The following is a 55,045-nucleotide window of genomic DNA, read 5'->3' on the forward strand; positions in this document are numbered from 1 at the left end:
AGTTCTCAAGGAACGGACGCTTCCTTTGTACTCACCCTCTCGGGCTTTCCTCCGGGCGCTTCCCTTCGGTCTTGCGTTTCCGACTCTATCAGATCCTTTTCGGTCCGATTCCCGGTCGGCGGGATTTGTCGACTGCGTCCGGGCTTTCGCTCGTCGGCCTTTCGACATTCACTACGTTAGCCGATTCCTCCGTGGACTCATAATCGAGTCCTGCGAGTTTGAATTCAGGCATGCGGACATGCCGAATTCGCTCCCGCTGAGGGAAGTCGTAGGTAGTGGGTTGGCCGCTTCCGGCTGCAGGCGAACGCCCTACCCGGGTCAAGCGGCTCGGGCTACGTTACGCGTCTCCCAAGGGAGAGTCAACTTCGGCGCTTCCTGGGGACGTGCGCCCGATACGGGCTGACCGTGGGGTCGTCGGCGACCCAGTAGCGCCAGGGGTGCACGCCGCCTTCGCCGGCCACTCCGGTCCGTGGACCGTTGCGTACCTGGTCACCGGGTACGGGGGCACCGGTCAGGATGCGCAGAGGGGTGGCTTCCGCCGTACAGGCGTCCGTGCCGTTCAGGGCGCGGTCCACGCCCAGGGCGGTGGCGAGGCGGGCCGGGCCTTTGGCCAGTTCCTTGTCATTGCGGGCGGAGAGCCGACGGGTCCGGGCCAGCTCGGCGCCCTCGATGATCTCGCCAGCGCGGAGCAGAACCGCGCTCGCCCTGCCCTCGGGGCCGCACACCAGGTTCATGCAGAACCACATGCCGTAGGTGAAGTAGACGTACACGTGTCCGGGGCGGCCGAACATCACGTCGTTACGGGGGGTGCGACCGCGGTAGGCGTGGGAGCCGGGGTCGTTCTGACCGTCGTAGGCCTCCACCTCCGTCAGACGGAGGGCGATCGGGCCGTCCGGGGTGGTGCGCACCAGGATGCGGCCCAGGAGGTCGGGGGCCACCTCGAGAACGGGGCGGTCGAAGAATTCCCTGGGCAGGGGCGTACGGTCAGGGCTCGCGATCATGCCGTCCGAGCGTAACGCAGCCCGGACCGCGCGCGGGGCGGTCAGGGGGCGTCCGCCTTGCCAGGGTGTGGGGCGCGGAACCGGCCACGGCGGGATCGCGTTTGTAGGGATCGAGGATTCACACGCAAGCCTGGAGAGGGAGAGACATGGCGTTCAAGAAGCTGCTCGCGAGCCTGGGAGCCGGCGGGGCTTCGGTCGAGACCGAGCTGCATGAGGTCAACGTCGTACCGGGGGGTGTCGTCCAGGGCGAGGTGCGGATCCAGGGAGGGTCCGTCGACCAGGAGATCGAAGGGCTGTCGGTCGGGCTCCAGGCCAAGGTCGAGGTGGAGAGCGGCGACCAGGAGTACAAGCAGGACATCGAGTTCACCAAGGTGCGGCTCGGCGGCGCCTTCGGGCTGAAGGCCGGTGTGGTGCACGCGGTGCCGTTCGGCCTGGAGATTCCGTGGGAGACCCCGATCACCATGATCGACGGGCAGGCGCTGCGCGGGATGAACATCGGCGTCACCACGGAGCTGGAGATCGCGCGCGCCGTGGACTCCGGTGACCTGGACCCGATCAACGTGCACCCGCTGCCGGCGCAGAAGGCGATCCTGGACGCGTTCATCGGTCTGGGCTTCCGCTTCAAGAGCGCGGACATGGAGCGGGGCCACATCCGGGGGACGCGCCAGCAGCTGCCCTTCTACCAGGAGATCGAGTTCTTCCCGCCGCAGCAGTACCGCGGGCTGAACCAGGTCGAGCTGAGCTTCGTGGCCGACGCGCAGGCGATGGATGTCGTGCTGGAGATGGACAAGAAGCCCGGGCTGTTCAGCGAGGGCAGCGACACGTTCCGTTCCTTCAAGGTCGGGCTGAACGACTACCAGGGCACCGACTGGACGGCGTACCTCAACCAGTGGCTCTCCGAGGTCGGCAGCAAGCGCAACTGGTTCTAGAAGATCTAGGCTCGGTCATCTCTGCACCACACCATTCAGGAGGTACCGAGGTGACCGAGCTGAAGCGACGTCCGCTCCCCCATGACTTCCACCCGCCCGTGCCGTCGTTCACGGTCACGAGCGACGACGTACAGGTAGGCGGGACGCTCAAGGACGCTCAGGTCCACGCGGCCGGCAACACCTCTCCGCATCTGCGGTGGGAGGGCTTTCCCGCCGAGACCAAGAGCTTCGCCGTGACGTGCTACGACCCGGACGCCCCGACGGGCAGCGGGTTCTGGCACTGGGTGGTGTTCGACATCCCGGCCTCGGTGACCGAGCTGCCGGTGGGCGCGGGCAGCGGCTCGTTCGAGGGGCTGCCCCAGGGCGCCGTACAGGCGCGCAACGACTACGGCACCAAGGGCTTCGGCGGTGCCGCGCCGCCGGCCGGGGACGGCCCGCACCGGTACGTGTTCACGGTGTACGCCGTGGACCAGGAGAAGCTCGGTCCCGACGCGGACAGCACTCCGGCGTTCGTCGGCTTCAACCTGCGGTTCCACACGATCGCGCGGGCTCAGCTCATCGGTGAGTACGAGGTGCCCGCGGACAGCTGAGTGTTCCGAGCGTTCATGGAACGTTTGCCCGCCCCCGGTCTTGGAATGGATCAGGGGCGGGCATTTTTGTTGCCGGGGGATGGCGGGGGGCGCGTCCCTCGTCGGAGCAGCAGATATTGCGTTGTCCATCCCGGCGTGCCCGGCCAGAGTTGTTCCAGCCCGCCAGGGGGTGGGCCGGTGCGCACGGGAGGTGGGCTGGTATGCGGGACACGCTGGTGCTGAACGCGAGCTTCGAGCCGTTGTCGACGGTGACGCTGAATCGAGCCGTCGTTCTGGTGCTCCAGGACAAGGCCGTCGTCGAGCAGGCCCACCCCTCGCTGCGGATGCGCGGAGCCGCGCTCGACATACCCGCGCCCCGGGTGATCAGGCTGTGCCAATACGTACGGGTGCCGTTCCGAAGACGCGCTCCGTGGTCGAGGCGGGGGGTGCTCGTCCGGGACCGGCACCGGTGTGCGTACTGCGGGCGGCGGGCGACGACCGTCGACCACGTGGTGCCGCGGTCGCACGGCGGGCAGGACACCTGGCTGAACACGGTGGCCTCGTGTGCGGAGGACAATCACCGCAAGGCGAACCGGACGCCGGAGCAGGCGGGGATGCCGTTGCTGCGGGAGCCGTTCGAGCCGACTCCCGCCGATGCGATGTTGCTGGCGCTGGCCCGGGACGACTTCGCGGCGTTGCCGGAGTGGTTGGTGTTGGACGCCGCGTGAGTCCGCGCCGCAGGGGTTGATGTGCGTCGCTGACCGCGGGTGCGCTGTGCCTTGTCGCGCAGTTCCCCGCGCCCCCTCCGGGCGCGGGGGTCACCCGGCGCCGGCAAGTACTCGCTAGTCGATCGTCGGCTTCTCGCGGCGTTCCTGGGCGGGTACGCTCGCGCCGCCGCTGCCGCCTCCCGAGTTGCCGCCCAGGCCGCCGAGGTTGCCCATGGCGCCGGAGAGGCCCTTGAGGGCGTCGCCGATTTCGCTGGGGACGATCCAGAGCTTGTTGGCGTCGCCCTCGGCGATCTTGGGGAGCATCTGGAGGTACTGGTAGGAGAGCAGCTTCTGGTCCGGGTCGCCGGCGTGGATGGCCTCGAAGACAGTGCGCACGGCCTGGGCCTCGCCCTCGGCGCGCAGTGCGGCGGCCTTGGCCTCACCTTCGGCGCGCAGGATCTGGGACTGCTTCTCACCCTCGGCGCGCAGGATCTCGGACTGCCGGACACCTTCGGCCTGGAGGATCGCGGCGCGCTTGTCGCGGTCGGCGCGCATCTGCTTCTCCATCGAGTCCTGGATGGAGGTGGGCGGTTCGATGGCCTTGAGCTCGACGCGGTTGACACGGATGCCCCACTTGCCGGTGGCCTCGTCGAGGACGCCGCGCAGCGCCGCGTTGATCTCCTCGCGGGAGGTCAGGGTGCGCTCCAGGTCCATGCCGCCGATGATGTTGCGCAGGGTGGTGACGGTGAGCTGCTCGATCGCCTGGATGTAGCTGGCGACCTCGTAGGTCGCGGCGCGGGCGTCGGTCACCTGGTAGTAGATGACGGTGTCGATGTTGACGACCAGGTTGTCCTGGGTGATGACCGGCTGCGGCGGGAAGGGCACGACCTGTTCGCGCAGGTCGATGCGGTTGCGGATGGTGTCGATGAACGGGACCACGATGTTGAGGCCCGCGTTGAGTGTCCGCGTGTAGCGGCCGAAGCGCTCGACGATGGCGGCGCTGGCCTGTGGAATGACCTGGATGGTCTTGATCAGGGCGATGAAGACCAACACCACCAGGATGATCAGGACGATGATGACCGGTTCCATCGTGGGTGTCCGTCCCCTTCTCCGCCTCGGCGCTCCGGCAGATCCTGTGAGACCGGGCCCTGTTGGCCCGGCTGACCCTGACTACTGCTGATCTTACGGCTGTTGAGGATCTTGCTGGTCGAGTGTGACAGACCGTGGCACGACGCGGGGGACGTTCGGGCCACTTGTGCACGGCCAGGTCACATGATGACGGCCGTGGCCCCGTCGATCTCCACGACGTCCACTTCCTCGCCGGGTTCGAAGGCACGCCCGGTGTCCAGGGCGCGTGCCGACCAGACCTCCCCGGCCAGTTTGATCCGGCCGCCCGAGCCGTCCACCCGCTCCAGCACGACGGCCTGTCTGCCCCTCAGGGCGTCCACTCCCGTGGCCAGTTGGGGCTGTTGGGAGCGGTGTCGCGCGGCGATGGGCCGTACGACGGCGATGAGGGCGACCGAGACGATGACGAAGACGAGGACCTGGACGACGAGGTCCGCGCCCAGTCCGGAGGCGACGGCGGCGGCGACCGCGCCGACGGCGAACATCCCGAACTCCGGCATCGCGGTCACGACGAGCGGGATTCCGAGCGCTGCCGCGGCGACGAGCCACCACACCCATGCGTCGATGTCGTTCACGCTGTCATGGTAGGTCCGTTGGGGACGCCGGGGACAGGGCGCACGGGGGGCGGGTCAGGACAGCGGGAGTCCCTTCGCGGTCCACCGGTCCCCGTTCTGCTCGACGATGAGCGGGAGTCCGAAGCAGAGGGAGAGGTTGCGGGAGGTGAGTTCGAGCTCCAGCGGGCCGGCGGCCAGGACCTTGCCCTGACGGATCATCAGGACGTGGGTGAAGCCGGGGGCGATCTCCTCGACGTGGTGGGTCACCATGATCATGGAGGGTGCGATGGGGTCGCGGGCGAGCCGGCCGAGGCGGCGGACGAGGTCCTCGCGACCGCCGAGGTCGAGGCCGGCCGCCGGCTCGTCCAGGAGCAGCAGCTCGGGGTCGGTCATCAGGGCACGGGCGATCAGCGTGCGCTTGCGCTCGCCCTCGGAGAGGGTGCCGAACCTGCGGTCCAGGTACTCGGTCATGCCGAGGCGGTCGAGGAAGGCGCGGGCGCGCTGCTCGTCGATGTCCTCGTACTCCTCCTGCCAGCCGGCGGTCATGCCGTACGCGGCGGTGAGCACGGTCTGCAGCACGGTCTGGCGCTTGGGCAGCTTGTCGGCCATGGCGATGCCGGCCACGCCGATGCGCGGGCGCAGCTCGAAGACGTCGGTGCCGGGCTTGCCGAGGGTCTCGCCGAGGATGGTGGCGGTGCCGGTGCTCGGGTAGAGGTAGCTGGACGCGACATTGAGGAGGGTGGTCTTGCCGGCGCCGTTGGGGCCGAGGATGACCCAGCGCTCGCCCTCCTTGACCGACCAGGAGACCTGGTCCACCAGAGCCCGGCCCTCGCGGACCACGGATACGTCCTGAAGCTCCAGAACATCGCTCATGAGCGCGTTGTCTCCCCTTGCATTGTGGCCGGTCTCGGCTGACGCGTACACCTGTGACTCGGGCCGCGGCGCCGGTGGGCGCAGGCCCCTCCAGGAAATCTACGCCACCGGTCGGCGTCACCGTTCCATCGGTCCGGTCCTTAGGGTGGGGGCATGCTCTCGGAACCACGCGCAGGGCGCCTTGCCGCCTGGGGAAATGCCCTTATTGCCCATTTGGTCTCGCCGGACGACGCCGCGGTCGCGATCGTGGGCGAGGACGCGGTGCACCGGGTGGAGGGGCTGCCGGGTGAGGACGCGCCGGTCGGTCTCACGCTGGCGCTGGGGCGGCTGCGGGCGCTGGGAGCGTCCGGGCTGCGGGTCGCGCTGCCCGCGCCGGGGCATCCCCTGGGGCTGAGCGGGCCGCCGGAGTTCAACGCCCGGGCGCTGGAGGCCGAGGAGGCGGTGATCTGCGAGGGGGCCGCGCTGGGGCTGGTGCCGGAGGTGTACGAGGCGGGGCCCGAGGGTGACGTGCACGTCGAGGTCGTGTGGCACTGCCTGCCGGTGCGGGAGGCGCCGCCGGCGGACGTGCCCTCGCTCGGGGAGGCGGAGCGGGAACTGGCGGAGGCGCTGCGGGACGCGACTGAGGTGCTGACGCGGCTGGACGTCGCCGGGTCGGGGCCGGTGGCGGAGGCGGCGGTCGCCGCGTACCGGGCGCGGGCGGAGCGAGGGCGTGAGGTGCTGGCGCCGGGGTATCCGCCGCGGGCGGTGCGGGTGCTGGAGTTGGCGCAGCGGGTGGGGGCGCTGGTGTCGCTGGCGTCCGAGAACGGGCACGGGGGTGCGGTGAGCGCGTCGGAGATGGCGGCGCGGGGGGATGCCTTGCGGCCGGTGGAGCGGGTGGCTCGGCGGGCGCAGGTCGCGGCGTACAACTCCGTAGTGGTGGAACGGGGGATGCGGTGAGCGCTTCTCCGGCTCGCCCCGTGCGGGTGTGACCGACCTGGGGGCCGCGCCCCCCAGACCCCCGCTTTCGGCCTGAACGGCCTCGTCCTCAAAGTCCTCAAACGCCGGACGGGCATGCCGATGCGGCCTCCCAGTGGTCCCGGGAGGCCGCAGGCATCGTGCGCGACCGGTGTCAGTGGTTGACGCCCAGGTTGCCGAAGGCCGGGTTCAGGACGCCGATGACGTTGACGCTGTTGCCGACGGCGTTGACCGGGATGTGGATCGGCGCCTGGACCAGGTTGCCGGAGGCGACGCCCGGGGAGCCGACGGCCTTGCCGTGGGCGTGGGCGCCGCCGTCGGTGGCGGAGGCCATGCCCGCACCGGCGGCGATCAGGCCGCCGGCCACCATCGTCACGGCCGCTGCCTTCTTCAGGTTCTTCACTTACAAGCCCTCCTTGCGATCACCGCGGCAGTCGCCGTGGTGCGCCCTGAAGAACGGCCGGACCCCTCGAAGGATGCGCCATATGGGGGACATTCCCACGACGGTATGAATCTCCGACCGGAGGGGAACCCTCCGCCGACTCGCCGCGTAAAGGGGCGGTCGGTCACGGTCAGCCGGCCACCCCGTGGCGTACGGCCCACAGGGCGGCCTGGGTGCGGTCCGCGAGGTCGAGTTTCATCAGGATGTTCGAGACGTGGGTCTTCACCGTCTTCTCCGAGAGGACCAGCGCCCGCGCGATCTCCCGGTTGGAGCGGCCGTCGGCTATCAGGCCCAGCACCTCGCGTTCCCGCTCCGTGAGGGATCCGGTCCGGCCCGCACCGGAGCTGCTCTCCTCCTGGCTCAGGAGGGCGCCCGCGACCTCGGGCTGGAGCAGGATGTGGCCGGCGTGGACGGAGCGGATGGCGCCGGCCAGCGCGTCGGGGTCGACGTCCTTGTACACGTACCCGGCCGCGCCCGCCCGCAGGGCCGGGACCACGGTGCGCTGCTCGGTGAAGCTGGTGACGACCAGCACGCGCGCGTGGTTGTCCAGTTCCCGGAGCCTGCGCAGCGCTTCGACGCCGTCCATGCCCGGCATCTTGACGTCCATGAGGATCACGTCGGGTTTCAGCTCCTGGGCGCGCTCGACGCCCTCGGCGCCGTCCGCGGCCTCGCCGACCACCTCGATGTCGTCCTGCACCTCCAGGAAGGTGCGCAGTCCCCGGCGGACCACTTGGTGGTCGTCGACGAGGAGCACCTTGATCGCCTCAGCCACCGGGAACCTCCATCTCGATCGTGGTGCCCTCGCCGGGCGCGGACCGCACGGTCAGCCGGCCGCCGGTGCCACTCGCCCGGTCGCGCATCGAGACCAGGCCGAGGTGGCGTCCGGCGCGGCGTACCGTGCGCGGGTCGAAGCCGCCGCCGTCGTCGGTGATCCGCAGGACGGCGCCGGTGCCCCGCCGGTGCAGGGTCACCTGGACGTGCTCGGCCCCGGAGTGGCGCAGGGCGTTGTGCAGTGCCTCCTGGGCCACGCGCAGCATGGCCTCCTCCTGGCTGGCCGGCAGGGCCTTGACGCCGTGACCGGTGAAGGTCACCCGAGCGGAGTGGGCGCGGTCGAGGACCTGGATCTGGGTGCGCAGGGTGGCGACGAGGCCGTCCTCCTCCAGCGCGGCGGGGCGCAGCTCGACGACGGCGGCGCGCAGTTCGTCGGCGGCCTCGGCGGCGAGCGTGGCGACCTGGTGCAGCTCGCCCTTGGCCCGCGCGGGGTCGCGGTCGACCAGGGCGGTGGCGGCCTGGGCGGTCAGGCGCAGCGAGAACAGCTTCTGGCTCACCGCGTCGTGCAACTCGTGGGCGAGCCGGGAGCGCTCCTCGGCGATGGTCAGCTCGCGGCTGCGCTCGTACAGGCGCGCGTTGGTGAGGGCGATCGCGGCGTGCTGGGCGAGGATGCCGAGCAGTTCCTCGTCGTCCTGTGTGAAGCCGCAGCCGCCTTCGGGTTTCTCGCAGTTCTTGTTGGCGAGGAACAGCGCCCCGAGCACCTCGTCGCCGTCGCGGATCGGCAGGCCCAGGAAGTCGACCAGGTCGGGATGGGCGGAGGGCCAGCCACCGAAGCGGGGGTCCTTGCGGACGTCGCCCAGGCGTTCGGGGGTGGCCTCCTGGAGCATCGCGGCGAGGATGCCGTGCTGGCGCGGCAGCGGGCCGATGGCCTTCCACTGCTCGTCGCTGACGCCGTCGACCACGAACTGGGCGAAGCCGCCGTGGTCGTCGGGGACGCCGAGGGCGGCGTACTGCGCGTCGAGCAGCTCGCGGGCGGAGGCGACGATCGTCTTGAGGACGTCGCGCACCTCCAGGTGCCTGCTCATGGCCAGCAGCGCGGAACTCACCGCGGTGAGGCCGGACCGTGGGCCGTGACTCATGTCCTCACGGTACCCGCGGGGGGTGCGGGCGGGATCGGCCCGGTGACGGGCGTCGCCTAGGGCGGTGGGCCTAGGTCCGCGGTCCCGCCCGTCGGGCCTAGGGCGAAGGGCCCTGACCGGTTGGGGCCCGTGCCCGAGGCGGCGGGTGGGCGCCGGTTCCTACGTTGAGGATCACGCCGGCCGGACGGACGGCGAGGACGACGAAGGGGACGTGTGTCATGCCGGTTGCGATCATCACGGGGGCGTCCAAGGGGCTGGGCCGGGCGCTCGCCGAGGCCCTGGCGGCACGGGGGTGGGACCTGGTGCTGGACGCCAGGAATCCGGAGGGGCTCAAGGAGGCGGCGACGGCGCTGGAGGCGTACGGCACGCGGGTGACGGCGCTGCCCGGCGACGTCACCGACTCCTGGCACCGGACGGGGCTGGTGACCGAGGCCCGGCGGCAGGGCGGCGTGGACCTGCTGGTCAGCAACGCCAGCGCACTGGGTGCCGAGCCCCTGGTGCGGCTGGCAGAGCTGCCCCTGGAGGGCATGCGGCGGGCGCTGGAGGTGAACGTGGTGGCGGCGCTGGGCCTGGTCCGGGAGGCCCTGCCGCTGCTGCGGGCGGCTCCCGCGGGCACGGTGGTGACGATCAGCTCGGACGCGGCCGCCGAGGCGTACGAGACCTGGGGCGGCTACGGGGCGTCCAAGGCGGCCCTGGACCAGCTGGCGGCGGTGCTGGGCGCCGAGGAGCCGGGGCTGCGGGTCTGGGCCGTCGATCCGGGGGACATGGCCACGGATCTGTACACGGCGGCCGTGCCGGACGACGACGACCCGCGTCCTGACCCGGCGAGTGTCGTGCCGGCGCTGCTGCGACTGCTGGACGAGCGTCCGGCGAGCGGGCGCTACGGGGCTCCGGCGCTGCTGGAGGCCCGCTGATGTCGGCGCTGGCGGTGCGGGTCCCGGAGGAGCTGTCGGCCCGGGTGCCGGTCGAGCAGCGGGAGCCGGGTCTCGACCGGGACGGCGTGCGGCTGCTGGTGTCGCGCGGCACCGAGGTGTCGCACCACCGGTTCGCGGAGCTGCCGGGGCTGCTGCGGGCCGGTGACCTGCTGGTGGTCAACACCTCGCCCACGCTGGCCGCCGCCGTGGACGGCCGGGTCGGGCACGCGCGCGTGGTGGTGCACTTCTCCACGCGCGGGGACGACGGCCGGTGGGCGGTGGAGCTGCGGGAACCGGACGGGCGGGGCACCACGCGCGCGCGTGCGGAAGCAGTGGACGCAGTGGACGTGACGGGCCTCCCGCGCGCGCGTGCGGAGGGAGAGGGAGTGGCGGGGCGCGGGTGCGGTGGTCTGGCGGGCACGCGGGTGCGGCTGCCGGGTGGTGCGCGGCTGGTGCTGGAGGAGCCGCTGAACGCGCGCGGTGAGCGGCTGTGGTGGGCGCGGGTGTCGGGGGCGGAGGTGCCCGCGCTGCTGCGGGAGCACGGGCGGCCCATTCGGTACTCCTATACCGAGCGGGACCAGCCGCTGTCCGTCTACCAGACGGTGTTCGCGCTGCCGTCCGGTGACGGGACGGGCAGTGCGGAGATGCCGAGCGCGGCGCGGCCCTTCACAGCGCGGCTGGTGGCGGAGCTGGTGAGCCGTGGGGTGCTGTTCGCGCCGGTGACGCTGCACACGGGGGTGGCCTCGGCTCAGTCGTACGAGCCGCCGTATCCGGAGCGGTTCGCCGTGCCGGAGACGTCGGCGCGGCTGATCAACGCCGTGCGCGCCGGTGACGGGCGGGTGGTGGCGGTGGGGACGACGGCCGTGCGGGCGGTGGAGTCGGCGGCCGGGGCCGACGGGGTGGTACGGGCGCGGGCCGGGTGGACTGAACTGGTCGTGACGCCGGAGCGCGGGGTGCGGGTGGTGGAGGGCCTGCTGACGGGGCTGCACGAGCCCGAGGCCTCGCATCTGCTGATGCTGGAGGCGGTGGCGGGACGGGCGGCGATCGACCGCGGGTACGAGGCCGCGGTGCGGGGGCGCTACCTGTGGCACGAGTTCGGGGACGTCCATCTCCTGCTGCCGTAGAAGGGCGGCGCAGACCACTCACACATTGCATTGCTCCAGCAACTAGCAGTGAGAAAGGTGGGAGGCCGATGTGAGCCCGCACATAGGGCGCACGTCACGTACGAACGGGAGTAGGAGAACGACTCGTCCGTTTTGAGCGGGGCAGATGGTCCAATCTGTCCCGCTTTGCCGTTCCCTGATCCACTATCTCGGATCGTACGTCACACCTTTGCCTCCGGATTTTGCGGCCGCTAAGAATTGCTCTCGTCGCTCAGCGCCGTGGGTTCTCCCCCGCGGCGTTTGTGCCGGAAGCACCAACTGTCCCCACCGGACGAGAGCGACCTCCGCGCTATTCGAAGAGGTCTATCCCGCCATGCTCAAGAACATCCTTCCCCGTGGTCGCAGTCGATCCCTGAACCGCACGCACAAGATCGCGATCGCCGGTGTCGGCACGCTCGGCGCCGCCGCCGTCGCCTTCACCGCCGTCCCGGCCAGCGGTCAGACGACGACCACGAGCGAGGCCGCTCCCACGGCCAAGGTGGCGTACAGCACCAAGCAGATCCAGGACGTGCACGCCGGTGTCACCGGCCAGCTCGCCGGCGCGAGCCAGAAGGTCGCCGCCATCGAGGCCAAGAAGGAGGCGGCCGCCAAGAAGGCGACCGCCGAGAAGAAGGCCGCCGCCAAGAAGGCCGCCGCCAAGCGTGCGGCGAAGGAGACCACCAGCCGGTCCGCCAAGCGCACCGAGATCAAGAAGGCCGCGCCGAAGTCCTACCCGAACAACCTCGACGGCTGGATCCGCGAGGCCCGCGCCATCATGAAGAAGCACGGCATCCCCGGGACCTACGAGGGCATCCACCGCAACATCATGCGGGAGTCCTCCGGCAACCCGAAGGCCATCAACGACTGGGACATCAACGCCATCAACGGCATCCCGTCGAAGGGCCTGCTCCAGGTCATCCCGCCGACGTTCAAGGCCTACCACGTGCCCGGCACCTCGAAGAACATCTACGACCCGGTCGCCAACATCGTCGCCGCGTGCAACTACGCCGCCGACAAGTACGGCACCATGGACAACGTCGACAGCGCGTACTGAGGTCGGCGCGGACCTCTTCACGACGTCGCCGACGCCGCACCGTACGCCGAAGGGCGGCACCCTCCTGACGGGGTGCCGCCCTTCGGGGCGTGCGGGGCGTGGCCTTGGGGCCCGCCGGACCTCGGCCTACTTGCGCATGACCTCGGGCTCGTGCCGGCGCAGGAAGCGGGCGACGAAGAAGCCGCAGATCACGCCGAGGACGATCAGCGCGGCCATGTCCATCCCCCAGGCGCCCACGGTGTGCTCCCACAGCGGGTCGGCCTCGGCCCCCTTCTCGGGCGGGCTGATCTTGTTGAAGTCCAGCGTGGCACCGGCCGCGGCGACCGCCCAGCGCGAGGGCATCAGGTAGGAGAACTGGTTGACGCCGACCGCGCCGTTCAGGGCGAAGAGGCAGCCGGTGAAGACGACCTGGATGATCGCGAACATCACCAGCAGCGGCATGGTCTTCTCGGCGGTCTTCACCAGCGAGGAGATGACCAGACCGAACATCATCGAGGTGAAGCCGAGCGCCATGATCGGCAGCGACAGCTCGACGAGTGTCGCGCCGCCCAGGATCAGTCCCTCGTCCGGGATCTCACGGCTGGCGAAGCCGATCACGCCGACCAGCAGGCCCTGGAACACCGTGATCAGACCGAGCACGAAGACCTTGGACATCAGGTACGCGGACCGGGACAGGCCCGTCGCGCGTTCCCGCTCGTAGATCACCCGTTCCTTGATCAGCTCACGGACCGAGTTCGCGGCACCGGCGAAGCAGGCGCCGACCGCGAGGATCAGCAGGACCGTGGTCGCGGTGCCGTTGGGAATGATCCGGCCGGTCTGCGGGTTGGCGGAGTTGGGCAGCAGGCCCTTGTCCGCGTCGATGAGCAGGCTGACCGCGCCCAGCACGGCGGGCAGGATCACCATCAGGGCCAGGAAGCCCTTGTCGGAGGCGATCACCGACGTGTAGCGCCGCACCAGCGTGACGAACTGGGACATCCAGCCCTGCGGTTTCGGTGGCTTCATCGCCTGCATCGGCGGTACCTGTACGGACTGCGGTGCGACGGCATCGAGGTCCGCGGCGTACATCTGGTAGTGCTGCGAGCCCTTCCAGCGGCCCGCCCAGTCGTAGTCGCGGTAGTTCTCGAAGGCGGAGAAGACGTCGGCCCAGGTGTCGTAGCCGAAGAAGTTCAGCGCCTCCTCCGGCGGGCCGAAGTAGGCCACGGAACCGCCCGGCGCCATCACCAGCAGCTTGTCGCAGGTCGCCAGCTCGGCCACCGAGTGGGTGACGACAAGGACGGTGCGGCCGTCGTCGGCGAGGCCGCGCAGCAGCTGCATGACGTCGCGGTCCATGCCCGGGTCGAGGCCGGAGGTCGGCTCGTCCAGGAAGATCAGCGACGGCTTGGTGAGCAGCTCCAGGGCGACGGAGACGCGCTTGCGCTGACCGCCGGACAGGGACGTGACCTTCTTGTCCTTGTGGATGTCCAGCTTCAGCTCGCGCAGCACCTCGTCGATGCGGGCGTCGCGCTCGGCTGCCGTGGTGTCGGCCGGGAAGCGGAGCTTCGCCGCGTACTTGAGCGCCTTCTTGACGGTCAGCTCCTTGTGCAGGATGTCGTCCTGCGGGACCAGACCGATGCGCTGGCGCAGCTCGGCGAACTGCTTGTACAGGTTCCGGTTGTCGTAGAGGACCTCGCCCTGGTCGGCGGGCCGGTAGCCGGTGAGCGCCTTGAGCAGGGTCGACTTGCCGGAGCCGGACGGGCCGATGACCGCGATCAGCGACTTCTCGGGCACGCCGAAGGAGACGTCCTTGAGGATCTGCTTGCCGCCGTCGACGGTGACGGTCAGGTGCCGGGCGGAGAAGGAGACCTCACCGGTGTCGACGAACTCCTCGAGCCGGTCGCCGACGATCTGGAACGTCGAGTGGCCGACGCCCACGATGTCGGTCGGGCCGAGCAGTTGGGAGCCGCCCTTGGCGATCGGCTGGCCGTTGACGTACGTGCCGTTGTGCGAGCCGAGGTCGCGGATCTCCATGCGCCCGTCGGGCGTCGAGTGGAACTCCGCGTGATGGCGGGAGACCTGGAGGTCGGAGACGACCAGGTCGTTCTCCAGGGCACGGCCGATGCGCATGACACGGCCGAGCGAGAACTGGTGGAACGTGGTCGGGCTGCGGTCCCCGTGGACCGGTGGCGCCCCCGCCGCGCCGCCTGGTCCCTGCTGCTGGGGGAAGTGCGGCGCGGCCTGCTGCGGCGGCGCCTGCTGCCAGCCCGGCTGCTGGGCCTGGTGCTGCTGCCCGTGCTGCTGCCCGTGCTGCGGTGCCTGCTGCGGTGGCGCCTGCTGCTGGAACGGCTCCTGCGCGGGCGGCGCCTGCTGCGCCCAGCCCGCGTTCGCTGCCTGCGCGGCGTACGGCTGCTGCTGCGGCTGGGCCTGCGGCGTGCCGGCCGGGGCCTGTGCGCCGGTCAGGCTCACGCGCGGTCCGTCGGTCGCGTTGCCGAGGTTCAGCACCGTGCCGGCGCCCAGCTCCGTCCGCTGGACCCGCTGCCCGTGCACGAAGGTGCCGTTGGTGCTGCCGTGGTCCTCGACCACCCAACTGCGGCCGTCGAAACTGATCGTGGCATGCCGCCAGGAGACCCTGGCGTCGTCGAAGACAAGCTCCCCCTGCGGATCGCGTCCTAGCGCGTATGACCGGGACGGATCGAGCGTCCAGGTCCGTCCATTGGATTCCAGTACGAGTTCCGGCACTCCATGCCCCACTGAGTTGTCCCCCGATGTACCCCCGTCGCGGGGAGTCTAGGGATGTCGAACATCGGGGGGAACTATTTCAGGCTCGGGGCCCTGACCGAAAGTCGGGCCTTGTGAAAAGTGCGTAGGCGCCACCGGCCGTTCCCGTTGACGGGGTGGAAACCTGCGCGGAGAGTGGTATTCCACGCGAGGGGGACATGCGCGGCAAGTCGGCCGCGCAGCGGATCGGGGGGTCTGCCATGAGCGCGTCCACGAGCGTCGGGAACAAGGGGTACGGCACGCGCGTGCCGTGGGGCGACGTACTGCTGTCCGCGATCGCCTCCGTGAGCTGGGCGTTGATCGGCATGGCGGGCACGGCGGCGCTCGGCCTGCACCTGCTGGACGCGGACGCGTCGGGTTCGCTCGGACCGATGACCGCGGCGGTGGTGGCGCTCGGGGCGAGCGGTTCGGTCACCCCGGCCGGTGATGTGTCCTCGTTCGGCATGAAAGGGGCCCAGGCGCACACGGCCATCGAGATCACGCCACTGGGGGTGGGCCTGGTCGGGGCGCTGTTCCTGTCCTTCTTCTTCCTGCGGTCCCTGCGGGCGGCCGGAGTTGTCGTCGCCCCCGCCGAACTCCTCGCGCGCGTGGGCGCGGTGGTCGCGCTGTTCGTGGCGATGCTGGGCGGGCTGGCCCGGGCCGGGCACGACGTCGTCACGATCGACGGCGCCTCGCTCGGGCTCGACGACCTGCCCGGCGGGGGTGGCGGCGGGCCGGAGATCCCCGGGCTCGGTGACGTGGGCGACATCGGCGGGCTGCTGCCCGGCCGGGTCGGTGACCTCGTGGACGCCCGGGCCGCCGTCGGGTTCACCGTCGACACCGCGCCGACGTTGCTGGGCGGTCTCGCCTGGTGCGCGGGGGTGCTGCTGATCGCGTTGCCGGCCTCCCGCCGCACGCCGCTGCCGCGCGGGTGCGAGGCCGTGCACCGGGTGGTGCGGCCGGCCGTGTCCGCGCTGGTCACGGTGGCGCTGACGGCGGTGGTGGCCGGCCTCGCGGCGGCGGCCTGGACGGCGATCGGCGACGACCGTCCCCGGCGGATCGCGGGGGCCGCACTGCTGGGCGCGCCCAACGGGGCCTGGCTCGGCATCCCGCTCGGTCTGTTCGTGCCGTGGGACGGGCGGGCCACCGGCGCGCTGGTCGGGGTCCTCCCGGCTCCCCTCGACGATCTGCTCGGCGACGGCGCCGAGCGGCCGGTCACCCTGGCGCGGCTGGCGGAGCCGGCCGGGCGGGTGTGGCTGCTGGGGGTGGCCGCGGCACTGATGATGCTGCTGGCCGGGGTGCTGACGGCGGTACGGACGCCGGTGGGGCCCCACGACGTACGTCCGCTGGTCTTCGCCAGGGGCTGTGCGCTGCGGCTGGGCGTCGCCACCGCGGTGACGCTGCCGCTGGCGGCCCTGCTCACCGAGGTGTCCGTGGACGCCTCCGTGTCGGTGCTCGGCATCGATGCCTTCGGCGCGGGCATCGACCTGCGCGGACATCTCGGCGCGGCCCTGCTGCTGGGCGCCGCCTGGGGCGCGGGCGCGGGAGCCGCCGGGGCGCTGCTGGCACGGGTGAGCGGGGCGGCCGGGACGCGGGCGTCGGGCTTGGCACGCAGTGCCGGGGCGGTGACGGAGGGCGGGGGCGCGAACGCGGGCGCGAGCGCGGGCGGTCCGGCGTGGGCGGGCTCGTCCCCGGGCCCGTACCGGCCGGGTGCGCCGCACCGGCCGCCCGATCCGGGCCCCGGTCCCCGCCTGGGATCGCGGGAGGGCGCGGGGCCCGGCGGGGCACCGGGACCACGCGGCCCCTCGGGAGAACCCGAGGACGCCCGGCCGCGCGACGCGGGGGCGCCGTCGGGGCCCGGGCACACGTCGTCGGGGCCCGGGCACACGTCGTCGGGGTGCTGGCCGCCGGGCGGCACGGGGCGGAGGCAGGAACGAGGCCGTACCGCCCCGGCGCGGTACGGAGGGGGCGGCGAGGGCGATCGAGGCGGTACCCCGGGGCACGACGGCGGCGGGGCGGGCCGGGGAGGCGGCGGGGCGGACCACCGGCCCGACGACGACGTGTACGGCGCCCCCACGGTGGCCGGGCCGCTGGGGCCGCCCCCGGAAACGCCGCGACGGCCACGGCGACCGGGGGAACGGCCGTCGTCCCGGCCCTGGGGCGAGGGCCCTCCGCCGCCTCCGCCCCCGCCGCTTCCCTCCCCACCCCCCACGCCCCGGCGGCCCGGGGACGGGTAGGCGGTGCCCGCCTCCCGCGTCACCCCGGCGGCCCGGGACAGCCCGGAGCGTGAACGTACGTACCCCGTGCCGCAGTGCCACCCGGGTGCGAGGACGGCACCCCGCTTCCCGACCGCTCGGCCGCCGCTCCCCCGGACGGGAATCCGGCCCGCGCGCTCCCCGCGCGCCCCCTGTCCGCCAGTCGGACCTGAGGCGCGGGCGGCACCGCGTGCCGGATACGGTGGGAGCACCATGAGCGCTTCGCAGACCTCTGACGTTCCCACTCTCCTCGTCAAGATCTTCGGAAAGGACCGGCCGGGCATCACGGCCGGCCTGTTCGACACTCTCGCCGCGTACTCGGTCGACGTCGTCGACATCGAGCAGGTCGTCACCCGTGGCCGGATCGTGCTGTGCGCGCTCGTGACCGAGCCGCCCCGCGGTCTGGAGGGCGATCTGCGGGCGACCGTCCACAGCTGGGCGGAGTCGCTGAAGCTGCAGGCGGAGATCATCTCCGGCATCGGCGACAACCGGCCGCGCGGTCTCGGCCGCTCCCTGGTCACGGTGCTCGGGCACCCGCTCACCGCGGAGGCCACCGCCGCCATAGCGGCCCGGATCACCGAGTCCGGCAGCAACATCGACCGTATCTTCCGGCTGGCCAAGTATCCGGTGACCGCCGTCGAGTTCGCGGTGTCCGGTGTGGAGACCGAACCGCTGCGCACGGCCCTGGCCACCGAGGCCGCGGCGCTCGGCGTGGACATCGCGGTCGTCGCGGCGGGGCTGCACCGGCGGGCGCAGCGCCTGGTGGTGATGGACGTGGACTCCACACTGATCCAGGACGAGGTCATCGAGCTGTTCGCCGCGCACGCCGGCTGCGAGGACAAGGTCGCCGAGGTGACGGCGGCCGCGATGCGCGGGGAGCTGGACTTCGAGCAGTCGCTGCACGCGCGCGTGGCCCTGCTGGCCGGTCTTGACGCCTCGGTGGTGGACAAGGTGCGCGCCGAGGTGCGGCTGACGCCGGGGGCCCGCACCCTGATCCGTACGCTGAAGCGGCTCGGCTACCAGGTGGGGGTGGTCTCCGGCGGCTTCACGCAGGTCACCGACGCCCTTCAGGAGCAGCTGGGGCTGGACTTCGCCCAGGCCAACACGCTGGAGATCGTCGACGGCAGAATGACCGGCCGGGTGACCGGGGAGATCGTGGACCGTGCGGGCAAGGCGCGGCTGCTGCGCCGGTTCGCCGCCGAGGCCGGCGTACCGCTGTCGCAGACCGTGGCGATCGGCGACGGCGCCAACGACCTGGACATGCTGAACGCGGCCGGGCTCGGGGTCGCCTTCAACGCCAAGCCGGTGGTCCGTGAGGCGGCGCACACCGCGGTGAACGTGCCCTTCCTGGACACGGTGCTCTATCTGCTGGGCATCACCCGCGAGGAGGTCGAGGCCGCGGACACGCTTGACGAGGGTCTCGGCGAGGGCCTCGGTCTGCCCGCCGAGCAGCCCTGACCCGGCGGAGGAACGGGCGGAAGCGCGGAGGGCGGAGGCACTGGCGGGCCCCCGGCACGACGAGGGCCCGGACCGTGAGGCTGCCGGGCCCTGTCACGCGGGGGCGGGTCAGTCGGTCGGCGCCCAGTAGTCGACCAGGACGGCCCGGCCGGGCTCCACGTCCTTCCAGGAGCCGGTGAAGGTCAGGACGGCGAAGGCGGCGGTCGGGAAGCCCCGGCGCTTGATCCGCTCGCGGACCTCGTCCTCGGCCGAGCCGGCCAGGATCTCGGTCAGCGCCTCCATGCCCGGGTTGTGCCCGATCATCAGCACGTTCCGCAGGTCGTCGGGGGTCTCGTTGAGCACGGCGATCAGCTCGCCGGGCGAGGCCTCGTAGATCCGCTCCTCGTAGACGGTTTTCGGCCGGTGCGGGAACTCCTGGACGGCGAGCTTCCAGGTCTCGCGGGTCCGGACCGAGGTGGAGCACAGGGCCTGGTCGAAGGGCACGCCCGTGTCCGCCAGCCGACGCCCGGCCTCTGCGGCGTCCATGCGGCCCCGGTCGGCGAGCGGTCGCTCGTGGTCGGACACCTGTGGCCAGTCGGCTTTCGCATGCCGGAAGAGAACAATCCTGCGGGGTTCTGCGACGCTCATGTCTTCCAGCTTCGCATGAAACAGGCCACGGGGCTCTGGGAGTTGACACGCGGGCTCACGACGGGACGCGGGTGGGAGTCCACGCTCGGCGCTCAGCGCGTGGCCAGTTGCTCCAGCCGCTCCAGGAGGTGGGCCGTCGCGGGCTGCCCCGCGGCCGCGTGGGCGTCGGCGGGATCGAATATCAGCAGGAGCAGCGCGACGAAGGCGAGCACGGGCAGGGCGAGGGCCCACCAGGGCAGCCGGATGTCGACGCCGCCGCGGGTCGCCTGGGGAGGCCGGGGGTAGGTAGGGGCCGACATGAGTGCCTCCGCTGGTCTTCGGGCGTCCCTGGTCCGTGCTCGGCGGCCCGCTTGTCGCGGGCACATCTCGACGTTACGGAACCGGCGGGGCCCAACCCATCCGGAGGTCCACCCACTTGACCCTGACCCTCACCCCCTAGGGGACGGGGGGTTAACCCCACCGTCCGGCCGGCGGGGGCGGGGTCACGGCGAGGCGATCGTCGCGATGACGCCGATGATCACGAAGATCGCGAGGAAGGCGCCGAAGACGATCAGCATCTTCTTCTGGCCGTGCTGGGGGTTCGGGTCGAGGACTGGCATACGGCAAGTCTCGCATCCTCCGCCCGGGCCGCTCCCGGGGGGCCACCGACGACGGGCCGGCCCCGACGGCGGCCGACGCGCCGTCCACGGCGGCCGGGCCGCCGCGCGCCCGGGTCAGCGGGCCGCCTCGTCCTCCACCGTACGGTTGCGCCCGGCCAGGACGCCCACCACCATCTGCGGCACCATCAGCGCGCTCATCAGGGCGATCGGCAGCCCCCAGCCGCCGCTGTGCTGGTAGAGGACGCCCACCAGGAGCGGACCGGGGATGGAGATCAGGTAGCCGGTGCTCTGGGCGAAGGCGGACAGCTGGGCGACGCCCGCTCCCGTCCTCGCCCGCATTCCGACCATGGTCAGCGCGAGCGGGAAGGCGCAGTTGGAGATGCCGAGCAGCAGGGCCCAGGCCCATGCGCCGCCGACCGGCGCGAAGTACAGGCCGGCGTATCCGGCGAGTCCGCACAGGCCCAGGATCAGCACGATCGGGCCCTGGTGGGGCAGGCGGGTCGCCACCCGCGGGATGACGAAGGCGAGCGGCACGCCCATCACCATGATGACCGCGAGCAGCAGCCCGGCGGTGCCGGCGGACACGCCCGAGTCCCGGAAGATCTGCGCCATCCACCCCATCGTGATGTAGGCGGCGGTGGCCTGGAGGCCGAAGAAGACGGCGAGCGCCCAGGCCGTGCGGCTGCGGGCGATCCGCAGCGGGGGCTGTTCCGCGGGCTTCTCGCCCTCCCGTCCCGGCGGCGTGGCCGGTCCCGTGGCCCCCGGCGCCGTCCGGTTGCGCACGAACGGGAGCCAGGGCAGGACGGCCAGCGCGGGCAGCACGGCCCAGACCGCGAGGCCGGGCTGCCAGTGGCCGCCCAGCGCGTTGGTCAGGGGCACGGTCGCCGCGGCGGCGATGGAGGTGCCGAAGGCCAGGGCCATCGAGTACAGGCCGGTCATGGAGCCGACGCGGTCGGGGAAGTAGCGCTTGACGATGACCGGCATCAGGACGTTGCTGACCGCGATGCCCATCAGCGCCAGGGCGGTGGCCGCCAGGAAGCCGCCCGTGCCGCCCGCGTACGGGCGTATCAGCAGGCCCGCGGTGATGGCGAACATGCCGGCGCAGACCACGGCGCCGGGCCCGAAGCGGCGGGCCAGCCGGGGGGCGGTGACCCCGAAGACGGCGAAGCAGAGCGGGGGCACGGAGGTGAGCAGCCCGGCGATGCTGCCGCTCATGCCGAGCCCGTCGCGGACCTCCTCCAGGAGTGCGCCCAGGCTCGTGATGGCGGGGCGCAGGTTCACCGCGGCCAGGACGATGCCGAGGATGAGCAGCCGGGTCGTCCACGTCGTCCACGCGCGCGTGGCGGGCGCCCCGCCGGGTACCTCGGGCACACCGCCCTCAGCACGCTGCGTACGTGTCTCCGTGCGTGTCTCCGTCCGGGTTTCGTCACTAGCCATGAGACCCATCATAGAATCATGGGATGATTGATTGTCCACTCGTTCGACCGCTCGTGTGCGAAGGTGAGCCATGCCGCTGAGCCATCCCCGCCGTTCGGCACTGTCCGAGCAGGTCATCGCCGCGCTGCGGCAGCAGATCACCTCGGGCGAGTGGCCGGTCGGCTCCCGCATCCCCACCGAGCCCGAGCTGGTCGAGCAGCTCGGCGTCGCCCGGAACACGGTCCGCGAGGCGGTCCGCGCGCTGGCCCACAACGGCCTGCTGGACATCCGCCAGGGCTCCGGCACGTACGTCGTGGCGACCAGCGAGCTGGCCGGCGTGATGCAGCGCCGCTTCGCCGGCGCCGAGCCCCGGGACATCGCCGAGCTGCGGTCCACGCTGGAGTCGGCCGCCGCGCGCCTGGCCGCCGAGCGGCGCACGGAGAAGGACCTCAAGCAGATCGACACCCTGCTGCTGCGCCGGGAGGAAGCCTGGGAGTCGGGTGAGGCGGAGGCCTTCGTGGCGGCGGACGCCACGTTCCACCTGGCGGTCGTCGCCGCCTCGCACAACGACGTGCTGACAGCGATGTACGCGGACCTGAGCGAGGTCCTGCGGGACTGGCTGCGGGGCGACGTGGGCGAGGGCATGTCACCGGCGACGCACATGGACCACGGCCGGCTGGTGGACGCGATCCGCGCGGGTGACGCGGCGACGGCGGCGGAGGAGGCCGGCGCCTATCCGTTCGTCTGCCGTCCCGGGCTGTTCGGGCCGTCCCCTGGCGACTGAGCGGCGCCGGAGCGGTCGCGTCGCCGAGCCGCTCCGGTCCAGCACGAGGGCCCGCACCCCGTACGGGACGCGGGCCCTCGGCGAGGTGTCCGTTGGGTCCGGTCAGGCCCCGATGGCGTGCAGTCCGCCGTCGACGTGCACGATCTCGCCGGTGGTCTTCGGGAACCAGTCGCTCAGCAGCGCGACGATGCCGCGGCCGGCCGGCTCCGGGTCCTTCAGGTCCCACTCCAGCGGGGAGCGGGTGTCCCACACGGCGGCCAGGTCGCTGAAGCCCGGGATGGACTTGGCGGCCATGGAGCCCAGCGGGCCCGCCGAGACCAGGTTGCAGCGGATGTTCTGCTTGCCCAGGTCACGGGCCATGTACCGGCTGGTGGCCTCCAGGGCGGCCTTGGCCGGGCCCATCCAGTCGTACTGCGGCCAGGCGAACTGCGCGTCGAAGGTGAGGCCGACGACCGAACCGCCGTTCTGCATCAGCGGCAGGCAGGCCATGGTCAGCGACTTCAGGGAGTACGCCGAGACGTGCATGGCCGTGGCGACCGACTCGAACGGCGTGTTCAGGAAGTTGCCGCCGAGGGCGTCCTGCGGGGCGAAGCCGATGGAGTGCACGACGCCGTCGAGACCGCCCAGCTCCTCGCCGACGACGTCGGCGAGCCGGGCGAGGTGCTCCTCGTTGGTGACGTCCAGCTCGATGACCTTGGCGGGCTTCGGCAGCTTCTTGGCGATGCGCTCGGTCAGGGTGGGCCGCGGGAACGCGGTGAGGATGACCTCGGCGCCCTGCTCCTGGGCCAGCTTCGCGGCGTGGAAGGCGATGGAGGCCTCCGTCAGCACGCCGGTAATCAGGACGCGCTTGCCCTCGAGAATTCCGCTCATGGTGATCAGTGACCCATTCCCAGTCCGCCGTCAACGGGGATGACGGCTCCAGTGATGTACGAGGCGTCGTCCGAGGCGAGGAACCGCACCGTCGCGGCGATCTCCTCCGGCCGCGCGTACCGCCCCAGCGGCACCTGCGAGACGATGTTGGCCCGCTGCTCGTCGGTGAGCACCTTGGTCATGTCGGTGTCGACGAAGCCGGGCGCGACGACGTTGAAGGTGATGTTGCGCGACCCCAGCTCACGGGCGAGGGAACGCGCGAAGCCGACGAGACCGGCCTTGGAGGCGGCGTAGTTCGCCTGCCCCGCGGAGCCGAGGAGCCCGACCACCGACGAGATGAGGACGACGCGGCCCTTCTTGGCGCGCAGCATGGCGCGGTTGGCGCGCTTGACCACGCGGAAGGTGCCGGTGAGGTTGGTCTCGACGACGGAGGTGAAGTCCTCCTCCGACATGCGCATCAGGAGCTGGTCCTTGGTGACGCCGGCGTTGGCGATCAGGACCTCGACGGGACCGTGCGTCTCCTCGATCTCCTTGTAGGCCTGCTCCACCTGCTCGCTGTCGGTGATGTCGCACTTGACGGCCAGGAAGCCCTCCGGCGGCTCACCCGAGCGGTACGTGATCGCGACCTTGTCGCCGGCGTCGGCGAAAGCGCGGGCGATGGCGAGGCCGATGCCCCGGTTTCCTCCGGTGACGAGAACCGAGCGGCTCAACGGATCACCCTTTCCGTAGCGGTCGTCCACCCGTCCGGCCACCCGTTCGGCGGGCGGCGACGCAGGCGGCTTCCTCGAAAATCTATCGGTCCCCGGCCTGGCTCAGAGACTCGGGCACCCACAGTGGCTTACGGGGCTGTCTGTCGGGTCCCTACAGAACCGGTTCCCGGCGCGGCGGGAAAGGTGTGGTCGCCGGACCCCCGACGCGACATGATGCGGCGCAGCCCCCGGTGTCGCGGCAGACGACCGGTCACGCCGACAGAAAGAGACGCAGGTGCCTCACAGCATCGACCAAGCCTTCACGGCACTCCCCCTACGCGCCCTCGCCGACGCCGCTCTCGCCCGGGCGCGTGCCCTCGGTGCGGAGCACGCCGACTTCCGGCTGGAGCGGGTGCGCAACGCCTCCTGGCGCCTCAGGGACGCCCGGCCCGCCGGGTCCTCGGACACCACCGACCTCGGGTACGCGGTGCGGGTGGTGCACGGCGGTACGTGGGGCTTCGCGTCCGGCGTGGACCTGACCCTGGACGCCGCCGCCAAGGTGGCCTCGCAGGCGGTGGCGATGGCGAAGCTGTCGGCGCAGGTGATCAGGGCGGCCGGGTCGGACGAGAGGGTGGAACTCGCGGACGAGCCGGTGCACGCCGACAGGACCTGGGTCTCGGCGTACGACATCGACCCCTTCGCCGTGCCCGACGCCGAGAAGTCGGCGCTGCTGGCCGACTGGAGCGCGCGGCTGCTGGCGGCCGACGGGGTCGACCATGTGGACGCCTCGCTGCTGACCGTGCACGAGAACAAGTTCTACGCCGACACCGCCGGGACGGTGACCACGCAGCAGCGGGTGCGGCTGCACCCGGTGCTCACCGCCGTGTCGGTGGACGACTCCAGCGGCGAGTTCGACTCCATGCGCACCCTGGCGCCGCCGACCGGGCGGGGCTGGGAGTACCTGACCGGGACCGGCTGGGACTGGGACGCGGAGCTGGCCGAGATCCCGGAGCTGCTCGCCGAGAAGATGCGCGCGCCGAGCGTCGAGGCGGGGCTGTACGACCTGGTCGTCGACCCGTCGAACCTGTGGCTGACCATCCACGAGTCCATCGGGCACGCCACCGAGCTGGACCGCGCCCTCGGCTACGAGGCCGCCTACGCCGGCACCTCCTTCGCCACCTTCGACCAGCTCGGCAAGCTGCGCTACGGCTCCGAGCTGATGAACGTCACCGGCGACCGCACCGCCGAGCACGGCCTGGCGACCGTCGGGTACGACGACGAGGGCGTCGAGGGCCAGTCCTGGGACCTGGTGAAGGACGGCACGCTGGTGGGGTACCAGCTCGACCGGCGGATCGCGAGGCTCACCGGGTTCGAGCGGTCCAACGGGTGCGCCTACGCCGACTCGCCCGCGCACGTGCCGGTGCAGCGCATGGCCAACGTGTCGCTGCGGCCGGATCCGGGCGGGCTGTCGACCGAGGATCTGATCGGGGGCGTCGACCGCGGGATCTATGTCGTCGGTGACCGGTCCTGGTCCATCGACATGCAGCGCTACAACTTCCAGTTCACCGGGCAGCGGTTCTTCCGGATCGAGAACGGGCGGCTCGCCGGACAGCTGCGGGACGTGGCGTACCAGGCGACGACCACCGACTTCTGGGGGTCCATGGCCGCCGTCGGCGGTCCGCAGACGTATGTCCTGGGCGGTGCCTTCAACTGCGGCAAGGCCCAGCCGGGGCAGGTCGCGGCCGTGTCGCACGGTTGCCCGTCCGCCCTCTTCAAGGGAGTCAACATCCTCAACACGACGCAGGAGGCGGGTCGATGAGCGTCCGCACCAACAAGCCGCACGAGATCGTCGAGCGGGCGCTGGAGCTGTCCCGGGCGGACGGGTGCGTCGTCATCGCCGACGAGGAGTCCACCGCCAACCTGCGCTGGGCGGGCAACGCGCTCACCACCAACGGCGTCACGCGCGGGCGCACGCTGACGGTGGTCGCCACCGTCGACGGGCAGCAGGGCACGGCCTCCGGGGTCGTCTCCCGCTCGGCCGTGACCGTGGACGAGCTGGAGCCCCTGGTGCGGGCCGCCGAGGCCGCCGCGCGGGGTGCCGGACCCGCCGAGGACGCCCAGCCGCTGGTCACGGGCGGGGCGGTGTCCCCGGACTTCACCGACGCGCCCGCCGAGACCACGTCGGCGGTGTTCGCCGACTTCGCGCCGGCCCTCGGGGAGGCGTTCGCCCGCGCGCGTGCGGGCGGCCGGGAGCTGTACGGGTTCGCGAACCACGAGATGACCTCGACGTACGTCGGCACCTCGACGGGGCTCAGGCTGCGGCACGACCAGCCGAACGGGACGCTGGAGCTGAACGCCAAGTCGCCGGACCGGACCCGGTCGGCGTGGGCGGGGCACGCCACCCGGGACTTCAAGGACGTCGACCCGGCGGCCCTCGACGCCGAGCTGGCCGTACGCCTCGGCTGGGCCGAGCGGCGGGTGGAGCTGCCCGCCGGGCGGTACGAGACGCTGCTGCCGCCGACCGCGGTCGCGGACCTGCTGATCTACCAGTACTGGTCGGCCTCCGGTCGGGACGCGGTCGAGGGGCGCACGGTGTTCTCCAAGCCCGGCGGCGGCACCCGTCTCGGCGAGCGGCTCGGCGCCCTGCCGTTGACACTGCGCAGCGATCCGCACGAGCCGGGGCTGGAGAGCGCGCCGTTCGTGGTCGCGCACTCCTCGGGCGGCGACCAGTCGGTGTTCGACAACGGGCTGCCGGTGACGGCGACCGACTGGATCCGCGGGGGCGAGCTGCACCGGCTGACCACCACCCGGCACGGCGCGGCCCTGACCGGGCTGCCGGTGGCACCCGCGGTCGGCAACCTGATCCTGGACGGCGGAGACCCCGACCGGTCCCTGGACGAGATGGTCGCGGGCACGGAGCGCGGGCTGCTGCTGACCTGCCTCTGGTACATCCGGGAGGTCGACCCGGCGACGCTGCTGCTGACCGGGCTGACCCGGGACGGCGTCTACCTCGTGGAGCACGGCGAGGTCGTCGGCGAGGTGAACAACTTCCGGTTCAACGAGTCGCCGGTGGACCTGCTGGGCCGGGCCGCGGAGGCCGGGGGGACCGAGAAGACGCTGCCCAGGGAGTGGGGTGACTGGTTCACCAGGGCCGCGATGCCGGCGCTGCGGGTCCCCGATTTCAATATGAGCTCTGTCAGTCAGGGCGTATAACCTCGTAGTCGGCCGTCACCCGACTGCCCGAAGATCATCAAGCACCGCATGAGCACGTAGGAGACACGAGAACCGTGACGGACATCGTCGACGAGCTGAAGTGGCGCGGGCTGTTCGCCCAGTCCACCGACGAGGACGCTTTGCGCAAGGCGCTCGCGGACGGTCCCGTCACGTTCTATTGCGGTTTCGACCCGACCGCGCCGTCCCTGCACGTGGGGCACCTGGTGCAGGTGCTCACCGTGCGCCGGCTCCAGCAGGCCGGTCACCGGCCGCTGGCGCTGGTCGGCGGGGCCACCGGCCAGATCGGCGACCCGCGACCGACCGCCGAGCGCACGCTGAACTCGCCGGAGACCGTCGCGGGCTGGGTCCAGCGGCTGCGCGGCCAGATCGAGCCGTTCCTGTCCTTCGAGGGCGAGAACGCCGCGGTGATGGTCAACAACCTCGACTGGACCGAGGGCCTGTCGGCGATCGAGTTCCTGCGGGACATCGGCAAGCACTTCCGGGTCAACAAGATGCTGACCAAGGACTCCGTCGCCCGGCGGCTGGAGTCCTCCGAGGGCATCAGCTACACGGAGTTCAGCTACCAGCTGCTCCAGGCGATGGACTTCCTCCAGCTCTACCGGAGGTACGGCTGCACGATGCAGCAGGGCGGCAGCGACCAGTGGGGCAACCTCACGGCCGGCCTCGACCTGCTGCACCGGCTGGAGCCGGACGCGTCCGTGCACGCCTACGCCACGCCGCTGATGACCAAGGCGGACGGCACCAAGTTCGGCAAGACCGAGGGCGGCGCCGTCTGGCTCGACCCGGAGATGACGACGCCGTACGCCTTCTACCAGTTCTGGCTGAACGTGGACGACCGGGACATCTCGACATACATGCGCATCCTGTCGTTCCGCTCCCGTGAGGAGCTGGAGGAGCTGGAGCGGCAGACCGAGGAGCGTCCGCAGGCGCGGGCCGCGCAGCGGGCGCTGGCCGAGGAGCTGACGACGCTGGTGCACGGCGCCGGGCAGACGGCCGCGGTGATCGCCGCGTCCAAGGCCCTCTTCGGCCAGGGCGAGCTGGCGGAGCTGGACGAGCGGACACTGGCCGCGGCCCTCTCGGAGCTGCCGCACGTCCGGGTCGCCGAGCCGGCCCCGGTCGTCGACCTGTTCGCCGAGGTGGGCCTGGTGGCCAGCAAGTCCGCCGCGCGCCGCACGGTGAACGAGGGCGGCGCCTACGTGAACAACGCCAAGGTCACCGGCGAGGACGCCGTCCCCGCCAAGGAGGACCTGCTGCACGGGCGCTGGCTGGTGCTGCGCCGCGGCAAGAAGAACCTGGCCGCGGTGGAGGTCACCGGCGCCTGAGCGGGCGCACGCGCGAGGGGCGCGCTCCGGCGCCGTACGGCTGTCGGAGTACGCCCCTTCGCCCTGCCTGCCCGAGTGGCCCCGGGGCCGGTCAGGCCCGTCCGCGCCGCCTGTTGCCGCGTACCGACGCGTAGGCCGCGTCGCCGAGGCCGACGACGATGATCGCCGCCACCAGCTGGAACAGGTGTCGCCACCAGTCGATGCCGGCCGTCGCCTCGACGCCGGCCGCGCGGGCGATCGCGTTGCCGATGATCGCGCCGATCATGCCGCAGATGGTGGTCAGCCACAGTGGCATGTGCTGCTTGCCGGGAATGATCGCCTTGGCGATCAAGCCGAGCACGAATCCCACGATGATCGCCCACAACCAGCCCATGGCTGCCTCCTCGTCCGGCTCTACGCGAGCATTGCCACCAGTGTTCGGGCGTACCGCGTACGGCGCATGCCGCGTACGGCCGAACGGGGTACCGGCGCCTGCGCCGGGCGGCGCACGCGGTGCGGCCGGATCGGGGGTGCCCCGGTCTCGTGGGCGGCGCGGGTGCGGCGTAACGTGGGGAGTTGTCCGGGACCGGAGTCCCCGAGCGGCCGCGGACGAGAGCGGGGCGGGGAGTGTCCGATGCGGGCGGATGGTGGAACCAGATGCGGAAGCAGAGTGCCGGCGGCAGTGCCGAGGTGTTCCGGATCACCGGGGCCCGGACGGGCCTCCAGGAGGACGTGCGCGGGCGGCAGCGGCGGTACATCATCTCGATGTCCATCCGTACGGCGTCGGTGATCCTCGCGGTCTGCCTGTGGAACGTGGAACGGCACGTCGCGATCGTGGCCCTCGTCCTCGGCGCGGTCCTGCCGTACATCGCGGTGGTGATCGCCAACGCCGGGCGTGAGAACGCGCCATCCTTGCCGTCGACGTTCGTGACGGTGCCGACCCCACCGATGATCATGCCGCCGCGGGACAGGGACGGCGCGGCGGAACCCGTCCCGGAGGCCGCCGCCGCCGATCCGGCGCCTGGTCCGGGCGGCGAGTCGCGCGGCCGGCCGTGACCGGGCGCGCCCCTTCGCGGTGGCGTCGATTCCACGCCAGGCCGAAGAAATGCTCAGATGAATCGTGTGGTTCCGGTGCCGGGCGACGGGTGGGCCGTGACATACTTCGTACGCGCTCCGCATCCCCCGTCGGAGCGACGGACCGACGCCGGGCAGCTCCCCCCGTGGCTGCTCGGCGTCGCCTTGTGTGCGGGCCTTGTGCGTGGATCTGCGAGACGAAACCGTGAGTGACGAAACCACCCCGATCTGCTCCGCCAAGGGCTGCCGCACCCCCGCCGTGTGGGTGCTGGCGTGGAACAACCCGAAGCTCCACACCCCGGACCGCCGCAAGACGTGGATCGCGTGCGACGAGCACCGCGAGCACCTGTCCCAGTTCCTGGGGGTGCGGGGCTTCCTGAAGGACGTGGTCCCGCTCGCGGAGTGGGAAGCCCCGGAGGACTCCGGCAGGCCGTGAGGAGCCGCCCCGGGCCCTAACCCCCGATCGCCGACATCGGGCGGTCGGGCTGGACGAAGGCCGGGTCGTCGAGGCCCGCGCCCGCCTTCTTGCCCCACATGGCCAGGCGCCAGATGCGGGCGATCTCCTCGTCCGGGGCGTCGGAGCGCAGGGCCGCCCGCAGGTCGGTCTCCTCGGTGGCGAACAGGCAGGTGCGCACCTGGCCATCGGCGGTCAGGCGGGTGCGGTCGCAGGCCGAGCAGAACGGTCGGGTGACGGAGGCGATGACGCCGACGCGATGCGGGCCGCCGTCCACCACCCAGCGTTCGGCCGGGGCCGAGCCGCGCTCCCCGGCGCCCTCTGCGGTCAGCTCGAAACGGGTGCGCAGCGAGGACAGGATGTCGCCCGCGGTGACCATGCCCTCGCGCTTCCAGCCGTGCTGGGCGTCCAGGGGCATCTGCTCGATGAAACGCAGCTCGTAGTCGTGCTCGACGGCCCAGGCGAGCAGGTCGGGCGCCTCGTCGTCGTTCAGCCCGGGCATCAGGACGCTGTTGACCTTGACGGGGGTCAGTCCGGCCTCGCGGGCGGCCGCCAGGCCCTCCAGGACGTCCTTGTGGCGGTCCCGGCGGGTGAGGGTCTTGAAGACGTCCGGGCGCAGGGTGTCCAGCGAGACGTTGACCCGGTCCAGGCCCGCCGCCTTCAGGGCCGTCGCCGTGCGCCCGAGGCCGATGCCGTTGGTCGTGAGCGACATCTGGGGGCGGGGCTCCAGGGCCGCGACGCGCTCGACGATGCCGACCAGGCCGGGGCGCAGCAGCGGCTCCCCGCCGGTGAAGCGGACCTCCTCGATGCCGAGGGAGGTGACCGCGATGCCGATGAGGCGGACGATCTCGTCGTCGGTGAGCAGATCTGGCTTGGCCAGCCACTTCAGGCCCTCTTCGGGCATGCAGTAGGTGCAGCGCAGATTGCAGCGGTCGGTGAGCGAGACCCTCAGGTCGGTGGCCACTCGGCCGTAGGTGTCGATGAGCACGTGGGCCCCCTCCCTCGACGCGGATCGGTGGAGCACTTCTCTCCTCCGACACCGTCGAGCCTACGTGACCGGTCCGACATCGACAGCCGCCCGATCCCACGACGCGGGACGCGGCCGCGTCGTAGGGATCTACGAGCGGCCGCGCCGGTACCGGTCGGGCGGGGGCGTCAGTGCGCTCCGGTGCCGGTCAGGGACCGGACCTCCAGCTCCGCGTACTTCGCCTTGTCGGGCTCCTCCTTCGACAGGACCGTGCCGAGCCAGCCCATCAGGAAGCCGAACGGGATCGAGATGATGCCCGGGTTCTTCAGCGGGAACCAGGCGAAGTCGACGTCCGGGAACATCGCCTTCGGGTCGCCGGAGACGACGGGTGAGAACAGCACCAGGCCGACGGCGACGATCAGGCCGCCGTAGATCGACCACAGGGCGCCCTGGGTGGTGAAGCGCTTCCAGAACAGGCTGTAGAGGATCGTCGGCAGGTTGGCGGACGCGGCGACCGCGAAGGCCAGGGCGACCAGGCCGGCCACGTTCAGGTCGCGGGCGAGGGCGCCGAGCGCGATGGAGACGATGCCGATGAAGACCGTCGCCCAGCGGGCCGCCCGCATCTCCTCCTTCTCGGTCGCCTGCCCCTTGCGGATGACGTTGGCGTAGATGTCGTGCGCGAAGGACGAGGACGAGGCGAGGGTGAGGCCCGCGACGACGGCGAGGATGGTCGCGAAGGCCACCGCGGAGATCGTGGCGAGGAGGATCGCGCCCCAGGCCGAGTCGACGCCGCCCACGTGCAGGGCGAGCAGGGGCGCCGCCGTGTTGCCGGACGGGTTGGACGCGATGATCTCGTCCTTCCCGATGAGTGCCGCCGCGCCGAAGCCGAGGGCGATGGTCATCAGGTAGAAGGCGCCGATGATGCCGATCGCCCAGTTCACGGACTTACGGGCGGCCTTGGCGTTGGGGACCGTGTAGAAGCGGATCAGGATGTGCGGCAGACCGGCGGTGCCGAGCACCAGGGCGATGCCCAGGGAGATGAAGTCGAGCTTGGTGGTGCCGTTCGCGCCGTACTGGAGGCCGGGCTCCAGGAAGGCGGAGCCCGCGCCGCTGTTCTCCGCCGCCTTGCCGAGCAGGTCGGAGATGTTGAAGTCGAACTTCAGCAGCACCAGGAAGGTGATCAGGATGGTGCCGCCGATCAGCAGCACGGCCTTGACCATCTGGACCCAGGTGGTGCCCTTCATGCCGCCGATGGTGACGTACACGATCATCAGGACGCCGACGAGGGCCACGATGAGGATCTTGCCCGCGTCGGAGGTGATGCCGAGCAGCAGCGAGACGAGGACGCCCGCGCCCGCCATCTGGGCCAGCAGGTAGAAGATCGAGACGACGATCGTGGAGGTGCCGGCGGCGGTGCGCACGGGGCGCTGGCGCATGCGGTAGGCGAGGACGTCGCCCATCGTGTAGCGGCCGGAGTTCCTGAGCGGCTCGGCGACCAGGAGCAGGGCCACCAGCCAGGCGACCAGGAAGCCGATGGAGTACAGGAAGCCGTCGTAGCCGAAGAGGGCGATGGCGCCGGCGATGCCGAGGAAGGACGCCGCCGACATGTAGTCGCCGGAGACGGCGAGGCCGTTCTGGAAGGCGCTGAAGGACCGGCCGCCCGCGTAGAAGTCGGCGGCGTCCTTGGTCTGGCGGCCCGCCCAGACGGTGATCCCGAGGGTCGCGACGACGAAGACGGCGAAGAGCGTGATGATCAGCGGCCGGTGCTCGCTGGCCTCGTTGGCGGCCAGCTCGGCGGCGAAGACGGTCTGTGCGGGGCTCATGCGCCGCCCTCCATCCGGGACTTGATGGCCTCGGCCTTGGGGTCGAGCTTCGCGGCGGCGTGCCGCGAGTACCACCAGGCGATGAGGAACGTGCTGACGAACTGGGCGATGCCGAAGACGAACGCGAAGTTGATGTTGCCGAACAGCTTGGTGCCCATGAAGCCGCCGGCGTAGTTCGACAGCAGCACGTAGAGCAGGTACCAGGCCACGAAGGCGACGGTCAGCGGAAACGCGAAGGAGCGGAAGGCGCGGCGCAGTTCGGCGAACTCAGCGCTCTGCTGCACTTCGGAGAACTCCTCGGCGGAGGGGAGTCGGTGTTCCTCTTTCGAGGGGGGCGGTGCGTCGGTGGCCACGGAGTCTCCTCGTACGACGGACATGACGGCTTGGACCTCGGTGTTCTCGCGGGGAACCGGTGGTGCTCGGGCTCCCTGTCCAACGACACGGCGCCCCGCGGGGACCGGTTCAACACCCGTGGCACTTTCCGAAGTCACCCCCGGTGGGTCATTGCTGGCCAGCGACTTCGGGGGATAGCTTCACCCTGCACCACTACGTCATGTACCTGCCCGGGCCGATACCCGTGTCCGGGCGGGTGCCGTCTGCCGGATGATGTGGAGACCCCATGGATCATCTGCGTTCCCCGATTGACCCGCGCTCCAGACGCGGGCTCGCGCTCGCGGTGCCGGTCGCACCGGGCGCGAGGGTGTCGGGCATCAGGTGAGCGACGCCTCGCAGGCACCCCCGGGTGCCCACGTGGGCACCTCCACCTCCCTGCCACGCACCGGCATCACGCGTTTTCCGAGCTTTCCCGACGGACTGGAGACACCACGCATGACCGCACCCCACCCGCGTCACCGCCGCGCCCTCGCGATCCCGGCCGGCCTGGCCGTGGCCGCCTCGCTGGCGTTCCTGCCGGGCACCCCGGCCGCCGCGGCCCCCGCGGCGGAGGCCGCCCCCTCGACGGCGGCGGACGCGACCTCGCTCAGCTACGTCGTCAACGTCGCCCCCGGGCACGGCCCTTCGGCCACCGTGCGGCGGGCGATAGCCAAGGCGGGTGGCACGATCGTCACGTCGTACGACCGGATCGGCGTGATCGTCGTCCACTCCGCAAACCCCGACTTCGCGAAGACCGTCCGCAAGGCGCGCGGCGTGCAGTCGGCCGGCGCCACCCGCACCGCGCCGCTGCCCTCGGCCGCCACCACGGACACGGGCGCGCCGCAGGTGCTCAGCGGCAAGGACCTGGCCGCCGCCAAGGCCTCCTCCGCGAAGGCCGAGGGCCAGGACCCGCTGGAGTCGCTGCAGTGGGACCTGCCCGCCATCAAGGCGGACAAGGCGCACGAGAAGTCGCTGGGCAGCCAGAAGGTGACCGTCGCCGTCATCGACACCGGCGTCGACGACACCCACCCGGACATCGCTCCGAACTTCGACCGCGGGGCCTCCGTCAACTGCGTCGCGGGCAAGCCGGACACCACCGACGGTGCCTGGCGGCCGAGCGCGGCGGAGAGCCCGCACGGCACCCACGTGGCCGGTGAGATAGCCGCCGCCAAGAACGGCGTCGGCATGACCGGCGTGGCTCCCGGGGTGAAGGTCGCCGGCATCAAGGTCTCCAACCCCGACGGCTTCTTCTACACCGAGGCCGTGGTCTGCGGCTTCATGTGGGCGGCCGAGCACGGCGTCGACGTGACCAACAACAGCTATTACACCGACCCGTGGTACTTCAACTGCAAGGACGACCCGGACCAGAAGGCGCTCGTCGAGGCCGTCTCGCGGGCCTCGCGGTACGCGGAGAAGAAGGGCGCGGTCAACGTCGCCGCGGCCGGCAACGAGAACTACGACCTCGCCTCCGACGAGATCACCGACCCGTCCTCGCCGAACGACACCACGCCCGGTGACCGGACGGTCGACCCGTCGAAGTGCCTGGACATCCCGACCCAGCTGCCGGGGGTCGTGACGGTCGCGGCGACCGGCGCGAAGGGCCTCAAGTCGTCCTTCTCCAACTACGGCCGGGGCGTCATCGACATCGCCGCGCCCGGCGGCGACTCGACGGCCTACCAGACGCCGGAGCCGCCCGCCACCAGCGGACTGATCCTGGGCACGCTGCCCGGCGGCAAGTGGGGCTACATGGCCGGTACGTCGATGGCCTCGCCGCACGTCGCGGGCGTCGCCGCCCTCATCAAGTCGACGCACCCGCACGCCTCCCCCGCCCTGGTGAAGGCCCTGCTGTACGCCGAGGCCGACGCCACCGCGTGCACCGAGCCGTACGACATCGACGGCGACGGCAAGGTCGACGCGGTGTGCGAGGGCCCGAAGAACCGCAACGGCTTCTACGGCTGGGGCACGGCCGACGCGCTGGACGCGGTGACCCGGTAACCGGTGCCGCACCGACACGTGGGCGCGTGATCCGCACGCGCGCGTGGAGCGGGCCGGGCAGCCGCCCGGCCCGCTGCGGAACTTGCCCGGATCTGGCGACTTGGTGAAGATCCTGGGGTGACCTCGATACGCCCGCCGTCCCGGACCACCGACACGGGACGCCACTCGCGGCCCTCCGGGGCCGGCCGGACCGTGGCCGTACTCGTGCTGGTGGCGCTGGGCGCGCTGATACCCGTGCTCGGTCCGTCCCCCGCCCTGCACGGCACCGGGGAGGCCGAGGCACCCGGCACCGGCGGCATCGCCCTGCTGCGCACGGTGCTCTTCGCCGCGCTGAGCGTTCCGCTCGGCGAACTCTTCGTGGACCGCCTGGCCCGGTCGCTGCCCGGCGCTCCCCCGGACCGGCCCCGCTCCTGGTCGCCGTACGCGGCCGCCGCCGGTTTCGTCGCCGCGCTGGGGCTGGCCTCGGTCGTGGCCACCGGCAACCTGGTGCCCGGCTCCGCCGCCGACATCGACGTCGGCGGTCTCTACGCCTCCCGTGACGGCAAACTCGCCCTCCTGGAGGTCAACGGCTTCCTCGCGGCCTGGCTGTGCGCGACCTCGCGCCGGCCCGGACTCCAGGTGTGGCCGCTGGCCGCGGTGATCGTCGCGGACGCGCTGCGCGCGCACCCCACGACCGAGTACAGCCCGCTGCTCGGCTCCGGCCTGACCCTCGTCCATCTGACGTGCGCCTCCCTGTGGGTGGGCGGTCTGCTGTACGCGCTGCGCACCCTGCGGCGGTGGCGGGGGGCGGCGGGGCCCGCCCTGCTGGGGCTCTACGCGCGCGTGGCGGCCGTCCTGCTGGCGGTCCTCACGGCCACCGGGGTGTGCAGTTCGCTGCGCCGGATGCCTGCGGGCACGATCCTGGACCAGCTGACGGACACCGCGTACGGGCGGGTCCTGCTCGCCAAGGTGCTCCTGGTGGCCGCCGTCGCGGTCCTCGCGCTGTGGGCCAGGATCCGGCTGGGCCGCGCGGCCGATCCGCTGACCGCGTGCTCCCCCGCGCGCGCGGAGGTCGCCGCGCTGGGCGTGGTGGTCGCGGTGTCGGGGCTCCTGACGGCCCTTCCGGTGCCCATCCGGTGGTGAGTACGCCCGGGGAGCGCCGCAACGCTCCCCCGGTGCCCGGAACTTGACGGTACGGGGCACCTGCGGGACATGGGTGTCGGTCCCGGCCCGTATCCTCATTGACCATGCTCGAAGACCGCACGACCGCAGCGCCGCCCGCCACGGCGTGGCCGGCCGCGTATCCGCAGGGGTACGCGGTCGTCGACGTGGAGACCACCGGCCTGGCCCGCGACGACCGCATCATCTCGGCGGCCGTCTACCGGCTGGACGCCCGCGGCGAGGTCGAGGACCACTGGTACACCCTGGTCAATCCGCAGCGCGATCCGGGGCCGGTGTGGATACACGGTCTGACGAGCGAGGTGCTCCGGGACGCGCCGCTCTTCCCGGACGTCGCCGAGGAGTTCGCGGCCCGGCTCGACGGGCGGGTGCTCGTCGCGCACAACGCGGTCTTCGACTGGCAGATGATCGCCCGCGAGTACGCGCGCGCGGACCGCGAGGCGCCGGTGCGTCAGCGGCTGTGCACCATCGCCCTGTCCAAGGCGCTGGACCTGCCGCTGCCCAACCACAAACTGGAGTCGCTGGCCGCGCACTTCGGCGTCGTGCAGCAGCGGGCGCACCACGCGCTGGACGACGCGCGGGTGCTGGCGGAGGCGTTCCGGCCGAGCCTGCTCGCGGCGGCGGCCGGTGACGTGCGGCTGCCGCTGCACGAGTGCCGGCCGCTGACCGAGTGGTCGGACCGGCCCACACCCCGGATCGGGCAGCAGGCGGGCTACGGGAGCTACCGGCCGAACAGTTGGCGCCCCTCCCGCAAAAGGCCCGCATGCCCGCATCCCAACCCAGGGCGGTACGAAGAGGGCAAACGACTCAAGCAGGGCATGCGGGTGGCCTTCTCGGGTGACACCTCCGTCGAGCGCGACCTGCTGGAGGACCGCGCCGTCGAGGCGGGACTGCACGTCGCGACGAGCCTGTCCCGGCTGACCAGCCTGCTGGTCACCAACGATCCGGACTCGGGCACCTCCAAGGTGGTCAAGGCCCGCCAGTTCGGCACGCCGGTGGTGGACGAGGCGGCGTTCGGGCAGCTGCTCGCGGACGTCGAGCCCGCGGACGCGGAGCCCTGAGGTCCTGGGCCCACAGGCCGCCCCGGGGTTCGCCAGACGGGCCCCAGCCGTGCGGACGGGTGATTCCGGGCGACTCGCCCGGCTCCCGCTGGCCCGCGTTCGCGGCGACGGCCCACCCTGTGGCGCATGGCGACATGTGAAGTCTGCGGCAACAACTACGGAATGTCCTTCGAGGTCCACGCCCAGGGAGCGGTGCACGTCTTCGACTGCTTCTCCTGTGCGATCCACCGGATGGCGCCCATCTGCGAGCACTGCCGGGTGCAGATCATCGGCCAGGGCGTCGAGGTCGAGGGCCACTGGTTCTGCGGCGCCCACTGCGCCCGCGCGGAGGGGAGGGCGGGGATCGTCGACAAGGTCTGAGCCCGGCCGCCGGGCGCGAACGCCCACCCGCCGCGTCCCACCCCATGCCCCAGTTGTACGGTCATGGGGTGTACCGCTTCCTGTTGTCCCGCCAGTGGGTGATCCTCACACTGCTCGCCGTGCTGCTCATCCCCACGATGATCCGGCTGGGCTTCTGGCAGATGCACCGCTACGAGGAGCGCACCGCCCGGAACGACCTGGTCGCGCACGCGCTCGAGGCCTCGCCGGTGCCCGTGGAGTCGCTGACCGCACCCGGCAAGAAGATCACCACACGTGAGCGGTACCGAACCGTCACCGCGAAGGGCCGTTTCGACACCGCCCGCGAGGTCGTCGTCCGCCGCCGCACCGACTCCGACGACAACATCGGCTACCACGTACTGACCCCGTTCGTGCTGAACGACGGCAAGGTCGTGCTGGTCAACCGGGGCTGGATCCCCGCGGACGGCCAGAGCCAGACCGCGTTCCCGAAGGTCCCCGCGCCGCCCGGGGGCGAGATCACCCTCACCGGGCGGCTGATGCCCGACGAGACGACCGAGGCGAGCGGCATCAAGGATCTCCAGGGCCTCCCGGACCGGCAGATCATGCTCATCAACAGCGCGCAGCAGGCCGAGCGCCTGGACGCCCGGGTGCTCGGCGGGTACGTCGTCCTGAAGACGCCGGAGCCGAAGAACGGCACCCCGGAGCCGATCGGCAAGCCCGGCAACGAGAACGCCGCGCTCAACTTCGCCTACGCGATCCAGTGGTGGCTGTTCGCCGCGGCCGTACCGGTCGGCTGGTGGTTCCTTGTCCGGCGCGAGAAGCGCGACCGGGAGACCGCCGAGGACGTGCGGCCGGCGGAGCCGGAGCCCGCAGCGGTGTAGCAGCGCGGCCGGAGCGCGCGAGCGCACCCGATTGCTCCGGCCGAGGCCGGGAAGAGGTCAACCCGTGCACCCCCACATCGAGGACTACGCGCTCATCGGCGACCAGCAGACCGCGGCCCTGGTCGGCACGGACGGCTCCGTGGACTGGCTCTGTCTGCCCCGCTTCGACTCGGCCGCCTGCTTCGCCAGACTGCTCGGCGACGAGGACAACGGCCACTGGCGCATCGCACCCGAGGGCGCCGAGCGCTGCACGCGGCGTGCCTACCGGCCGGACACCCTGGTCCTGGACACCGAGTGGGAGACCGCGGAGGGCGCGGTCCGCGTCACCGACCTGATGCCCCAGCGCGACCGCGCCCCCGACCTCGTCCGCATCGTGGAGGGCCTGAGCGGCGAGGTCACCGTGCGCAGCGTGCTCCGGCTGCGCTTCGACCACGGCTCGATCGTCCCGTGGGTGCGCAGGTCCGACGGTCACCGGGTGGCCGTCGCCGGGCCCGACTCGGCGTGGCTGCGCAGCGAGCCCGAGGTGCACAGCTGGGGCCAGGACTTCGGGACGCACGCGGAGTTCACCCTCGCCGCGGGCGAGAAGGTCGCGTTCGTGCTGACCTGGCACCCCTCGCACGAGCCCCGGCCACCGCTGGTCGACCCGTACCTCTCGCTGGAGCACAGCGTCGAGGACTGGCGCGAGTGGGCGGCGCGCTGCCGCTACGAGGGTCCGCACCGGGACACCGTGGTCCGCTCCCTGATCACGCTGAAGGCGCTCACGTACCAGCCCACCGGTGGCATCGTGGCCGCCCCCACCACCTCGCTGCCGGAGGAGCCGGGCGGCGTGCGCAACTGGGACTACCGCTTCTGCTGGCTGCGCGACTCCACGCTCACCCTGGGCGCCCTGCTGTCGGCCGGCTACCTGGAGGAGGCCGAGGCCTGGCGCGACTGGCTGCTGCGCGCGGTCGCGGGCAATCCGGCGGACCTGCAGATCATGTACGGCGTCGCGGGCGAGCGGCGGCTGCCCGAGTTCGAGCTGCCGTGGCTGTCCGGCTTCGCCGGGTCCACGCCCGTGCGCATCGGCAACGACGCCGTGAACCAGCTCCAGCTGGACGTGTACGGCGAGGTCATGGACTCCCTGTCGCTGGCCCGGCTGGCGGGGATACGTCCCCGGCCGCAGATGTGGGAGCTGCAGTGCGCCCTGATGGACTTCCTGGCCACGGCGTGGCGGGAACCGGACGAGGGGCTGTGGGAGGTGCGGGGCGGGCGCCGGCAGTTCGTGCACTCGAAGGTGATGACGTGGGTGGCCCTGGACCGGGCGGTGCGCACCCTGGAGGACCATCCCGAGCTGGGCGGCGGTGACCTCGACGGCTGGCGCGCTCTGCGCGAGGAGGTGCACCGCGAGGTGTGCGAGAAGGGCTACGACGCCGAACGCAACACCTTCACCCAGTCCTACGGCTCACCGGAACTGGACGCCGCGCTGCTGCTCATTCCGCGCGTGGGCTTCCTGCCGCCGGACGACCCGCGCGTGGTCGGCACGGTAGACGCGGTCGGCGCGGAGCTGACCCGGGACGGCCTGGTGCGGCGCTACACCACCGAGGGCGATCCCGTCGACGGCCTGCCGGGCGGCGAGGGGACGTTCCTGGTGTGTTCGTTCTGGTACGCGGACGCGCTGCACGCGACCGGCCGGACGAAGGAGGCCCGGGAGCTGTTCGAGCGTCTGGTGGCGCTCGCCAACGACGTGGGACTGCTGGCCGAGGAGTACGACCCGGTGGGCGGGCACCAGCTCGGCAACTTCCCGCAGGCCTTCAGCCACGTCGGCCTGGTGAACACGGCCCTCGCCCTGTTCGGGGACGAGGAGGCAGGATAGGGGGCATGGATCTTGGACTGAAGGACCGGGTGTACGTCGTCACGGGAGCCACCCGGGGGCTGGGCAACGCCGCCGCGCGGGAGCTGGTCGCCGACGGGGCGAAGGTGGTCGTCACAGGCCGCGACGAGGAGAGCGTCGCGGCGGCGGCCTCGGCCCTGGGGCCGGACGCGGTCGGGGTGGCCGCGGACAACGCCGACCCGGAGGCCGCCGGGCGGCTGATCGCGACCGCCCGCGAGCGCTTCGGGCGTTTCGACGGCGTACTGATCAGCGTGGGCGGCCCGCCGCCCGGGTTCGTCGCCGACACCACGGACGAGCAGTGGCAGTCGGCGTTCGAGTCGGTGTTCCTCGGCGCGGTGCGGCTGGCCCGGGCGGCGGCGGCCGAGCTGGCGGACGGCGGGGTGATCGGGTTCGTGCTGTCGGGCTCGGTGCACGAGCCGATCCCGGGCTTGACCATCTCCAACGGCCTGCGCCCCGGGCTCGCGGGCTTCGCCAAGTCCCTCGCCGACGAGCTGGGCCCGCGCGGCATCCGCGTCGTCGGCCTGCTGCCGGGCCGCGTGGACACCGACCGGGTGCGCCAGCTCGACGGTCTGTCCGCCGACCCGGAGGCGACCAGGGCGGCCGCCGAGTCCCGCATCCCGCTGCGCCGCTACGGCGCCCCGGAGGAGTTCGGGCGCGCGTCGGCGTTCCTGCTCTCCCCCGCCGCGTCGTACATCACGGGCGTGATGCTGCCGGTGGACGGCGGCGTGCGGCACGGGTTCTAGGACGGTCGGGCAGGGCCCGGGGAGGTACCGGGGCCCGACGCCCGCGGGGGACGGCGCGGTGCGCGGTCCCCGGCGGGGTGCGCCCCGTCAGTTGACCCGCTCCGCCCCGTGCTTGACGCCCCGTAGGTGGACCTCCGCCGGGAGGGACGTGAGGTGGGCCGATTCGCGGGCGTGGGTCAGGGCCCCGGTGGTGAGGTCGTGCAGGGCGGTGCCGGGGTCCACGTGGGGAGCCAGCAGCAGCCGGACGCGGGCCGCCGGGGCGTCGCGGCGGCCGGTGAGCCGGACGGCTGCCCGTTCGACCCCGTCCACGCGGTCCGTCTCACCGGCGAGGACGTCCTCCAGTGCCCTGCCGCGCAGCGAGGCGCCCTCGCCGTCCCCGGTGTCGACGAGGACCTCGGTGAGCCTGCGGCGGCGTACCACCGCGACCAGCCACCACAGGGCGAGCAGCAGCAGGACGGCGAGAGCCGCGATGACGACCGGCCACCACCAGCCGGCGTCCCGCCACCGGGTCCGTTCGGCGTCGCTCAGCAGCACGTCGTGCGGCCCCTGGTGGACCCACCAGGAGGGCGCGGGGGCGTCGAAGCCCACGGCCAGCACCGCGCCGCCGACAGCCAGCAGGACCAGGCCCGCCAGTCCGGTCAGTACCCGGTTCACCGTTCTGAGCACCGCGCTCACCCCTTCCGTCCGGGTCGCGCCACCCGCAGCGACACGGCGGGCGGCCGGGCCAGCCCGAGGCCGCGCACCGCGTCGTCGAGCACACCGTCCAGCTCGGTCCGTACGTCGTCCAGTTCCCGGAAGTGCGACAGCGCCCGTACGCGGGCCCTGCGGCGGCGCATCCGCACCCGCGCCGACTGGACCCCGGAGACCTCCATGGCCCGGTCGCGCAGCACCGTGGCGGCGGCGTCCCGGTGCAGCCCGGCGCGTACGTCCGGGTGGGTGCGCCGCATCGGCAGCTCCCGGCGCAGCCCGGGGGTGAGGGCCAGCAGGAGCAGCCAGAGCCCGAGGGCCGCGGCGACTCCCGCTCCGACCAGCACCCAGGTGTCGTCGACGGGCCGTTCGGCGAGCTCTCTGGCCAGGTCGCGGCGCCACCCGAGCGCGGACCGGCCGGCGCGCACGGCGACGATGTCGTAGAGGAAGGCCCCGGCGAGGAGCAGGAGCAGCAGGGCGACGATGCCGGCGGGGACGCGGCGCGCGGACCAGAAGCGGCCGGCCCGCCCGCTCCCCGACGCCTCCGGCAGGCCGGGCCCGTGCTGCTCCGACGGCGGGGGCGGGCCCGGCTCCGTGCCGCGTTCCACGACGGGCAGGCGCTGGGTGCTGCCCTGTCCCGTCCCGGCGCCCTGGGGCTCGCTCATCGGGTCCTCCCGTGCCTCGCACCGTATTCCGCCGACAGGTGCAGCCGCTCCACCTGGACGGCGACCTCCGGCACCGTCATGCCCACCAACGCACGTACCCGCTGGACGACTTGGTGACGCACCCGGCCGCAGCGGGCGCCGATGTCGCACGGGTAGTCGAGTTCCAGGTGGACCCGGACGTGGGCGGTGTCGTGGTGGACGTCGACGGTGGCGTACGGCCGTGCGGCGTCCGGGTGCAGCGGGCCGAGAGCCTCGTGTGCCGCCCGTGCGGCGACCTTGGCGACGACCCGGTCGGCGATCCGCGTGGCACCGCGCTCGCCCGGCGCCACCCGGGCCAGGGGTTCGAGGAGCTCACCGGCCCCATCGCTCACGCCGGTCACCGCCGCCGGTCGTCGCGGGAGCGGAAGAAGTCACCGAGGTCCATGTCCCCCTCCAGGAGGCGGCCGACGACGAACCCGACGGCCCCCAGGGCCGCCACCAGCAGGAAGGCACCGAATCCGCCGAAGTATCCGGCGAAGCCCAGTGCCATGCCGGCGATCATGCCGACCACGGCCATGCTCATGGCGCGCTCCCCTCGTTCACTGTTTCGATTCACCGTTCTGTCAGCGTTCGGTCGGCGTCCGCGTCACCTGATCCGGGGCTCCGGTTCCTCGTCCTCCTCGTCGGGCAGCTTCACGTCGCTGACCGCGATGTTGACCTCGACGACCTCCAGACCGGTCATCCGCTCCACCGCCGCGACCACGTTCTCCCGTACATCGCGGGCCACGTCCGCGATCGACACGCCGTACTCGACGACGATCTCCAGGTCGAGGGCGGTCTGCTTCTCGCCGACCTCGGCCTTCACCCCGCGCGTCACCCCGGACTTGGTCCCGCCGGGCACCCGGTCGCGCACGGCGCCGAAGGTGCGGGACATCCCGCTGCCCATCGCGTGCACACCGGCGACGTCCCGTGCCGCCATTCCGGTGATCTTCTCCACGACGCCGTCGGCGATGGTGGTCCGTCCCCGGGTGCCGGGGTCTCCGCCGCCGCGCCGAATCGTCTGTCCCTTGGCCGCCCCGGAGGTCTCGATCGTGTCCTGCCCGCTCCGGTGGGTCTCCATGTCGCTCATCGCCGTACGTCCCCTTCGGTCGTAGTCCTGTCACCACGTTAGGCGGGGTTGCCGTGCCTCGCGCCACGGATGCGGCAGGCTGGAGGAATGACGACGGCGGACCGGTGGACGCGCGCGGTGCGGGAGCAGTTGGGTCTCGGCAGGCTGCTGCCGCTGGGCGGCCCGGGCGACGGCGCGTGGATCGCCGAAAGCGCGGCACGGGAGGTGCTGCTGGCGGCGGCCCGGCAGGTGACCGGGGTACGCCCGGGTGAGCTGCGGGTCGGTCTCGCGGACCCGGACGAAACCCGGGAGGCCGCCGTGCCGCCTCCGCCGGGCGCGCTGCCGCCCGGTGCGCTGCGGGTGACGGCCGGCTTCGCGGCGGTCGTGGGGTCCACGGCGGGGGCCCCGGAGCCCCTGCCGGCGACGGCCGCGCGTCTGCGTGCCGCGCTGACGGACGCGGCGGACGGACGGCTGGGCCTCGCGGTGGCGGACGTGGACCTGCGGGTGACCGGCTTGCTGGACGTGGCCGAGGCCACGCGTACGGCACCCGGCCGTGAGACGGACGCCGGGCCGGAGCCGGAGCCGGGAGCCGACGACGCCCCCGGCGCGGGCGGGCGCGAGGACGACGGGGCCGTCGGCGGGGACGAGGCCCGGGTCGCCGGGGTCGTGCGGGCGGTGCCGGGTGTGGTCCGGCTGACGGGCGTACTGGGCCGTCCGGTGCACGTCGCGGAGCCGTCGGCGCGGGAGGGGGCCCTGCCGCGCCGCCATGTCCGGGTGGAGCTGGCGGTGCACGCGGACCACCGGGCCGTCGAGGTGGCCCGGCGGGTCCGCGCGGTGGTGTCCGAGGCTCTGCCGGACCGTCCGTCGGTGGCGGTGGTGGTGACGGCCGTCGGCTGAGGAGCCGCGTTCCCGGCCCGCTCCCCTACTCCCCGAGCCCCGCCAGGTCGCGCAGCCGGCGTCCCTGCGCGGCTCGTTCGGCGGTGCGCTGGGCCTCGTAGTCCCGCGTCTGGGCGCCCTGGAGCAGCGCCTTGGTCTCGACGACCGCGTCGCGCGGTGCGGCCAGGATCGCGGACACCAGGTCGTGCACGGCGGGGTCGAGCTGGTCGGCGGGCACGGCGAGGTTGGCCAGGCCGGTGCTCACGGCCTCCTCGGCGGTGACGAAGCGCCCGGTCGCGCAGATCTCCAGCGCGCGGGCGTATCCGACCAGGGAGACCAGGGGGTGGGTGCCCGTCAGGTCCGGCACCAGCCCCAGGCTGGTCTCGCGCATGGCGAACTGCACGTCGTCCGCGACGACCCTCAGGTCGCAGGCGAGGGCCAGCTGGAAGCCCGCCCCGATGGCGTGCCCCTGCACGGCGGCGACCGACACGAGGTCGCTGCGCCGCCACCAGGTGAACGCTTCCTGGTACTCGGCGATGGCCGCGTCCAGCTCTGCGTCGCCGCCCCGTGCGAGGTCGATGAACGACGGTTCGCCGTCGAAGCCCTCGGGGGTGAACGCCTGCCGGTCGAGCCCGGCCGAGAAGGACTTGCCCTCGGCCCGCAGCACCACGGCACGGACGGAGCCCGGCAGCAGCCGGCCGGCCTCGGCGAGCGCCCGCCACAGAGCGGGGCTCTGCGCGTTGCGCTTGGCCGGGTTGGTCAGCGTCACCGTGGCGATCGCGTCGTCGACGGTGAGCCGCACGCCGTCCTGGTCGAGTGCGGGACCGGGGTCGTGGGCGGGCGAAGCCATGGGGCGCCTCCGAAAGATGCGGTCGTCGTCCCCGCCGCGCGCCGGACGGTGCGCCGTGCGACGGCAGGGCTAAGTGACTGCACAGTAACCACCCGGACGGTCGGACGACCGGCCGGGTGGCCACCATCACTTTCGGAGTCGAGGGGCCGCCCGGGGTGTCAGGCCGATGTGGCCTTTTTGCCCCGGGTAGCCCCGCCACGCCCTCGGAGCGTGACGCCCGACTCACTGAGCATGCGGTGCACAAAGCCATACGAGCGGCCGGTTTCCTCGGCCAACGCCCGGATGCTCGCACCGGCGTCGTACTTCTTCTTCAGGTCTGCCGCGAGCTTGTCGCGCGCGGCGCCGGTAACCCGGCTGCCCTTCTTCAGAGTCTCGGCCACCCGTGCCTCCTCATGGGAAGTGCGCTCTGGTACTCCTCATGATCACCCCTCCCGGCCCTCCTGGCCACCCATTCGGCAAGGTCGATGAGACAAGCTTGTGACGACAGGAGCGGGTCCCCACATACGGAATGCGTGATTCCAGAGAATCGGACGCGTTCGGCCGAACGGGTTTCCCCACGTAATTCCAGGTCAGAAAGGCGTCGCGGCCGGGCCCCGACAATGGGGGGTCCGGCCGCGAAATGGATGTAGGACACACCTCTTGATGAGGAGATCTCACACAGATGGTGGATCACGGATCGGCCGAATGATCCATAACCAGTGGATCATCCATTCGATCAAGCGAGGGCGACGAGGTCCGCGTAGTCGGCGCCCCACAGGTCCTCGACGCCGTCCGGAAGCAGAATGATCCGTTCCGGCTGGAGCGCCTCGACGGCGCCCTCGTCGTGGGTGACGAGGACGACGGCGCCCTTGTAGGTGCGCAGCGCGCCGAGGATCTCCTCGCGGCTGGCCGGGTCGAGGTTGTTGGTGGGCTCGTCGAGGAGCAGCACGTTCGCCGAGGACACCACGAGGGTGGCCAGCGCGAGACGGGTCTTCTCACCGCCGGAGAGGACACCGGCGGGCTTGTCGACGTCGTCCCCGGAGAACAGGAACGAGCCCAGCGTCTTGCGGACCTCGACCAGGTCGAGGTCGGGGTTGGCCGAGCGCATGTTCTCCAGGACGGTGCGCTCGGGGTCGAGGGTCTCGTGCTCCTGCGCGTAGTAGCCCAGCTTGAGGCCGTGACCCTCGATCACCTGGCCGGTGTCGGGCTTCTCGACGCCGCCGAGGAGGCGCAGCAGCGTGGTCTTGCCGGCGCCGTTGAGACCGAGGATGACGACCCGGGAGCCCTTGTCGATGGCCAGGTCGACGTCGGTGAAGATCTCCAGCGAGCCGTACGACTTCGACAGGCCCTCGGCCGTCAGCGGGGTCTTGCCGCAGGGCGCGGGCTCCGGGAAGCGGAGCTTGGCGACCTTGTCGGACTGGCGGACCGCTTCCAGGCCGGAGAGCAGCTTGTCGGCGCGGCGGGCCATGTTCTGCGCGGCGACGGTCTTGGTGGCCTTGGCGCGCATCTTGTCGGCCTGCGAGTGCAGGGCGGCGGCCTTCTTCTCGGCGTTGGCGCGCTCGCGCTTGCGACGCTTCTCGTCGGCCTCGCGCTGCTGCTGGTAGAGCTTCCAGCCCATGTTGTAGACGTCGATCTGGGAGCGGTTGGCGTCCAGGTAGAACACCTTGTTGACGACCGTCTCCACCAGGTCGACGTCGTGGGAGATCACGATGAAGCCGCCGCGGTAGGTCTTCAGGTAGTCGCGCAGCCAGATGATCGAGTCCGCGTCGAGGTGGTTGGTCGGCTCGTCGAGCAGCAGGGTGTCCGCGTCCGAGAACAGGATCCGGGCCAGCTCGATCCGGCGGCGCTGACCGCCGGAGAGCGTGTGCAGCGGCTGGCCGAGCACCCGGTCGGGCAGGTTGAGCGCGGCGGCGATGGTGGCGGCCTCGGCCTCGGCGGCGTATCCGCCCTTGGTGAGGAACTCGGTCTCCTGGCGCTCGTACTGCCTGAGCGCCTTGTCGCGGGTGGCGCCCTGGCCGTTGGCGATGCGCTGCTCGTTCTCGCGCATCTTGCGGATCAGGACGTCCAGGCCGCGGGCGGACAGGATGCGGTCGCGGGCGAGCACGTCGAGGTCGCCGGTGCGCGGGTCCTGCGGGAGGTAGCCGACCTCGCCGGAGCGGGTGACGGCGCCGGCGGCGGGCTGTCCCTCGCCTGCCAGGACCTTGGTGAGGGTGGTCTTGCCGGCGCCGTTGCGGCCGACCAGGCCGATGCGGTCGCCCTTGGCGACGCGGAAGGTGGCGCTCTCGATGAGGACACGGGCACCGGCGCGCAGCTCGATGCCGGAGGCGGAGATCACGGTCAGACTCCTGGGCGGGTGGTTGGCGGGGTGGGCGGCTGTGGAGGTTCCCGCCGCTCTAATGCACGAGGAGAATGGCCATGGGGCCAGTCTAACGGGACCGTGCAACCGCTTTTCCCCGCGAGCGTTGTCAGTGGCCGGTGGAAGACTGGGCGAACGGGCCCAAAGCAGCACGGGCCACCGGCTCACGAGGAAGTGATCGGTATGGCAGGCGAAGAGAGCGGGCGTCCGAGTATCTGCCCGACGCTCAGGTACGCGGACGCCAAGGCGGCGATCCGGCAGCTCACCGAGGCCTTCGGCTTCACCGCCGCGGCGGTGTACGAGGGCGAGGACGGCTCGGTGGCCCACGCCGAGCTGGCCCAGGGCAACGGCCTGGTCATGCTCGGCTCGAAGGGCGGGGGCGGCCGCTTCGACGAGGCGATGAAGGGCGGGGGCCCCACGGGGGTGTACGTCGTGGTGGCGGACGTCGACGCCCATCACCGGCGGGCCGTGGAGCACGGCGCGGAGATCCTGATGCCCCCGACCGACCAGGACTACGGCTCGCGGGACTACATGGCCCGCGATCTGGAGGGCAACGTCTGGAGCTTCGGGACGTACGCGCCGGAGGTACCCGGGTAGCCTCCGGCGGTTCGTCCTTCGGGTTCGTCCGTGGGATTCGTCCGTCTCGCCCGGCCGGTCAGCTGCCCCCGGTGTGGACCTGGAAGGCCGCCCGGCGTACGGCCTTGGCCAGGGCGGGGTCCGGGTGCGCGGCGGCGAGCGCCACCAGCACCTGGACGGTGCGGGGGTGGCCGACCGCGCGGACCTCGTCCAGCAGGGCCGGGACGGTGGCCTGCACCGCTGACTCCAGGTGCCGCACCAGCAGCGGGGCCTCCCCGTGGTCGGCGACGGCCGCCGCGGTGTCGACCCACAGCCAGGTGGCCTCCCGGCGGGTGAGGACCTCGTGCGCGTCCTCGGGGTCGGCGCCGTCGTGCTCGGCCAGCCACAGCAGGGCGTACGGCCTGAGCGTCGGCTCGTCGACGACGGCGCGGACGTCGGGCTCGGCGGGCGCCCCGACGACGCGCAGCGCCTCGAAGGCGAGGCCGCGCAGCAGGGCGTCCTCGCCACGGGCGGCCCCGAGCAGTTCGGCGACGGCGCTGCCGACGGGGCGGGCGGCCAGCCAGGCGCGGTACTCGGCGCGGGCGGCGTTGGGGCGGAGCTGGGCGCAGCCGCGGAGCATGCCCTCGGCCGACTGCTCGATGTTGCCGGCGGGGCTCTGCGCGGCGACGCAGATCTGCTCCAGCTTGACCCAGACCGCCCAGTTGCCGAGCGGGGTGAGTGTGGCGTGCCCGTCGCCGCAGGTGAGGGCGCCGACGGAGGCGAGGGCGTGCAGGGCCCAGTCGAGGAGGGGGGCGAGCGGGGTGTCGGTGGCCGGGTCGGGGTCCGGCTCGGCGCCCGGGGTGCCGGGTTCGAGCCGGGGGCCGTAGGGCACCTCGCAGCGCTCGGTGCGCAGTTCGGTGACGCGCTGCTCCAGCAGGTCCAGGAGCTGCGCCACGGGGACGGGTCCGGCGGACAGCTGGAGGAAGGAGAGCACCTGGGGCATCGCGGAGACGACCTCGGCGACCGCGGCGGGCTCCTGCCCGGCGGGCTCGGGGTGGGCGAGCGACCAGGCGTCGAAGAGGGCGACCCAGCCGCGCAGCACGGCACTGTCGTCGCGGTTCCAGGCCCGCAGCCGCCAGCCGGGCCGGGCGGTGCCGCCGTGCACCTCGACCAGTCCGGCGAGGCGGGCGGTGTCCCAGTCGGCGCGGACCTTGGCCACGGGCAGGCCCAGTTCGCGGGCCGCGTGCTCGGCGGTGGCGTCGGACAGGGTGGCCTTGCCGTCGGCGGTCGCGCTGCCCCGGCCTGGGCCGAGCGCGGAGTCGGCCCAGCGGGCTACCCGGGCCGCGTCGGCAAGACCGGAGCGCGCCATTCGGGCCAGCTCCGAGCGGGCCGGTGTGCCTTCCGGGGGGCGCGGTGCGGGGCGGCGTGGACGCCGTTGATTCATCGCTGGGGGGGCGGCGGCCAGGGGTCGCGGGCGGACGAGTCGGAGCCTGGAGTCGCGCGGGATACGGGACGTCACGGGTGCAGTCTTCCGGTTGACGGTCCGAAAACCCAAACGGAATGCCCCGGCGGCCTCCCGGAGTGGCGTGCGCGGGGGCCGGGTGCGCAGTCCGGGCACCGGATCGGGCCAGTGGTACGGCGCTGAACGGAACCTGACCGTCACGCCCACGGGCAGGCGTCACGGAGCGGGCGAAGGGTTCGCGGGAGAGGGGCGCGGGAGGAAGTCGTGCGAGGGGACCGCGGGAGGGGATCAGACCAGTGGGGTCATGAAGCGGCGGAGGGTCTCCTCGTAGTCCGCGGGGTCGGCGTTCCACATGGCGCCGTGCGGGGCGTCCCGGACGGTGTGGAGGGCGACCAGGCGCGGGTGGGTGTCGGCGAGGCGGCGGGAGAGGCGCCAGGGGGCCACCGCGTCGCCGGGGCCGTGGAAGATCAGGGTGGGGACGGCCGGGCGGTGGAGGCCGGCGGTGCCGGTGTCCCGGTCGGCGTGCAGCCCGGCACGGCCCTGCGCGGCCCGGACGGCGAGCGGCAGGAGCGCCCCGGGGGTGCGACGGGCGGCGGCCAGGGCGCGCAGGGTGGTCTCCCAGCTGAGCACCGGCGAGTCCAGGACGAGCCCCGCGATACGCTCGCGCACGCCGGAGAGCGCGGCGGTGCGCAGGGCCATGGTGGCGCCGGTGGACCAGCCCAGCAGGACGACCTGGCGGGCGCCGTGGTCGAGGGCGTAGCGGACGGCCGCGTCCACGTCGCGCCACTCGGTCTCGCCGAAGTGGTGCAGGCCGTCGGGCGAGGGCGGCGCGCCGACGTCGCCGCGGTAGGCGAGGGCGAGCACCGGGACGTTGCGGCGGTGCAGCGGGGCGATCAGGTTCAGGGCGTGTTCGCGGGTGGCGGCCAGGCCGTGCACGGCGACGATCCAGGTCGGGCGCGCTCCGGGCAGGAACCAGGCCGGGAGCGGACCGAGCTCCCCCGGGACCTCGACGTCGGCGTACTCCAGGTCCAGGGCCGTGCCCGGGTTCCCGACGTACAGGTTCGGGGTGAACCACGCCCGGTCGCCGGTCTCCAGGGTGCCGTGCGTGACGCGTTCGAGGCGGCGTACGACGGTGTCGGCGCCGTGTTCGGCGGTGCCGAGGACCGGGCCGAGGACGGCGTGGGAGCCGTCACCGGCGAGCCCGTACCGGCCGGGGCGCAGTGCGGCCAGGTCCCGGGTGAGGGTGATCTGTCCGGCGGCGGTGCCGTGCACGGTGAGCCGGGGCTCGGTGGGCAGAGGCCGGCCGGGGGGCGCCTTGAGCGCGGCGTCGCTGGCGAGCCGGCCGACGGCGACGCTCGCCACCCCGGTCGCCAGGGCTGCGGTGACGGCGGCTGCCGTTGCGGTGACAGTGCGCATGGAGCCAGTCTCCTGGTGGAGTCCTCGGGCGGCCAGTGGACGCGTGACGGTGGGTGACGCGGGTGCCGTGTCCCGTAGCCGGTACCCCGGGAACCGCCCGGCACGCGCCCGGCGTCAGCTCCGTTGCCCGTATCCCCGGAGGCGTTCGGTCACCTCCGCCAGTTGCTCCGGCGTCAGCAGGGACGGCGAGTGGCCCGGCACCGAGGACGCGGTCAGCCAGAGGCGGCACATCCACTCCAGCTGGGCGGTGCGGTCGTAGGCCTGGTCGAGGGAGGTGCCGTAGGTGATCGTGCCGTGGTTGCGGAGCAGGCAGCCGGTGCGGTCCCTGAGGGCCTCCAGCATGCCGCGGGCGAGTTCGTCGGTGCCGTAGGCCGCGTAGGGGGCGACCCGGACGGGGCCGCCGAGGGCGGCCGTCATGTAGTGCACCGCCGGGAGTTCGGGGACGAGCAGGGAGACCGCCGTCGCGTGCACGGCGTGGGTGTGGACGACGGCCCGGGCGTCGGGGTCCGCGCGGTACACGGCCAGGTGCATGGGCAGTTCGCTGGTGGGGACCAGCGTGCCGAGCACCTGCCGTCCGTCCAGGTCGACGCCGGTCGCGTCGCCCGGGGTCAGCCGGTCGTAGGGCACGCCCGACGGGGTGACCAGGACCGTGTCGCCGACGCGCACGGAGACGTTGCCGGAGGTGCCGACGACCAGCCCGTCCGCCACCGTCCGGCGGGCCGTCGCGACGAGTTCCTCCCAGGCCGGCTCCCTGGCCGTCTCTCCGGCCGATTCTCCGGACCCAGCCCGCGATCGCGTCACAGTCACGTCTCCTCCCGAGCGCCCGCGCGCCCCTCACGGCCCCTCGCCGAACGGCCTTGCGGTGATCCTGCCAGGGACGTCTCCGGAGAGCACCGGAGCGGGCACGCAGAGGGAGGCTCCGGCCCCGCTTCCGGTCACCGCGACGCCCTGCTCAGTTCATCTTCCGTTCACTCTGGTTACCTACGTTCGTCGCGCCAACGACCTCGAACGATTGCCTGGGTAAATGGAAAGCTTCTCGCTGATCCTCGCGATTGTGGTGGTAACCGCACTCGCGTTTGATTTCACGAACGGTTTCCACGACACCGCCAACGCGATGGCAACGACCATTTCGACCGGTGCGCTCAAGCCCAAGGTGGCGGTGGCGATGTCCGCCGTCCTCAACCTTGTAGGCGCCTTCCTCTCCGTGGAGGTCGCCAACACGATCTCCAAGGGTCTCGTCGACGAGACCGGCATCCGTCCCGAGGTCATCTTCGCCGCACTGGTCGGCGCGATCCTCTGGAACCTCCTGACCTGGCTGGTCGGACTCCCGTCCAGTTCCTCGCACGCCCTGATGGGCGGTCTGATCGGCGCCGCCGTCGCCTCGGCCGGCATCGGCGCGGTCAACGGCGACGTGCTCGTCACCAAGGTGCTGCTCCCCGCGATCGCCGCCCCGATCGTGGCCGGACTCGCGGCGTTGCTCGCGTCCCGGATGACGTACTCACTGGGCCGCAAGGCCGACGGCAAGGCCGCCGCGAAGGGCTACCGGGCCGGTCAGATCGCCTCCGCCGGTCTGGTCTCGCTGGCCCACGGCACCAACGACGCCCAGAAGACCATGGGCATCATCACCCTCGCCCTGATCGCCGGCGGCTCGCTCGCCCCGGACTCCGACCCGCCCGTGTGGGTCATCCTCAGCGCGGGCCTGGCCATCGCGCTCGGCACCTACCTGGGCGGCTGGCGCATCATCCGCACCATGGGCAAGGGCCTGACCGACCTCCAGCCGCAGCAGGGCTTCGCCGCCCAGACCAGTGCCGCCACGGTCATCCTGGCCTCCTCCCACCTCGGTTTCTCCCTGTCCACCACGCACTCGGTCTCCGGCGCGGTGATGGGCGCGGGCCTCGGCCGCAAGGGCGGCGTGGTCCGCTGGTCCACGGCCACCCGGATGTTCGTCGCCTGGGGCCTGACGCTGCCGGCCGCGGCCCTGGTCGCCGCGCTCGCCGAGTGGGTCTGCCGCGCCGGCGACTGGGGCACGGCCCTCGTCGCGGTGTTCCTGGTCGCCTCCAGCTATGCGATCTGGCGGATCTCCCGCCGCGAGGTCGTCGACCACACCAACGTCGTCGACGGCGACACGGTGGGCGCGGGGGAGCCCGAGCCGGCCGGTGTGGTCACCACGGCGATGGCCGCCGTGTCGCCGCCCCCTGCGGGCGTGACCGAGGACCTGTCGGCCACCGTCCCGGCCCCCGCCACCACTCCCGCCCCCAAGGCCCCGTCGGCCGCCACCACCGTCTGAGCCCGCGTCCCGGGTACGAAGGAAGCGAACCTCCATGAGCATCGACTGGGCAGCCCTCGGCTCCGTCTTCGGCGTCAGCCTCGTGGTCACGGTGGCCCTGGTGGGCCTGTTCACCCTCGGCATCGTCGGCCTCTCCCGCCAGGAGCGGGCCACCGCCGAGGGCGGCTCCGCGACCCTCGCGGTCACCGGCGCGTACGCGTGCTTCGCGGCCTGCACGGCGGCGGTGGCGTACGGGATCTATCTGATCGTCGCCTGAGCGTCGCGCGCTCCGCGGGCGCGCGCCGGGGCGGGGCGCGGGACGGACTCGAACCGTTCCGCGCCCCGCCCTTTCGCGTTCCGGCGCACACCACTCGCGTGTGGGCCTTCGCACACTCCCCCGCCGCAGGTCAACGCCAGGTTGACGGGTGTTCGCGGGGCGTGGTGGACTTCCGGGGCCATCTACGGCGGCAGGAGAGGAAGCCCGGTGCGAATCCGGCGCGGTCCCGCCACTGTGACCGGGGAACAGGAAACCCCGGGAGCCAGGAACTCTCACCGCCGGACTCTTCGAACCAGGGCGTGGACACCCTGAGTGAGGACACGACGCGATGCCCGGCTGCCGCCACCGCTCGACACCCCGTACCAGGTGCCTCCCCGACCCTGTGACCGGCTGAGCCCATGCGTGCCGGACGCGTCTTCGCGTACGGCGCCGCCGCCGGCCTCCTCGGTGACCTCCTCCTCGGCGACCCGCGCCGCGGACACCCGGTCGCCGTGTTCGGCCGTGCCGCGGGCGCCGTGGAACAGGTGCTGTGGCGCGACCACCGGGGCTGGGGCGCCCTGCACACCGCCGTGTGCGCCGGTGGCGCCGTCGCCCTCGGTGCGGCCGCCGCGCACGCCGTACGCCGCTCCCCCGCCGCCCGCGTCGCGCTGACCGGCGCGGCCACCTGGGCCGTGGTCGGCGGCACCTCGCTCGCCCGTGAGGCCGCCGCGATCGGCCGGGCCCTGGAGGCGGGGGACGTCGAGGCGGCGCGGACGCGGCTGCCGCACCTGTGCGGGCGGGACCCGCAGGCGCTGGACGCCGACGGCATCGCCAGGGCCGTCGTGGAGTCCGTCGCGGAGAACACCTCGGACGCGGTGGTGGGCGCCCTGGTGTGGGGCGCCGTGGCGGGTGTGCCCGGGCTGCTCGGCTTCCGGGCCGTCAACACGCTGGACGCCATGGTCGGCCACAGGTCGCCCAGGTACCGCCGCTACGGCTGGGCCTCGGCCCGCCTGGACGACCTCGCGGGCTGGCCGGGCGCCCGCCTCACCGCCGTCCTGGCCACCGTGGCCGGGGGCGATCCGCGGGGCGCCGTACGGGCCTGGCGCGCGGACGCCGACCGGCACCCGAGCCCCAACGCCGGGCCCGTGGAGGCCTCCTTCGCGGGCGCCCTGGGCGTGCGGCTCGGCGGGACGCTCTCCTACGGCGGACGGGTCGAGCACCGGCCCGTCCTCAACGGCGCCGCCGGCCGCCCCGTACGGGCCGGTTCCGGCGACATCGACCGGGCGGTACGGCTGTCCCGGCGCGTGGGCTGGCTGGCGCTGGGCGTGTGCGCGGGCGCGCGGCTGCTCGCGCGCGGCATCGTCAGGAAGGGACGTACGTCATGAACGGTGGCCTGCTCGTCGCCGGCACCACCTCCGACGCCGGCAAGAGCGTCGTCACCGCCGGGATCTGCCGCTGGCTGGTGCGCCAGGGCGTCAAGGTGGCGCCCTTCAAGGCGCAGAACATGTCGCTGAACTCCTTCGTGACCCGCGAGGGCGCGGAGATCGGGCGGGCGCAGGCCATGCAGGCCCAGGCCTGCCGGGTGGAGCCGACCGCGCACATGAACCCCGTGCTCCTCAAGCCCGGCGGGGAGCGCAGCAGCCAGGTCGTGCTGCTCGGCAGGCCCGTCGGCGAGATGAGCGCCCGCGGCTATCACGGCGGGCGCCAGGAGCG

At 72.5% G+C, this 55,045-nt stretch carries 57 protein-coding genes and 1 riboswitch (1 of these 58 cut by a window edge); of the genes, 28 read left to right on the forward strand and 29 right to left on the reverse strand.

The genetic code is table 11. From position 1 onward, the window contains the following. Positions 1-359 precede the first annotated feature (359 nt). Positions 360-1,001: a DNA-3-methyladenine glycosylase gene (locus ACZ6IM_RS30115; RefSeq protein WP_052841781.1), complete on the reverse strand. Its 642-nt coding sequence runs from the start codon at positions 999-1,001 to the stop codon at positions 360-362. Between the two features lie 146 nt (positions 1,002-1,147). On the opposite strand from ACZ6IM_RS30115, the gene ACZ6IM_RS30120 reads away from it, so the two are divergent. From ACZ6IM_RS30120 to ACZ6IM_RS30130, 3 genes are all read left to right on the forward strand, one after another. Beyond that, complete coding sequence (locus tag ACZ6IM_RS30120; protein ID WP_052841782.1) at positions 1,148-1,930, forward strand: sporulation protein; 783 nt, start codon at positions 1,148-1,150, stop codon at positions 1,928-1,930. A 50-nt stretch (positions 1,931-1,980) separates the two neighbouring features. After that, positions 1,981-2,520 carry a YbhB/YbcL family Raf kinase inhibitor-like protein gene (locus ACZ6IM_RS30125; protein WP_052841783.1) on the forward strand — a complete coding sequence of 180 codons (540 nt, stop codon included), beginning with the start codon at positions 1,981-1,983 and terminating at the stop codon, positions 2,518-2,520. Between the two features lie 200 nt (positions 2,521-2,720). Next, a complete protein-coding gene (locus ACZ6IM_RS30130; protein ID WP_007388340.1) occupies positions 2,721-3,227 on the forward strand; it encodes an HNH endonuclease in 507 nt (168 codons plus the stop codon). A 114-nt stretch (positions 3,228-3,341) separates the two neighbouring features. Here the strand turns inward: ACZ6IM_RS30130 and ACZ6IM_RS30135 are convergent, their stop codons facing one another. From ACZ6IM_RS30135 to ACZ6IM_RS30145, 3 genes are all read right to left on the reverse strand, one after another. Beyond that, positions 3,342-4,295, reverse strand: coding sequence for an SPFH domain-containing protein (locus tag ACZ6IM_RS30135; RefSeq protein WP_052841784.1), 954 nt, complete (start codon positions 4,293-4,295; stop codon positions 3,342-3,344). A 179-nt stretch (positions 4,296-4,474) separates the two neighbouring features. After that, positions 4,475-4,906 carry an NfeD family protein gene (locus ACZ6IM_RS30140; RefSeq protein WP_052841785.1) on the reverse strand — a complete coding sequence of 144 codons (432 nt, stop codon included), beginning with the start codon at positions 4,904-4,906 and terminating at the stop codon, positions 4,475-4,477. A 54-nt stretch (positions 4,907-4,960) separates the two neighbouring features. Further along, positions 4,961-5,758 (reverse strand): ABC transporter ATP-binding protein, encoded by a 798-nt coding sequence (locus ACZ6IM_RS30145; protein ID WP_052841786.1) that lies wholly within the window; start codon positions 5,756-5,758, stop codon positions 4,961-4,963. Between the two features lie 153 nt (positions 5,759-5,911). Between ACZ6IM_RS30145 and ACZ6IM_RS30150 the strand changes: the two genes are divergently transcribed. Beyond that, complete coding sequence (locus tag ACZ6IM_RS30150) at positions 5,912-6,694, forward strand: hypothetical protein (protein WP_052841787.1); 783 nt, start codon at positions 5,912-5,914, stop codon at positions 6,692-6,694. 172 nt (positions 6,695-6,866) lie between these two features. Here ACZ6IM_RS30150 and chpE read toward each other — a convergent pair whose 3' ends face one another. The 3 genes from chpE to ACZ6IM_RS30165 form a co-directional block, all read right to left on the reverse strand. Beyond that, entirely contained in the window at positions 6,867-7,115 is a 249-nt protein-coding gene (gene chpE, locus ACZ6IM_RS30155) for a chaplin ChpE (RefSeq protein WP_003977022.1), read from the reverse strand. Positions 7,116-7,284: 169 nt separating this feature from the next. After that, entirely contained in the window at positions 7,285-7,926 is a 642-nt protein-coding gene (locus ACZ6IM_RS30160) for a response regulator (protein WP_469560709.1), read from the reverse strand. Continuing rightward, positions 7,919-9,064 (reverse strand): GAF domain-containing sensor histidine kinase, encoded by a 1,146-nt coding sequence (locus tag ACZ6IM_RS30165; RefSeq protein WP_052841789.1) that lies wholly within the window; start codon positions 9,062-9,064, stop codon positions 7,919-7,921. The genes ACZ6IM_RS30160 and ACZ6IM_RS30165 overlap by 8 nt, the downstream gene beginning before the upstream one ends. A 218-nt stretch (positions 9,065-9,282) precedes the next feature. Here ACZ6IM_RS30165 and ACZ6IM_RS30170 point away from each other — a divergent pair, with 218 nt between their 5' ends. The 3 genes from ACZ6IM_RS30170 to ACZ6IM_RS30180 all read left to right on the forward strand — a co-directional run bounded on the left by ACZ6IM_RS30170 (position 9,283) and on the right by ACZ6IM_RS30180 (position 12,174). Continuing rightward, positions 9,283-9,978 (forward strand): SDR family NAD(P)-dependent oxidoreductase, encoded by a 696-nt coding sequence (locus ACZ6IM_RS30170; protein WP_469560713.1) that lies wholly within the window; start codon positions 9,283-9,285, stop codon positions 9,976-9,978. Beyond that, a complete protein-coding gene (locus tag ACZ6IM_RS30175) occupies positions 9,978-11,102 on the forward strand; it encodes an S-adenosylmethionine:tRNA ribosyltransferase-isomerase (protein ID WP_052841791.1) in 1,125 nt (374 codons plus the stop codon). The genes ACZ6IM_RS30170 and ACZ6IM_RS30175 overlap by 1 nt, the downstream gene beginning before the upstream one ends. Positions 11,103-11,454: 352 nt before the next feature. Beyond that, positions 11,455-12,174 (forward strand): transglycosylase SLT domain-containing protein, encoded by a 720-nt coding sequence (locus ACZ6IM_RS30180; RefSeq protein ID WP_052841792.1) that lies wholly within the window; start codon positions 11,455-11,457, stop codon positions 12,172-12,174. A gap of 126 nt (positions 12,175-12,300) precedes the next feature. Here ACZ6IM_RS30180 and ACZ6IM_RS30185 read toward each other — a convergent pair whose 3' ends face one another. Continuing rightward, positions 12,301-14,889 (reverse strand): ABC transporter ATP-binding protein/permease, encoded by a 2,589-nt coding sequence (locus ACZ6IM_RS30185; protein ID WP_469560718.1) that lies wholly within the window; start codon positions 14,887-14,889, stop codon positions 12,301-12,303. Positions 14,890-15,128: 239 nt separating this feature from the next. Between ACZ6IM_RS30185 and ACZ6IM_RS30190 the strand changes: the two genes are divergently transcribed. Together ACZ6IM_RS30190 and serB are read left to right on the forward strand one after the other, a co-directional pair. Beyond that, positions 15,129-17,144: a streptophobe family protein gene (locus tag ACZ6IM_RS30190; RefSeq protein ID WP_469560721.1), complete on the forward strand. Its 2,016-nt coding sequence runs from the start codon at positions 15,129-15,131 to the stop codon at positions 17,142-17,144. A gap of 231 nt (positions 17,145-17,375) precedes the next feature. Then, positions 17,376-18,620 (forward strand): phosphoserine phosphatase SerB, encoded by a 1,245-nt coding sequence (serB, locus tag ACZ6IM_RS30195; protein ID WP_469560724.1) that lies wholly within the window; start codon positions 17,376-17,378, stop codon positions 18,618-18,620. Between the two features lie 108 nt (positions 18,621-18,728). On the opposite strand, the gene ACZ6IM_RS30200 is transcribed toward serB, so the two are convergent. The 4 genes from ACZ6IM_RS30200 to ACZ6IM_RS30215 all read right to left on the reverse strand — a co-directional run bounded on the left by ACZ6IM_RS30200 (position 18,729) and on the right by ACZ6IM_RS30215 (position 21,295). Then, positions 18,729-19,247 carry a SixA phosphatase family protein gene (locus tag ACZ6IM_RS30200; protein ID WP_469560727.1) on the reverse strand — a complete coding sequence of 173 codons (519 nt, stop codon included), beginning with the start codon at positions 19,245-19,247 and terminating at the stop codon, positions 18,729-18,731. 92 nt (positions 19,248-19,339) lie between these two features. Continuing rightward, positions 19,340-19,546, reverse strand: a complete 207-nt coding sequence (locus tag ACZ6IM_RS30205) for a hypothetical protein (protein ID WP_469560729.1) — start codon at positions 19,544-19,546, stop codon at positions 19,340-19,342. Positions 19,547-19,729: 183 nt separating this feature from the next. Beyond that, entirely contained in the window at positions 19,730-19,846 is a 117-nt protein-coding gene (locus ACZ6IM_RS30210; protein WP_037922852.1) for an SGM_5486 family transporter-associated protein, read from the reverse strand. Between the two features lie 114 nt (positions 19,847-19,960). Then, the gene (locus tag ACZ6IM_RS30215; protein ID WP_469560732.1) at positions 19,961-21,295 is read right to left on the reverse strand and encodes a CynX/NimT family MFS transporter; all 1,335 of its coding nucleotides are present in this window, start codon (positions 21,293-21,295) and stop codon (positions 19,961-19,963) included. 58 nt (positions 21,296-21,353) lie between these two features. On the opposite strand from ACZ6IM_RS30215, the gene ACZ6IM_RS30220 reads away from it, so the two are divergent. Then, positions 21,354-22,046, forward strand: coding sequence for a FadR/GntR family transcriptional regulator (locus ACZ6IM_RS30220; protein ID WP_469560735.1), 693 nt, complete (start codon positions 21,354-21,356; stop codon positions 22,044-22,046). Between the two features lie 102 nt (positions 22,047-22,148). On the opposite strand, the gene fabI is transcribed toward ACZ6IM_RS30220, so the two are convergent. After that, entirely contained in the window at positions 22,149-22,916 is a 768-nt protein-coding gene (gene fabI / locus ACZ6IM_RS30225) for an enoyl-ACP reductase FabI (protein WP_052841799.1), read from the reverse strand. A 5-nt stretch (positions 22,917-22,921) separates the two neighbouring features. Continuing rightward, a complete protein-coding gene (fabG, locus tag ACZ6IM_RS30230; RefSeq protein ID WP_052841913.1) occupies positions 22,922-23,626 on the reverse strand; it encodes a 3-oxoacyl-[acyl-carrier-protein] reductase in 705 nt (234 codons plus the stop codon). 274 nt (positions 23,627-23,900) lie between these two features. Here fabG and ACZ6IM_RS30235 point away from each other — a divergent pair, with 274 nt between their 5' ends. From ACZ6IM_RS30235 to tyrS, 3 genes are all read left to right on the forward strand, one after another. Next, the gene (locus tag ACZ6IM_RS30235; protein ID WP_469560738.1) at positions 23,901-25,424 is read left to right on the forward strand and encodes a TldD/PmbA family protein; all 1,524 of its coding nucleotides are present in this window, start codon (positions 23,901-23,903) and stop codon (positions 25,422-25,424) included. Continuing rightward, entirely contained in the window at positions 25,421-26,818 is a 1,398-nt protein-coding gene (locus ACZ6IM_RS30240; RefSeq protein WP_469560741.1) for a metallopeptidase TldD-related protein, read from the forward strand. Before ACZ6IM_RS30235 ends, ACZ6IM_RS30240 begins: the two co-directional genes overlap by 4 nt. Before the next feature lie 74 nt (positions 26,819-26,892). Continuing rightward, positions 26,893-28,161 carry a tyrosine--tRNA ligase gene (tyrS, locus tag ACZ6IM_RS30245; RefSeq protein WP_469560744.1) on the forward strand — a complete coding sequence of 423 codons (1,269 nt, stop codon included), beginning with the start codon at positions 26,893-26,895 and terminating at the stop codon, positions 28,159-28,161. 91 nt (positions 28,162-28,252) lie between these two features. On the opposite strand, the gene ACZ6IM_RS30250 is transcribed toward tyrS, so the two are convergent. Next, positions 28,253-28,534: a GlsB/YeaQ/YmgE family stress response membrane protein gene (locus tag ACZ6IM_RS30250; protein ID WP_052841803.1), complete on the reverse strand. Its 282-nt coding sequence runs from the start codon at positions 28,532-28,534 to the stop codon at positions 28,253-28,255. A gap of 263 nt (positions 28,535-28,797) precedes the next feature. On the opposite strand from ACZ6IM_RS30250, the gene ACZ6IM_RS30255 reads away from it, so the two are divergent. Further along, positions 28,798-29,196 carry a DUF3099 domain-containing protein gene (locus ACZ6IM_RS30255; RefSeq protein ID WP_469560747.1) on the forward strand — a complete coding sequence of 133 codons (399 nt, stop codon included), beginning with the start codon at positions 28,798-28,800 and terminating at the stop codon, positions 29,194-29,196. Between the two features lie 223 nt (positions 29,197-29,419). Continuing rightward, positions 29,420-29,650, forward strand: coding sequence for a hypothetical protein (locus tag ACZ6IM_RS30260; RefSeq protein ID WP_469560750.1), 231 nt, complete (start codon positions 29,420-29,422; stop codon positions 29,648-29,650). Positions 29,651-29,666: 16 nt separating this feature from the next. On the opposite strand, the gene moaA is transcribed toward ACZ6IM_RS30260, so the two are convergent. The 3 genes from moaA to ACZ6IM_RS30275 form a co-directional block, all read right to left on the reverse strand. Continuing rightward, a complete protein-coding gene (gene moaA, locus ACZ6IM_RS30265) occupies positions 29,667-30,656 on the reverse strand; it encodes a GTP 3',8-cyclase MoaA (RefSeq protein ID WP_469560753.1) in 990 nt (329 codons plus the stop codon). Between the two features lie 167 nt (positions 30,657-30,823). Further along, a complete protein-coding gene (locus ACZ6IM_RS30270; protein ID WP_052841807.1) occupies positions 30,824-32,458 on the reverse strand; it encodes a solute symporter family protein in 1,635 nt (544 codons plus the stop codon). Beyond that, complete coding sequence (locus ACZ6IM_RS30275) at positions 32,455-32,811, reverse strand: DUF485 domain-containing protein (protein WP_469560757.1); 357 nt, start codon at positions 32,809-32,811, stop codon at positions 32,455-32,457. Before ACZ6IM_RS30275 ends, ACZ6IM_RS30270 begins: the two co-directional genes overlap by 4 nt. 475 nt (positions 32,812-33,286) lie before the next feature. On the opposite strand from ACZ6IM_RS30275, the gene ACZ6IM_RS30280 reads away from it, so the two are divergent. The 7 genes from ACZ6IM_RS30280 to ACZ6IM_RS30310 all read left to right on the forward strand — a co-directional run bounded on the left by ACZ6IM_RS30280 (position 33,287) and on the right by ACZ6IM_RS30310 (position 40,877). Further along, positions 33,287-34,825, forward strand: coding sequence for a S8 family serine peptidase (locus ACZ6IM_RS30280; RefSeq protein ID WP_469560760.1), 1,539 nt, complete (start codon positions 33,287-33,289; stop codon positions 34,823-34,825). A gap of 117 nt (positions 34,826-34,942) precedes the next feature. Then, positions 34,943-35,947 (forward strand): CopD family protein, encoded by a 1,005-nt coding sequence (locus tag ACZ6IM_RS30285; protein ID WP_469560763.1) that lies wholly within the window; start codon positions 34,943-34,945, stop codon positions 35,945-35,947. A gap of 104 nt (positions 35,948-36,051) precedes the next feature. Continuing rightward, entirely contained in the window at positions 36,052-37,044 is a 993-nt protein-coding gene (locus tag ACZ6IM_RS30290) for a DEDDh family exonuclease (RefSeq protein ID WP_052841810.1), read from the forward strand. Between the two features lie 126 nt (positions 37,045-37,170). Beyond that, on the forward strand, positions 37,171-37,404 hold the full coding sequence (locus tag ACZ6IM_RS30295; RefSeq protein WP_052841811.1) for a hypothetical protein: 234 nt from the start codon (positions 37,171-37,173) through the stop codon (positions 37,402-37,404). A gap of 68 nt (positions 37,405-37,472) precedes the next feature. Further along, positions 37,473-38,264 carry an SURF1 family cytochrome oxidase biogenesis protein gene (locus ACZ6IM_RS30300; RefSeq protein WP_469560767.1) on the forward strand — a complete coding sequence of 264 codons (792 nt, stop codon included), beginning with the start codon at positions 37,473-37,475 and terminating at the stop codon, positions 38,262-38,264. A gap of 64 nt (positions 38,265-38,328) precedes the next feature. After that, positions 38,329-40,116: a glycoside hydrolase family 15 protein gene (locus tag ACZ6IM_RS30305; RefSeq protein ID WP_052841813.1), complete on the forward strand. Its 1,788-nt coding sequence runs from the start codon at positions 38,329-38,331 to the stop codon at positions 40,114-40,116. Positions 40,117-40,121: 5 nt separating this feature from the next. Next, complete coding sequence (locus tag ACZ6IM_RS30310) at positions 40,122-40,877, forward strand: SDR family oxidoreductase (protein ID WP_052841814.1); 756 nt, start codon at positions 40,122-40,124, stop codon at positions 40,875-40,877. Positions 40,878-40,964: 87 nt separating this feature from the next. Here ACZ6IM_RS30310 and amaP read toward each other — a convergent pair whose 3' ends face one another. The 5 genes from amaP to ACZ6IM_RS30335 all read right to left on the reverse strand — a co-directional run bounded on the left by amaP (position 40,965) and on the right by ACZ6IM_RS30335 (position 43,337). After that, the gene (gene amaP / locus ACZ6IM_RS30315; RefSeq protein WP_052841815.1) at positions 40,965-41,552 is read right to left on the reverse strand and encodes an alkaline shock response membrane anchor protein AmaP; all 588 of its coding nucleotides are present in this window, start codon (positions 41,550-41,552) and stop codon (positions 40,965-40,967) included. Further along, a complete protein-coding gene (locus ACZ6IM_RS30320) occupies positions 41,549-42,229 on the reverse strand; it encodes a DUF6286 domain-containing protein (protein WP_469560773.1) in 681 nt (226 codons plus the stop codon). The genes amaP and ACZ6IM_RS30320 overlap by 4 nt, the downstream gene beginning before the upstream one ends. Further along, positions 42,226-42,609, reverse strand: a complete 384-nt coding sequence (locus ACZ6IM_RS30325; RefSeq protein ID WP_469560776.1) for a hypothetical protein — start codon at positions 42,607-42,609, stop codon at positions 42,226-42,228. Before ACZ6IM_RS30325 ends, ACZ6IM_RS30320 begins: the two co-directional genes overlap by 4 nt. Then, the gene (locus ACZ6IM_RS30330) at positions 42,606-42,791 is read right to left on the reverse strand and encodes a hypothetical protein (RefSeq protein WP_031047637.1); all 186 of its coding nucleotides are present in this window, start codon (positions 42,789-42,791) and stop codon (positions 42,606-42,608) included. Before ACZ6IM_RS30330 ends, ACZ6IM_RS30325 begins: the two co-directional genes overlap by 4 nt. A gap of 63 nt (positions 42,792-42,854) precedes the next feature. Beyond that, on the reverse strand, positions 42,855-43,337 hold the full coding sequence (locus tag ACZ6IM_RS30335) for an Asp23/Gls24 family envelope stress response protein (RefSeq protein WP_052841818.1): 483 nt from the start codon (positions 43,335-43,337) through the stop codon (positions 42,855-42,857). 87 nt (positions 43,338-43,424) lie between these two features. On the opposite strand from ACZ6IM_RS30335, the gene ACZ6IM_RS30340 reads away from it, so the two are divergent. Further along, positions 43,425-44,213 carry a nucleopolyhedrovirus P10 family protein gene (locus tag ACZ6IM_RS30340; protein WP_469560780.1) on the forward strand — a complete coding sequence of 263 codons (789 nt, stop codon included), beginning with the start codon at positions 43,425-43,427 and terminating at the stop codon, positions 44,211-44,213. Between the two features lie 25 nt (positions 44,214-44,238). Here ACZ6IM_RS30340 and ACZ6IM_RS30345 read toward each other — a convergent pair whose 3' ends face one another. From ACZ6IM_RS30345 to ACZ6IM_RS30355, 3 genes are all read right to left on the reverse strand, one after another. After that, entirely contained in the window at positions 44,239-45,042 is an 804-nt protein-coding gene (locus tag ACZ6IM_RS30345; protein WP_469560783.1) for an enoyl-CoA hydratase/isomerase family protein, read from the reverse strand. A 158-nt stretch (positions 45,043-45,200) separates the two neighbouring features. Continuing rightward, on the reverse strand, positions 45,201-45,422 hold the full coding sequence (locus ACZ6IM_RS30350) for a helix-turn-helix domain-containing protein (protein WP_003976983.1): 222 nt from the start codon (positions 45,420-45,422) through the stop codon (positions 45,201-45,203). Between the two features lie 335 nt (positions 45,423-45,757). Beyond that, positions 45,758-47,356, reverse strand: a complete 1,599-nt coding sequence (locus tag ACZ6IM_RS30355; protein WP_052841821.1) for an ABC-F family ATP-binding cassette domain-containing protein — start codon at positions 47,354-47,356, stop codon at positions 45,758-45,760. Positions 47,357-47,560: 204 nt separating this feature from the next. Between ACZ6IM_RS30355 and ACZ6IM_RS30360 the strand changes: the two genes are divergently transcribed. After that, positions 47,561-47,974 (forward strand): VOC family protein, encoded by a 414-nt coding sequence (locus ACZ6IM_RS30360; RefSeq protein ID WP_052841822.1) that lies wholly within the window; start codon positions 47,561-47,563, stop codon positions 47,972-47,974. Positions 47,975-48,032: 58 nt separating this feature from the next. On the opposite strand, the gene ACZ6IM_RS30365 is transcribed toward ACZ6IM_RS30360, so the two are convergent. The 3 genes from ACZ6IM_RS30365 to ACZ6IM_RS30375 all read right to left on the reverse strand — a co-directional run bounded on the left by ACZ6IM_RS30365 (position 48,033) and on the right by ACZ6IM_RS30375 (position 51,611). Then, positions 48,033-49,451, reverse strand: coding sequence for a hypothetical protein (locus ACZ6IM_RS30365; protein ID WP_469560788.1), 1,419 nt, complete (start codon positions 49,449-49,451; stop codon positions 48,033-48,035). A gap of 231 nt (positions 49,452-49,682) precedes the next feature. Further along, positions 49,683-50,810, reverse strand: coding sequence for an alpha/beta hydrolase family protein (locus tag ACZ6IM_RS30370; protein WP_052841824.1), 1,128 nt, complete (start codon positions 50,808-50,810; stop codon positions 49,683-49,685). A 114-nt stretch (positions 50,811-50,924) separates the two neighbouring features. Then, on the reverse strand, positions 50,925-51,611 hold the full coding sequence (locus tag ACZ6IM_RS30375; RefSeq protein ID WP_052841825.1) for a class II aldolase/adducin family protein: 687 nt from the start codon (positions 51,609-51,611) through the stop codon (positions 50,925-50,927). 223 nt (positions 51,612-51,834) lie between these two features. Here ACZ6IM_RS30375 and pitH point away from each other — a divergent pair, with 223 nt between their 5' ends. The 4 genes from pitH to ACZ6IM_RS30395 form a co-directional block, all read left to right on the forward strand. Next, on the forward strand, positions 51,835-53,097 hold the full coding sequence (gene pitH, locus ACZ6IM_RS30380) for a low-affinity phosphate transporter PitH (RefSeq protein ID WP_469560793.1): 1,263 nt from the start codon (positions 51,835-51,837) through the stop codon (positions 53,095-53,097). A gap of 34 nt (positions 53,098-53,131) precedes the next feature. Next, the gene (locus ACZ6IM_RS30385) at positions 53,132-53,353 is read left to right on the forward strand and encodes a hypothetical protein (RefSeq protein ID WP_052841827.1); all 222 of its coding nucleotides are present in this window, start codon (positions 53,132-53,134) and stop codon (positions 53,351-53,353) included. Positions 53,354-53,501: 148 nt separating this feature from the next. Further along, a riboswitch (cobalamin riboswitch) is annotated at positions 53,502-53,647 on the forward strand. A gap of 104 nt (positions 53,648-53,751) precedes the next feature. Then, the gene (locus ACZ6IM_RS30390; protein ID WP_052841828.1) at positions 53,752-54,717 is read left to right on the forward strand and encodes a cobalamin biosynthesis protein; all 966 of its coding nucleotides are present in this window, start codon (positions 53,752-53,754) and stop codon (positions 54,715-54,717) included. Further along, positions 54,714-55,045 carry the 5' end (the start) of a cobyric acid synthase gene (locus tag ACZ6IM_RS30395; RefSeq protein ID WP_469560797.1) on the forward strand. Its footprint extends 1,213 nt past the window's final position, so 332 of the gene's 1,545 nt are visible here — the first part of the coding sequence; the start codon lies at positions 54,714-54,716; the stop codon falls past the right edge of the window. The genes ACZ6IM_RS30390 and ACZ6IM_RS30395 overlap by 4 nt, the downstream gene beginning before the upstream one ends.

This window comes from Streptomyces sp. NPDC042336, from assembly GCF_055581985.1.

Coding starts and splice junctions, on each gene's coding strand:
- ACZ6IM_RS30115 (WP_052841781.1), bottom strand. CDS start 1,001: ATGATCGCGAGCCCTGACCGTACGCCCCTGCCCAGGGAATTCTTCGAC.
- ACZ6IM_RS30120 (WP_052841782.1), top strand. CDS start 1,148: ATGGCGTTCAAGAAGCTGCTCGCGAGCCTGGGAGCCGGCGGGGCTTCG.
- ACZ6IM_RS30130 (WP_007388340.1), top strand. CDS start 2,721: ATGCGGGACACGCTGGTGCTGAACGCGAGCTTCGAGCCGTTGTCGACG.
- ACZ6IM_RS30135 (WP_052841784.1), bottom strand. CDS start 4,295: ATGGAACCGGTCATCATCGTCCTGATCATCCTGGTGGTGTTGGTCTTC.
- ACZ6IM_RS30145 (WP_052841786.1), bottom strand. CDS start 5,758: ATGAGCGATGTTCTGGAGCTTCAGGACGTATCCGTGGTCCGCGAGGGC.
- ACZ6IM_RS30150 (WP_052841787.1), top strand. CDS start 5,912: ATGCTCTCGGAACCACGCGCAGGGCGCCTTGCCGCCTGGGGAAATGCC.
- ACZ6IM_RS30165 (WP_052841789.1), bottom strand. CDS start 9,064: ATGAGTCACGGCCCACGGTCCGGCCTCACCGCGGTGAGTTCCGCGCTG.
- ACZ6IM_RS30170 (WP_469560713.1), top strand. CDS start 9,283: ATGCCGGTTGCGATCATCACGGGGGCGTCCAAGGGGCTGGGCCGGGCG.
- ACZ6IM_RS30175 (WP_052841791.1), top strand. CDS start 9,978: ATGTCGGCGCTGGCGGTGCGGGTCCCGGAGGAGCTGTCGGCCCGGGTG.
- ACZ6IM_RS30180 (WP_052841792.1), top strand. CDS start 11,455: ATGCTCAAGAACATCCTTCCCCGTGGTCGCAGTCGATCCCTGAACCGC.
- ACZ6IM_RS30190 (WP_469560721.1), top strand. CDS start 15,129: ATGAGCGCGTCCACGAGCGTCGGGAACAAGGGGTACGGCACGCGCGTG.
- serB (WP_469560724.1), top strand. CDS start 17,376: ATGAGCGCTTCGCAGACCTCTGACGTTCCCACTCTCCTCGTCAAGATC.
- ACZ6IM_RS30200 (WP_469560727.1), bottom strand. CDS start 19,247: ATGAGCGTCGCAGAACCCCGCAGGATTGTTCTCTTCCGGCATGCGAAA.
- ACZ6IM_RS30205 (WP_469560729.1), bottom strand. CDS start 19,546: ATGTCGGCCCCTACCTACCCCCGGCCTCCCCAGGCGACCCGCGGCGGC.
- ACZ6IM_RS30210 (WP_037922852.1), bottom strand. CDS start 19,846: ATGCCAGTCCTCGACCCGAACCCCCAGCACGGCCAGAAGAAGATGCTG.
- ACZ6IM_RS30215 (WP_469560732.1), bottom strand. CDS start 21,295: ATGATGGGTCTCATGGCTAGTGACGAAACCCGGACGGAGACACGCACG.
- ACZ6IM_RS30220 (WP_469560735.1), top strand. CDS start 21,354: ATGCCGCTGAGCCATCCCCGCCGTTCGGCACTGTCCGAGCAGGTCATC.
- fabI (WP_052841799.1), bottom strand. CDS start 22,916: ATGAGCGGAATTCTCGAGGGCAAGCGCGTCCTGATTACCGGCGTGCTG.
- ACZ6IM_RS30240 (WP_469560741.1), top strand. CDS start 25,421: ATGAGCGTCCGCACCAACAAGCCGCACGAGATCGTCGAGCGGGCGCTG.
- ACZ6IM_RS30250 (WP_052841803.1), bottom strand. CDS start 28,534: ATGGGCTGGTTGTGGGCGATCATCGTGGGATTCGTGCTCGGCTTGATC.
- ACZ6IM_RS30255 (WP_469560747.1), top strand. CDS start 28,798: ATGCGGAAGCAGAGTGCCGGCGGCAGTGCCGAGGTGTTCCGGATCACC.
- ACZ6IM_RS30270 (WP_052841807.1), bottom strand. CDS start 32,458: ATGAGCCCCGCACAGACCGTCTTCGCCGCCGAGCTGGCCGCCAACGAG.
- ACZ6IM_RS30280 (WP_469560760.1), top strand. CDS start 33,287: ATGACCGCACCCCACCCGCGTCACCGCCGCGCCCTCGCGATCCCGGCC.
- ACZ6IM_RS30290 (WP_052841810.1), top strand. CDS start 36,052: ATGCTCGAAGACCGCACGACCGCAGCGCCGCCCGCCACGGCGTGGCCG.
- ACZ6IM_RS30295 (WP_052841811.1), top strand. CDS start 37,171: ATGGCGACATGTGAAGTCTGCGGCAACAACTACGGAATGTCCTTCGAG.
- ACZ6IM_RS30310 (WP_052841814.1), top strand. CDS start 40,122: ATGGATCTTGGACTGAAGGACCGGGTGTACGTCGTCACGGGAGCCACC.
- ACZ6IM_RS30320 (WP_469560773.1), bottom strand. CDS start 42,229: ATGAGCGAGCCCCAGGGCGCCGGGACGGGACAGGGCAGCACCCAGCGC.
- ACZ6IM_RS30330 (WP_031047637.1), bottom strand. CDS start 42,791: ATGAGCATGGCCGTGGTCGGCATGATCGCCGGCATGGCACTGGGCTTC.
- ACZ6IM_RS30335 (WP_052841818.1), bottom strand. CDS start 43,337: ATGAGCGACATGGAGACCCACCGGAGCGGGCAGGACACGATCGAGACC.
- ACZ6IM_RS30340 (WP_469560780.1), top strand. CDS start 43,425: ATGACGACGGCGGACCGGTGGACGCGCGCGGTGCGGGAGCAGTTGGGT.
- ACZ6IM_RS30345 (WP_469560783.1), bottom strand. CDS start 45,042: ATGGCTTCGCCCGCCCACGACCCCGGTCCCGCACTCGACCAGGACGGC.
- ACZ6IM_RS30360 (WP_052841822.1), top strand. CDS start 47,561: ATGGCAGGCGAAGAGAGCGGGCGTCCGAGTATCTGCCCGACGCTCAGG.
- ACZ6IM_RS30370 (WP_052841824.1), bottom strand. CDS start 50,810: ATGCGCACTGTCACCGCAACGGCAGCCGCCGTCACCGCAGCCCTGGCG.
- pitH (WP_469560793.1), top strand. CDS start 51,835: ATGGAAAGCTTCTCGCTGATCCTCGCGATTGTGGTGGTAACCGCACTC.
- ACZ6IM_RS30385 (WP_052841827.1), top strand. CDS start 53,132: ATGAGCATCGACTGGGCAGCCCTCGGCTCCGTCTTCGGCGTCAGCCTC.
- ACZ6IM_RS30390 (WP_052841828.1), top strand. CDS start 53,752: ATGCGTGCCGGACGCGTCTTCGCGTACGGCGCCGCCGCCGGCCTCCTC.